Source organism: Gemmatimonadaceae bacterium (genome assembly GCA_035633115.1).
Taxonomy (GTDB): Bacteria; Gemmatimonadota; Gemmatimonadetes; order Gemmatimonadales; family Gemmatimonadaceae; genus UBA4720.
The window spans coordinates 57,672-115,342 of sequence record DASQFN010000011.1 but is presented as its reverse complement, the minus strand read 5'-3'; the positions used below and the strand labels follow the sequence as shown (position 1 = coordinate 115,342).

Genomic DNA, 57,671 nt, shown 5'->3' with positions numbered 1-57,671 from the left:
AACCGAGCTGGTTCAGAAAACGGGCGAGGATCTCGCGCTCGACGAGGATCAGTCGTTGACCAGGTTCAACGTAGGCTCGGCGCAGCTCGGATACATTCGGGAAGTTGCACGTGTTCGGTGGGCGACGATTGGTCTTGGAGCCGCTGGAACCCTGAACTTTGTTCCGGCGTCTCTCGAACCGGGCTACGGTTCGCAAACTCCCATGGGCGCATTCTTTTTTCTTCGCCTTCGGCCTTTTCACTTGCCGATGAGCTCGATGCCCGTGATGAAAGGAATGGGTTCCGCGGCACCGTAGAGTTACGCCGCGGACGAAACCAGCCGAGTCCGTAACCTGTTGATCTGTTGGACTCGAGGCGCAACGGCGTCCACATTAGCTTCAAGGTCGAAGTCGACTCGCGCGCGAAAAAAGTGTCGGGCCAGCGCTATGGCGAGAAGCAAATGGCGCAGGTGGACCGTGATGCTCGCACCGGCCGCACGTGGGAAAAAAGAGATGAGGCAACGAGGTCGTGATTAAGGGCAGTATCGAGTATAGTCCTTCGAATCGGGGAGAACCGAGAGCCTGCGAAGAAGTCTCTCCAGGCACGGTATGAAATCTCATCGTTGCGGCTCACTGTGAGGTGACGCATGAAGAGAATTTTTGAAGCAGCACTGTGTGTTGCGCTCGCGCTTGGAGCTGCTGCCTGCACAGACAGTCCTTCGGGTCCTGATGACAAGTATCCGATCGCCCCACCGGGACCGCCTCCGACCGAACCACCGGCAACGACTCCCTCCCCGCTCGGACAAATCGTCTACGTCGATAACGGGCTGACTCTGATCAACGCAGACGGGTCGGGAGCGGTGCAGCTGGGATACGGCTGGTCGCCTTCCTGGTCGCCTGATGCGACGAGATTCATGTTCTCGGATACCAGGTGCGAGACCGATTGGGAAACGTATTACCGCTGCTCGAGCGGCGGTCTTCAGATCATGAAGCCCGAGACGCGAGAGATCACGACCCAGCCCGGCGGGGCCCTCGGAGTCGAGCCGGCGTGGTCGCCGGCTGGCGATATGATCGCGTTTGTCCGTCATGACATTCCCGGCCGGCTATTCCTCATGAGGCTCGACGGGTCGGAGCTCAGGCAGCTGTCTTTCCCCTTCGTCCACGACGTATTCGAGCCATCGTGGTCTCCAGACGGCCAGCGCATCGCCTTCCAATGTTTGCACGGGTACGGTATGGGCGTTTGCGCAGTGAACCGCGACGGAACGGGGTTCGCGCGGCTGACGGGCAACGAATACTACGCGGCCGCGCCTGCGTGGAGCCCGAACGGCAGCAGGATCGCATTCCAGTTCTGGAACTTGCAGAAGGATGCTGGTGAAATTGCGTTGATGGCACCTGACGGCAGCGGCGTTACTCGCATTGCGGATGGGTACTCACCAGTCTGGTCACGCGATGCGACGAAGCTCGTGTTCTCCGCCAAGCAGGGAGGTCTGCTCATCAGCAATGCTGACGGCTCGAACGTGACACGATTGACCGCCGGAGGTCATTCGCCTGCCTGGCGGCCGTAGCGAGCTACAGCGCTTTGAGCGCAGGAAGAAGTGCGGGACAGCGCGGCCTTATCACAGCTGCTTCTGTTGGCATGTACGATAGCGTGAGATTGTTGGACGGCGGCTTACCTGCGGCGATCGCCTCGCAGAACGGTCTGACCCTCGCTTTCAGCACGAAATACTGTCGCGATGTGAACCCGCCTGCTGCGGCGCCGACCTCATCGTATTTCAATCGCGTCAATGGAGCGCCCTGACTGCGCCGCGCGGCCTCAGCGGCGAGTGCTGCAGAAAAGCGCGTTAGAACATCAGCATTGACGTGGAGGATCGACATTGGATCTTCCGTCTCGCCTGAAAAAGAGTCCGGCAGCACTCGCGGCTTTGCCGGTGCAGCCGCCGGCGAAGCGCCCGGTTTTGTCTTGGGCTTTGCTCCGGTCGGCTCCCTGGAGGCTTTGTCGAAGATGGCGCCCAGATCCTTGATCTTGGGTGAGGACAGGATTCCCGTCTCTACGATGACCTGCGCCCTTGCAGGCGACGACACAAGCGCCGCCGCCAGGAGAACGATTGCGCGCACCACGATCGGTGCCATTCTTCCTCCGAAATCCATTGACTGGATCGCTATCATGTGGTCGGCCCCTGGTAATCGCAAGTAAAACCGCATGAGCACCCGCGCAGCACTGCGCCAGGCTCGACCAACGGGCCGGCCGTCACGCGTGTTTGCCTCGAGCCTCGTTCTCTTGGGATGCGTTGACACCATCCAAAAGATGCCTTAGCATCAAACATGCGCACCACGGTAGACATCGAGGCCGGCCTCCTCAAACGCCTCCGCATAGCTGCCCGGCGTAAAGGCGTCAGCGTGAAGGAATATCTCGCGGTGGTGCTCGAGCGCGGTTTCGAGGAACAACCGGCAAGGCGCGGGCGCTTTCACGTACCGACCTTTTCGATGGGGCGCCCCAGGCCTTCCATCAATCTCGAGAAGGCGCTCAATCTCGCCGGCGATATGGAAGACGAGGAAACCGCCCGCGAGCTGACGCTGCGCAAGTGAAGGTCATTGACCTCAATCTGCTGCTGTACGCCGTCAATCGAGACAGCCCCCGCCACTCGGCGGCGATGAGGTGGCTCCAGGACGCGATGTCAGGCGAAGAGCGTATCGGACTCGCCTGGACCGTCCTGCTCGGATTCATTCGCGTGACAACGAGCCCCAGGGTGTTCGAGCATCCTCTATCAGTCGACGATGCCCTGCGTACCGTCGACGCGTGGCTCTCTCAAGCTTCGGTTGCGGCACTCGAGCCCGGCGAGGGTCACTGGAGCATCCTTCGCGATTTGCTCCTGGACGCCGGTTCCGCCGGCAATCTCACAACCGATGCGCACCTGGCCGCGCTCGCCATCGAACACGGCGCCGAGCTCTGCTCTACCGATGCGGATTTCGCCCGCTTCGAACGATTGCGCTGGACTAACCCGTTGTCCTGACGCACCGAACCCCTCGTTGTGTCGGCATCAACCTGCTGCCGCGATGTGGGTCTCGATGCCAGGTGAAGGCCGTTCTCGAAAGTGGCGACGCTCCGCGAGGGATGGCGAGCGAAAATAAAACGCGACGGGAAAACAGCACCATTTTGTCGGTTACGCTTCGCCGGGACTAAAACGCAAAGTGTACGAACCCGTACAAAGTTGCGTTATCTGCAATCCATGCGATCAGTCTCCTCTCTTTGACCTCGTTCGATGAGAGACTGACGGTCAAAAGTGTAAGTCCTGCACAGTTATCGCGCAGCGGTGATCCCTTCCCCCGCAGCTTCGCGCACTTTGTCGACGCCAACTTGACGCTGGAGCAGTTTCGGCTGCACACGATTCTCATTGACTTTCCCGACCGCCGGGGCGGAGTCCTTCTATAGAAGTAATCCCGAAAAAGATTGCGCTCGCCCCCTCCCACCTAACGAGTGTACCAATGGCAACAGTCCGCTACTTCTTTCCCACGCTCATTGGTTTGCTCTCGACCGTTGCGCTGGGCGCCCAGACGCCGGGCGGCACGATAACCGGCCGCGTCGTCGACAACACGACCCAACAGCCGCTCACTGGTGTCACCGTATCAATTGAAGGGACCACTCGCGGCACGGCAACTCAAAGCGACGGCACCTTTCGCATCAGCAACGTCCCCGAGGGAAACCAGGTCCTCAGGGCACGTCGAATCGGATACGTTCCCATGCTCCGGAACGTTGCCGTCGGGACCGGAGCGACAGCGACCGTGGACTTTTCGCTGGTGCCCAGTCCGTCAGTTCTCGATCAGGTGGTCGTCGTCGGATACTCATCGGCGAGAAAAGCTGACATCACCGGCGCGGTCGCCACTGTCGATGTGGCCGAGCTCGAATCACGAAGAGTTGCAGACGTAGCGCAGGCTCTTCAGGGTCAGGTCGCCGGAGTGCAGATCACGCAAAGCACCGGAGCACCGGGCGAAGAGATCAGCATTCGCATCCGAGGCGAAGGGACCATCGGCAACAACAGTCCGCTGTTCATCGTCGACGGAATACCTACACGTGACATCTCCTTCCTGAACCCTGCGGACATGGCGTCCCTGACCGTTCTAAAGGACGCTGCGGCTGCTTCAATCTACGGGTCGAGGGCGTCTGCAGGAGTCATAGTGATCACCACGAAAAGTGGAAAGGTTGGGAAGGTAGTCTCGGAGATCAACGCGTATACTGGAATCCAGCGCGCGACCAATCTTCCCACGCTGCTCAACTCCAGTCAGTACCTCGACAAAGTCGAAGAAGCCTGGAACAATTCGGGCAATACCGGCACGAACCCCTACACGGCGGCCAGGAATCGACCCGATCTCGCCGACACGGACTGGCTCGACGAGCTGTTCGAGCCCGGGGTCTCGCAGAACCTGCAGCTTACCGCAAGTGGAGGAAGCGAAAGGATCAAATACCTGACTTCAGCCGGACTGTACAAACAGGACGGCATCGTCATCTTCGACAATGACAGGTATCGCCGCCTGAATTTCCGAACCAACGTCATTGCGTCACTGAGCAATCGCTTCAACGTTGGCACGAACCTTCAGCTGTCGTACGCTGCACAGGACAAGCTTTCGTCGAAGGGAGACACACCGGGAATCATCCGGCATGCCCTAATCAGGCCTCCCGTCATCAGCGTCTACAAGGACTCGTCAGATCCCACATACTCCGAAGCCGACCAGTTTACCGATCTGCCGTTCTTTGCGACGCCCTGGGATAACTCGAACAACAGGTTCGAGTTTGGCTCGAACCCTGTAGCCCTCGCGTTCTACACGAACGACAAGCGGGACAACTTCAAGACGTTCGGCAATGTCTTCGCCGAATACTCTCTCCTGAGAAGCCAGGCCCTCAAGTTCAAGAGCAATCTCGGAATCGATCTGAGCCTGACCCACAACAAGGCTTTCCTCCAGAGATTCGGCGACGACAACGGAGGCGGAAACCCTGCCGACGGGCCGGGCGGCCGCATCAACCGCCCCACGGGGTTGAACGAAGACCGCGGACAGGAAACTACGGTCACCTGGAACAACACACTGAATTACATCGGAGACAGTGAGAAGAATCTATTTACCGCGCTCGCCGGAACCGAGTTCATCACGAACTACTCTTCATCCATCGGTGGTTCCAGACAGAGATACGATTTCTCGAACGGGCCCTTCCAGTACCTGAACTACGGCGGAACAGCCAATCAGAACACCGGCGGCTCCGCATCGGAGTGGGCCCTTTTCTCACTGTTCAGCTCGGCGACGTATTCGTTTGCCAGTCGCTATCTGCTGACGGGAACCGTCAGAGCCGACGCCTCTTCCAGGTTCGCCGAGAACAACCAGTGGGGCTACTTCCCATCGGTCTCGGCAGGCTGGAACATCTCGAATGAGAGTTTCATGCAGGACGTGAGCTTCGTGTCCGACCTGAGAGTGAGAGGCAGCGTAGGAAAGGTCGGCAACCAGGAAATCGACAACTACGCTTTCCTGACTCTCCTCCGCCGGTCCGGCGACCAGTATCTCGTCTCACGGTACGGCAATCCCGATCTGAAGTGGGAGACAACCACCCAGAAGAACATCGGGTTCGACATGGGGATGCTGAGCAACAGGCTCTATCTCTCCGTCGACTACTTCAGAAAGCTCACTTCGGATATTCTGCTGCCGATCTCTCTGCCCTCAATCGTCGGGAATGTTTCTCCGACGATTGTGAACGCCGGCGAAGTCAGTAACAGGGGATTCGAAGTCGCTCTCGATTTCAAGGACAGGGTTGGCAGCGTCGGGTACAGGATCAACGCGAATGCAGCCACAGTAAAGAACAACGTAGAGAAGCTGCATCCCAATCTGCCGAACATCATCGGTGACGTATACAAGACGGAGGTCGGCCAGCCCCTTGGCGCCTTCTATGGATACGTGATGGAAGGCATCTACCAGAATGCGGCTGAAATCAAGTCACATCTGCATGCCACGCTGAACCCACCAAACAAGCCTGGCGACATCAAGTTCCAGGATCTGAATGCAGACGGAGTCATCAATGATGACGACCGGACGTTCATTGGCAATCCAATCCCGAGACTATCATACGGCTTCAATCTCGGCGCGGATTTCCGCGGGTTCGACCTGTCCGCGCTGCTGCAAGGCGTTAGCGGAGTCGACAAGTACAACGACGCCAAGCAGATAACGGATTATGACAGCCGCCCGTTCAACCATACGACCGCGGTGCTGGGCGCATGGGACGGGGAAGGCTCCAGCAACACGATTCCCCGCACGACGTTCAACGACAATGGAAGCAGCAAGAAATCGAGCATTTTCGTCGAGGACGCTTCCTATCTCCGCCTGAAAAACCTGGAGCTGGGTTACTCACTCGGCGCGCTGGGCTCGAGTGCGAGGCTCGGAGTTCAGAACGTACGCGTCTATGTCTCCGGCCAGAACCTGTTCACGAAAACGAAGTACACGGGACTTGATCCGGAGTCGACCGACATCCTCGACCGCGGAACGTATCCGCAGTCGAGAGCGTTCCTGTTCGGCACCAATGTCAAATTCTGATTTTATGCCTACAATCAAAACAAGGGCGGCAAGTATGAAGAAGGTATACAGGATTCTGGCGTTGGTCCCGATCGTCTCGGTGATGAGCTGCACTGATCTGCACAAGGATCCGGTCGGCTTGCTCACGCCGGAACAGATAACGACAGACCCGACGCTGAGCACTGTCACCGGCTCGGTGACGTCATCGTATCAGATGCTCGCCAGCACGTTGAATCTTCTCAACGAGTGGAGATGGGATCTTGGCACGGTGTTCAGGAACGACGTCATCGTGCAGGACATGGCGTCGGACGACATGAACAAGAAGTGGAACCCCGATGGCGATCAGCCGTGGATGGACCAGGTCGTGAGCTTCAACTTCACGTCGTCGAACCAGGCGTTCGGCGGCCTCTGGAGCTACGACTACGAGGGGATATCGCGCGCGAATCTCGCAATCAGCTATCTGACGGATGCGGCGCTGGTAGCCAAGATCGGAATCGACCCGGCGTTGAAATCGAGACTGCTTGGCGAAGCCTATTTCCTCAGGGCTTTCTACTATTTCGACCTGGTGAACGCCTTCGGCGACGTCCCTCTGTTGCTGAAGCCGCTCAACACCTTCGACGAAGCCTACAGTGTCGCCAAGAGAGAACCCAGGGCGACGGTCTATGCTCAAATCAGCGCGGATCTGGCTCAGGCGAAGACACTTTTACCGAACAGCAAGTTCTCCGATGGCACCGACAAGTGGAGAGCTTCGAGGGGCGCCGCGATCGCAATGCAGGCTAAGGTCGCCCTTTACAATGAGAAGTGGGCTGAGGTCATCACGACTGTCACTGAGCTCGAGGCAACGGGGTTCTATAACCTGAATGCCAATTACTTCCACAATTTCAGTGTAGCCAACGAGTACGCGGATAGTGAAGTGATCTTTGCCTACGATCACCGGACCGGCGCTACTCCAAAAAACGGCAATGGATTAGCCGCGCCGCTCGATTGGGGCTTCATGGCTCCGACCGCTAACTTCATCGCCGAATTCGAGCCCGATGACCCGAGACTGCTGTACACGGTCAGAGTGTCCGACAAGGCGGTGTACAAGCTGCTCGGCGCAACGAACACAGGCTACAGAGGGAACGACGATTCCCCAGGCAACAAGATTTTCATTCGCCTCGCGGATGTACTGCTCTGGAAAGCCGAGGCTTACAATGAGACCGGAGGCTTCTCGCAGGCTGTCGCTCTGATAAACAGGGTCAGGCAGCGCGCGCGAACGGGCGTGACAATCAGCGGAGGTGTGGCTCCTGCTGGCACGCTGCCCGACAGAAGTGCTGTCTCCGTCGACAAGGCCCAGATAAAGGCCTGGCTTATTCATGAGCGTCGCGTCGAGCTGGGTTTCGAATCGCAGCGGTTCAACGATCTGAAGCGATGGAAGATCGCGAAGCAGGTCTTGAGCGCGATCGGCAAGAATTTCCAGGACCGCAACTATCTGTATCCGATTCCGCAGGGTGAGATCGATAAATCCGGCGGGAGCATTACGCAGAACGCTGGATACTGAGATCCTTCACTCCCATCCCGTCAGGAGCGACATCATGAATGGCACAATTCGCGCGCGCCGATGGGTCGCATACGCTTTCGCATTGTTTGCCGTCTCCGGTAGCATAGCGTGTAACGGAAGCGAGTCCGCCGGTCCGACAGGAATTTCGGGAACGTACACACTCCAGACCGTCAACAACGCAAGCCTTCCCTTCACCACAAGCCAGGACGCAACTTATAAGGCGGAAATACTTTCCTGGGTAATTACTCTTAATCAAGACAAAACCTACATCGGCAGCTTCAAAGGCCGCTCAACTGACAATGGGACAACAACTGTCAACACCGTACCCACCGCGGGGACGTATACGGTCACCGGGTCGGCGGTAAGATTGTTAGATCCTGACGGCTACCTGGATGCGACTGTCGTGGGAAGCTCGCTTACGATCGTGATCGATGGCGGTGCTGGTGTGTTTACTCTGCGCTTTACGCGCTAGCTCCCATCGGAGTGGGCCTGACTTCGTCAGGCGGAAAAACCATGTAGAACGCTGGATCCCGAACGCAAGCTGCTGAGATAGAAAAAGCCACCCCGAAGCTGGGGTGGTTTTTTCTCGTTCACGGCGTCGTTGACCGGATGCTCCACCCACCCCGCTCGCGTCAGAGGTGTTATCGATTGCGGCGGCCAGCGAGCCATGCAACTGCACCCGAGCCGACTATCAAAAGGAGGAACCACGATTGAGCCAGACTTCTGGTGCTCAGAAGCCATAGACACAGGAGCATAGCGATCGCAGCCACCACGGGCGCGGCAGGAATTCTGAAACCCTCCGGCGGACCCCACCGTTTGCGAAGGACGAGCACCGCGCCGCAGCAGAGGATGTAAATCGTGAGCCGCGTGATCGCGGAGGACGTAGCCAGCTGAGTGAAGCTGCCGGCAAGAGAAAGCACGAGCGCGAGGATCGAGTTCACGGCGATCGCAACGTACGGCGTTCGGAATCGCGGGTGGACCCGGGCGAATACCGCCGGAAGCTCTCCCCTCTCGCCCATCGCGAACAGAATCCTTGGTGTCATGAGCCCGAAGCCCATGAGCCAACCGAACACGGAAATCGCCACCGCAAGAATTGCCACAGTTGAGCCGACCGGTCCGATGAGCGCTTTCATCGTGTCGGCAAAGGGCGCGGTGCTCGCGGCGGCGTTCGGCAGCACTCCCACCACGACGAGCTGCACGAGGAAGTACATGATCGTTATAGCCGACATTGCGATCAGAAGGGCGAAGGCGGTGTCGCGTTTCGGATCCTTGGTTTCGCCCGCGGCAACCACTGCGGATTCGAATCCCCCGTAAGCGAAAACGAGCAGCAGCACCGCGTCCGTCCAACGCGGCTCGGCAACGGTTTGCGTCGCGAATACAGCGGAGTCGAGCCGGAACATTCCGAGAACGATCACCGCCACCAAGGGGAGGAGCTTCGCGACCGTGAACAGATTCACTGTCCATGCTGCCTGCTTCACACCGGCCACATTGATGATCGTGACCACCATGACGGCGGCAATGATGGTGAACGCGCGCCCGGTTGACGTTGCAACCCACGGTGCGAGGTTCCCGAGGTAGGCAACGAGCACGTTGACGACCGCTGCCGCCGAAAAGAGTCGGGTGAAAACGTGCATCCATCCAACCTGGAAGCCGACGGCAGGTCCGAACGCGCTACGCGAATAAAGGTAGGGACCTCCTGCAGCGTCGAACCGGCTTCCCACTTCGGCGAAGCACAACACGATGAAGAGTATTCCGCAGCCCGCGATGAGGACGGCGACGGGGCTCCACTCTCCCGTAGCTCCGGCGAGCGCGGAGGGGAGTCCGAAAATTCCGCTGCCGACGACTGCGTTTACTATCGCGGCGACCAGCGTCCACCGGCCTATTGCGCGTACGAGGCTCGGCCCTGTTGCGGCGGAGGGCTCCTGTTTCAAATCAACGCGGGGTGTGTCACTCGCCATTTCAGCCAGTGGATTTCAGTCCCACCTGTTATGGAGGCGAGAATATAGGGAACGGCTTGCACCGATGAACGGATCAGAACCAAAGACCGCATGGGATTGCGGGATGACGAGCCCTCGAAGTCCTGGAATTCGTCGCACCCCTCGCGCGGGTGCAGTCAGGACAACCTCCGGTCGTCGGGCGGTGCGGGCTACTTCTACTGTTTCGCTGTGAACTAGCGCTCGAAGGAGGTGAGCTGAGATCTCCTTTGTTCGCTGTCGAGGACTAGGTCCGGACGGCCTCGCCCACCGCCGGCTACCCGGTATTCCTCAGCCCCTGCGCGACGCCACTCAACGTAGTCGCGAGGACGCCATCCACAGCGTCACGAGCCTGGTCGTCTCCACCCGGCTCTCCCGGCTCTCCCGGCTGTCGCTTCCGTCGCAGCATGACGATCTGCAGCAGCGACAGCGGATCGACATAGGGATTGCGTAGCGCTATCGCCGACTGCAGCACCGGGTTGTCCCGGAGCAGGATCGTGCTGTCGCGGACACGGAGTACGGCGTCCACCGTGCTTTCGAACTCGCCCTCGAGTCGCGACAGAAGCGCGAGGTCGCCGCCGAGATTCTTGACGTAGGCACGGGCAATCTCGAGGTCGGTCTTCGCACACACCATCTCGATTTTGCCGAGGAGGTCGTCGAAGAAAGGCCACTGGGCGGCCATGCGGCGCAGGACGTCGAGCCCTTCATTCGTCGACGAGTAATGCGCGAGCGCGGTCCCGGCGCCTAGCCAGCCGGTGAGCATGAGGCGTATCTGCGTCCAGCCGAAGCCCCACGGGATCGCACGGATGCCTGTGATTCCCTGCCCCGCGCCAGGCCGGTACGCGGGGCGCGAGCCGAAGTGGGCTTCGGCCAGCTCGTCAACCGGCGTAGCCGTGCGAAACAGGCGGAAGATCGCGTCATCGTCGTGGACGAGCTCGCGGTATACGGAGAGCCCGCGCGCCGCGAGGTCGGTCATCACTGTGCGGAACTCGTGCAGCTCTTCCGCGGAGACCGCCTTTGGCCACTCGTTGAACTCCTGCAGCAGAACGCCAGCTAGCGTGACCTCGAGTGTGCGCTCCGCAACTGGCAGCAGGCCGAACTGCTGAGAGATGATCTCGCCCTGCTCGGTGATCTTGATGCGGCCGTTGACCGTGCCCGGCGGCAGCGCGGCGAGCGCGCGGGAAACGGGTGAGCCGCCTCCCCTTCCCACGCTTCCGCCGCGGCCATGAAAGAGGCGGAGCTCCACTCCCGCTTCGCGGAATATCTCGGCGAGCTTTTCCTGCGTCTGGTACAGCGCCCATGACGACGCAAGGATGCCGGCATCCTTTCCCGAGTCGGAGTAGCCGATCATCACCTCCTGCAGGTTGCCGCGAGCGCTCAGCTGGCGACGATAAATCGGGTCGGTGAGCAGCGCGCGCATCACCGCCGGCGCGCGCTCGAGATCGTCGAGTGTCTCGAACAGCGGCACGACATCGAGCCGCGACTCCGGCGACTCGCCGGCAAGGTCGGCAAGCCCGGTCTCGCGCGCGAGGAGCAACACTCGAAGCACGTCATCCGGTTCCGTCGTCATCGAAACGATGTAGGTGCCCGCCGCGAGCTCGCCCATCTCCGCCTGAATCGTGCGCACGGCGCGGAACGTGTCCAATACGCGCGTCGTCTCCTCGCCGAGCGCCAGGTCCGCATTGAGTAGAGGACGCTGTTCCCCAAGCTCGGCGCGGAGCGCGTCACCCTCCAGCGGTGCGATGCCGAGCTGTGCTGCAATGTCGTCGACCGCTGCGCGATGCACGTCAGCGTGGTCCCGGACATCCATCAAATACCCATGCAGCCCGTGCGCGCGCACCATCTCGATCATTGGCTCTACCGTCGTGCGGCACGCGTGTGTCGCGCCGGCGCCCATGAGCGTTTCGCGCACGAGCAGGATATCGCGCTCGAGCTGCGCGGCGTCGATGTACGCGGCCGGCTCCTCGGCGGCCTTCCCTGCATCACGGGCGGCGGTGAGTCGTCTCGTCGACTCGATGCGCGCCAGCATGAGCGAGAGCTTGAGCCGCAGCGGCTCGTCGGCGTTGCGGCGACGGTTCGCTTCGTATACGGAGGGGAGGAGCTTGCAGTCAGCCTCGATCGACGCGCGCAGCTCGGCTGGCGGAGGAGCGATCGACGCCGACACCGACAGTCGCTCGGCGAGATCTGCGAGCCCGTGAGCGTAACGGCCGAGGATAGCGTAGCTCGACCGTCGCGCAGTCGCGATGGTGACGTCGGGAGTGACGCCGGGATTGCCGTCGCGGTCTCCGCCTACCCAGTTGCCAATTCTGAGCGGCACGAGCTGCTGCATAGCTTCAGAGGTCGTGCCGAACTCCTCCTCGAACGCGCGGACGAGCGCGTCTCGCGCGCGCGCTCCCGCGTCGAGAAAGCGCGTCTCCAGGTACCAGAGCACCGTGCTCACCTCGTCGTTCACCGATGGGCGATCCTGCCTGACCTCGGCGGTGATCCAGAGAAGCTCGACTTCGCCGTCCAGCATCTCTTCGATCGCACTTCGCTCGGCATTAGGTGCTTCGTCGTGCGCGAGCAGGAGGTCGGCGACACGCGACTGCAGAGCGAGCAGCGTCCGCCGGGTGGACTCTGTCGGGTGCGCGGTGAGCACCGGACGCACATCGAGCCCGAGCATCGCGCGCTCGACTTCCGTTGCTCCACGACCGGATTCGCGAAGCGCGCGCATCGCCCACTGCGCGGACGCGGGCTGTGGTTCGGCGTTCTCGATTTCCCGGTATGCACGGGCGCGACGTACGCGATGCACCTGTTCCGCGGTGTTGATGAGCAGGAAGAAAAGCGTGAAGGCGCGCGCCGTGACCGCGCAGCTCTCGAGCGAAAGCGATTCGACCTGCCCGATGAGGTCGTCGAGCGATGGCGCGTCGGGTTCGCCGTGGCGCCGCGCTCGGCAGGCTTGTCGCAGACCCTCGATCGTCTCGAATGCCGCGGCGCCCTCGAGCCGCCGGATCACGCGGCCGAGCGAGGCGGCGAGCCACCGCACGTCGTCGTGCAGAGGGACGTCCTCGCGGCGTACTGTTGGGCCGGCGAGAACTTCCGAGCGAGGATCAGAGCTCAGCGTACACTCCTGTGGCTAGCTGGCCACTCTATACTGCAGCGGGCACGGCTTCAAAGACCAGCAAGACCAGCAAGAATCCTCTTTTGACCGCCGCCCTTTAAGTCGACTTCCTCACCGGTCTTGCCGGTCTTCGAAGACGTGCCCGCTGCAGACTAGAGTGGCCGTTAGCGATGCGACGAAGCAAGCTGAGCTCTTAAGCCCCTCAGATTGCGGCTGGCCTGACTGCTGCTTCGTCGCGATCGCCGGTCAGCTGCCCTCCGCACTTCCTGCAGAATTTCGCGTCAGCGAGATGCCCGCGGATCCCGCAAGACGGGCAGGAATCCTGGCTCAGCACCAGATCGCGCGACGCCTGCGCGAGTTCCGACGTCACGATGCCGGTAGGTACCGCGATGATCCCGTAACCGAGGATCATCACGATGCTGGCAAGCAGTTTCCCGAGCGGGGTCTGCGGCGTTACATCGCCATAGCCGACAGTCGTGAGAGTCACTACCGCCCAGTACATGCTCGCCGGAATGCTCGTGAATCCGTTTTCTTCTCCCTCGACGACATACATCAGGGCGCCTATGAGCACGACGACGGAAACCACGACCGAGAGAAAGACGAGAATCTTGTGACGGCTCGCGCGAAGGGCCTGGCCCAGTATGGCTCCCTCCGATAGAAACTTTCCGAGCTTGAGCACGCGAAAAATCCTGAGGAGGCGCAGCACGCGAACAACCAGAAGGTAGCGGCCTGTTGGGAGAAAGAGGCTGACGTACGATGGCAGGAGCGCGAGCAGATCCACGATGCCGAAGAAGCTGAGCGCGTAGCGCAGCGGGCGCCGCACGGCCAGCAGCCGCACGATGTACTCGACAGTGAAGAGCGCCGTGAACCCCCACTCGGCGAGCCGCAGGGCATTCGAGTATCTGGCGCTGATCTCTCTCGAGCTGTCGAACATGACCGTCGCGACACTCAGCACGATCACGACGATGAGTGCGACATCGAATGCCCGGCCCTCCGGAGTGTCCGCCTCGAACACGATTTCGTGCAGCCGCGCACGCCACGGGACATCGGAGGCGTGCTCGGCATCGGGACCCGGACGGTCGCTAGGCTGAACCTTGCGGAGGGAATCGAAAGTTTTCATCGGGCGGTCACTGAGTGTGTGCCGCGACGTCTGACATCGTCAAGGCGGTCGAGTGGCCACCGCGAATTCGACAGTGTATCGCAGGTCCGCGAAGCGACGGAGCAAATCGGTGGGATCGAGACCTTTCCGCTCAGGCCCCGATAGATCCGCCAGGACCTCGCCACGGTGCATCATGATCGTACGATCCCCCTGCTCCAGCGCCTGCTCCATGCTGTGCGTGACCATCAGCGTGGTGAGCGCATGCTCGCGTACAACCTGGTTCGTGATCTGAATGACCTGTTCGGCGGCGCGCGGATCGAGCGCGGCGGTGTGCTCATCGAGCAGAAGCAATTGCGGCCGCCTGAGTGTGCCCATGAGCAGCGTGACGGCCTGGCGCTGTCCGCCGGAGAGCGTACCCATCGACGCCTTCAGCCGCTTCTCGAGGCGCATCCCGAGTCCGGACAAGAGCGCGTGATATCGCTCGAACGCCGAACCGCTGAGCCCCACACGCAGCGTGCGACGACTGCCGCGAAGCTCCGCCATGCGCAGGTTCTCGGCGACAGTCATCGACGGACAGGTACCCTTGAACGGATCCTGGAACACACGCCCGATCAGAGCTGCGCGGCGAAACTCGGACTGGCGGGTGACATCGATTCCAGCGATCCGGATGGTGCCCGCATCCGGAAGAAAACTTCCCGCGATTGCGTTGAGCAGCGTCGATTTGCCGGACCCGTTCGTACCAATCACGGTCACGAACTGGCCCGACGGTATCACAAGGTCCACGCCGCGCAGCGCAAGGACGCGTTCTCCTCCCGGCTGCGTGAAAGTTTTCTCGAGCCGCTCGATCTCGATCATCGCGCAGCCGCCGCTCTTGCTCGTCGCCGGTAGCGCAGCTTTGGCAGCGCAAGCGCGGCGAGCACGAAGGCCGCCGTGGCCAGCTTGAGATCGATGGGGTTGAGGCCGGCACGAAGCGCGAGCGCCACGAGGCCGCGGAAGAGGACGGCACCGGCCGCTACCATAATGATGGTTACTCCCAGCCCCCTTCGGTTGAAGAGTAAAGTCTCTCCCATGATCACGGCTGCCATGCCCGCGACCAGCGTTCCCACTCCCATCCCGACGTCGGCGAAGCCCTGCTGCTGTGCCATCAATGCCCCGGAGAATGCAACGAGACCGTTCGCGATGGCGAGGCCAAGCTCGATCATCCGACGCCGATCGACACCCTGCGCCGTGATCATCGCCGGATTGTCACCAACGGCGCGCATTGCCATTCCGAAATCCGTTCGCAGGTACCACGTGAGAATCCCGCCCAGGACGAGGGCGATCGCGAAGAAGAGCACGCCCAGTGACAGGTCATCGGACCAGTTCACCGAAGCGGGGATGATTCTGTGCACGTCTTCCACGAGCGTGTGAATGTCGAGGAGCGACACGTTCGACTTTCCCATCACGTGCAGGTTCACCGAGTAAAGCGCGGTCATGACGAGAATGCCGGCAAGCAGATCTTTCACTCCCAGTCGCGTGTGCAGAACCCCCGTGACGTAGCCTGCGACCATTCCCGCCAGAAGCGCGACGAACGTGGCCATGAGCGGATCGCTGCCCGCAACGATCATGGATGCCGCCACCGCTCCGCCGAGGGGGAAGGTTCCATCGGGACTGATGTCCGCGAAGTGGAGGACGCGAGACGACAGATACACACCCCACGCGAGCGCGGCGAACGCGAGTCCCTGGGTGACAGCGACAAGCCAGAACTCCAGCGGATTGCTGCGCCGCCTTACCGGCTGCTGGTTGAGAGGGGCCGGACCAATGTTCGAGGACGCGCTAGCCGCGCTCATGCCGATTACCGAGTCGGCGCGGCTGACCAGTGCGGGAGGAATGGTGATCCCGTATTCACGCGCCGCGTTCAGGTCGACTATGATCTGACGGTTTTGCGCGACCTGAAAGGGAATGGTGGCCGGATCTTCCCCGCGCAGCACGCGGATCATGATCAGCCCCATGTCATAGCCATTGGCGAAAAAGCTAAGGCCCATGGCAATGGGTGCACCCTGATTGCTCGTGTTGGTCGCGATGAGCGGCAGGTTCGCCTGCCGCGTGGCCTTCACCACCGCGGAAAATGCCCCGCCAATCATCACGCTCGGGATCTGCACTACGCCACGCGCGCCATTCGCCTTGAGCGCCTGGATCCCCGCGCCAATGTCTCCCGGACCGGTGCACGCAACGGTCACGAAGCGAATACCGGCGGCGGCCGCCGCTCTCTTGGCCTTCTCCAGATAGAACTCTGCGAACGGATCAGCGGGGTCGAACAGCGTCCCCCAGACCCCCACTTCAGGGAAAGTCCTGTGCGCGAGGAAGACTGCGGAGTCGACAGGGAGAGGAATCTCAGCGCCTGTGACGTTGGGCCGATGATTCGTTGGGGATGTTCCGGCGCCGATGACATAGGGATTCGCGACAGCGCCGAATATGATGGGCCGATCGGTGATCGCCTTCAGCGCGGCCTGCGTGGCGACAGAGGAAATCGTTGCGACATGAGTGACTCCCTGCTGTACGAACTCGCTCATTATCAGTGCGAGCGTAGGGATGTCGCCCTGCGCGTTGCGCTCGAGAATGGTTATGGTCGAGTCGCGGACGTATCCCGAGTCGGCCAGGGCGCGGAAAAATCCGTCGCGCGCATCGTCCAGTGGCAGCGAGGACGATACCTGTGCATACCCGATGATGCTGCGCTCGTCCTCGGTTTTCGTGCCGCACCCGGCGGCGAGCGCGAGCGGCACGACGCACATTGCATTGCGCAGCCTTCCCACGACTGTGAAGGGAATGGTCGAGCTCCGTTGTGCAGTGACGCTCGAGCGTCAACCAGGGAACGGCGCTTGCGCCTCCGAGCGGCCGTTCGCTGGTGCCGAGCGAACAAGTCTATGGCCCTATTCGGGGCGAACTGTCAAGAGCGGGGATGGCGCTCGATACTCAGGCGCTATGCCATCAGGCCTGCATGACTGTGAATGGTGGGACGGTTATGGGCAGCCCTCGTATCCGCAGGTCTCTCGATTACGAGCGCACCCACCATGTCCGGTTTCGGGGTTCGTTAGCGCGTCCACGGTCAGAGGCTGCTGATTCGCCGGACCCACCGTCGCGCGGCGCCCCATACCTTCGGTCTCGAGAGGCGTTCATGCGACGGCCCCCGACGGTCCTCATAATTGTCTCCGCTTCGGCCATGCTGCTTGTCGGCTGCGAAAGCGGTCAGCCCCTCGAACCTTTCATGACAGGCCAGGACATCGCTGCTGCCAGGGTGGGCGGTGGGTCAGAGGTGGCGGCGCCATCGAACGCTCTCGCTACCACATACTCCGCTGCGCAGATAGATGTCAGCTGGCGGGACAATTCGAGCAATGAGACGAGGTTCGATATCTACCGGTCCCTCACAGGTGCGACCGGCGCCTTCACGTGGTTGGCCTATACCGCCGACAATACAACGACTTTCAAGAATACAATGCTCGAACCTGGCGTGCAGTATTGTTATGCCGTTGTCGCGGTGGCGGTTATCAAAAGGAGGACTATCAACTCCGTGTTCTCCAATACGGCGTGCGCCACGACGGCGCCGCCGGTGGCTGCACCATCGAACGCTTCTGCTGTCGCACCATCTGACAACCGCATTGAAATACAGTGGCAGGACAACTCGAGCAACGAGACCCACTTCGAGGTGCACCGCTCTGGCTACCCTCAAGGCAGTGTGTTTTCGCTGCTGACTGTCACAGGCGAAAATGCCATCAGCTACAGCGATCAGGGCCTTTCACCGACTACCGAGTACTGCTACAAGATTCGCGCAGTACAGATGATTGGAGATCAGGTCAGCGTCTGGCCGTTCTCCAACATCGCTTGCGCGTGGACTCTTCCCAGCGCAGCCTCCTCGGCTACGGCCACGCCGAACAACAGCTATGTAGTTGTTGTCGATTGGACGGCCATAGGAATCTATTTCCGCATCGAGCGATCGACCGACGGTGGAGTAGTCTGGAACACCGCGGGCACAGCAGAGAATACCCGATCGTTCTGGGACAACGTGCAACCCGAGCAAGCGGTCTGCTACCGGGTGGTCAGCTACAATACGAGTGGTGAGGCCCCACCGTCGAACACGGATTGCACGACTCCCGCGGCTCGACCGACGGAGGTGGCCTGGTCAACAGTCGACGCTTCAACGGTGGAGTTGACCTGGAGGGATAACTCCAGCGTCGAGGATGGTTACGAGGTGCGGGCGATGTATGACGACTGTTGGCGCGATTGGGACGGCGTGGAGTACTGCGATGGCTACATAGAGAGCGTCATTGCTGTGCTTCCGGCGAATACGACGAGCTTCCGCAAATCTGGCGTGGGCAGCAAGGTATCGGTGTATGCGATGAAGGACGGTGGCTACTCCACCGGGGGCATTTCGCCGTGAGGCGCAGACTCGAGCCGTAACGCACATCGAGGCTGCAGCAATCGGGTTTGTCCGCTTTTCCCTTCATTCCTCGCGTTCTCACATGTCAGGATTGCTGCGGGCCACGGGAGCGGAGAAGGCACCTACCGATGATTTGCTCAATCCCTTCACACGGAGTCACGCATGGAACGCCGAAATCGTGGAATCGCAGCACTGGCAGCAACATTTGGGGTACTTGCCTGTTCGGAGCAGTCACCAGTTGCGCCCGACGCGGGCTATGATGACCTGCGTATGGCCATCCAGAGTACTCCGGGGTCGTATGTCATCTCTTTTCTAAAAGGAACCAGCAGCGGGTTGGCGCCCACCGCGGGTACTGAACCGGTGGGGACCTATCTGGTTCTCAAGTCGGAGGTGAGGGACAACCTCGGGAATCTCGCTCAGAGTGGGACAGTGACGTACCAGGTTTGCTCCGCGAAGGGGAATTATGCGCCGAGCGCGACGTGCAACAGTGGCGGGGGAACATGGAAGCGATTCTTCAGCGGTTCCGTCGACCCGATTGGGCTGCTCGTGGGATTTGGCTCCTGCTCTACTCCGAGGGCCATTGGCTTCCGGCTTACTTATTCCGGTGGCGGAAGCAGTGGAATCGCGAATGGCGTGAGCGCCTCAAAGGACTTCATCTGGGCTGCCATTTAGCAACGCAGCAGTCGGATGCAGGGCCGCGTCAAAACTGCAATCTGCTGCCGAGCTGTAATTGTCTCGTTGCGAATATTCCACTCGGAGAGCCGAAGTCCGGTCTCGGCTCCCCCGTGGGACTTCGCTGCACGCCGAAGTATCCCGAATAATTCTCGGTGTTGAACACGTTGAACGCCTCGGCGATCAGAGAGAGCTGCGCGCCACGTCGCACCTCGAACCCCTTGGTGAGCCGCAGGTCTACCACCCGGTACCAGTTTCTCCATGCATTCGGCGGAACCCGAAAACGTGTGCCGTCGATGAAGTCGTCCTCGAACATGTTGTTCTTGTTCACATCTTCTCCCACCTGCGCGCGGTATGGACGAGGGCTCGCTACCGTCGCTACAGTTGAAAGCCGGATCCCGAAGGGCAGCACCGACGTTCCGGAGAGCACGAAGCGGTGCCGCTCATCACCGCTGATTCGCTGCATTACGTAGAACTGATTCGCCGCCCCGGCAGGGGCCTGGGTGTTCTCGACATCCCAGTCTGCTTTCGCCGAGGCCAGCGTATACGCAACATTCAGCCGCAGAGTGCTGTCCGGATGGTATGAGAGATTCGTAAGCAGCGCGCGGTAGCGCCCACGAGCAAAATCTCCCCACGCGATGATGTTGCCATACGCGGATGAGAGCACGCGTCGTGGGGTCTGCGACACATCCAGCCAATTCAGGTTGACCGATGCAAAGAGGTGGCGGACATCCTGACGGATATAGTCGATGTTCAAAGTCAGGACAGGCGTTAGCTGCGCGCCGAGTCCGAGCGACCATTGCCTGTTCTCCGGGACATCCATTCGCTGCGGCAGGAGAGTGATGGAGGGACGAACAGTGCCTCCCGCGCCGGCAATGACTCGATTCCGAAGCTCTTCCGGATCCAGCGTCCCCGGATTCGTAAAGGTGTACGTCCGCCATGTAGCCGTGCGCCGCTCATTGAACGGCACGAAACCCGGCACGCGGTCGTACATGATGCCGAAGCCGCCTCGAATGAATGCGCGTCGACTTCCTGTAACATCCCACGAAAATGAGACCCGCGGCGAAAAATTGTTCAGATCGTCTTTGCGGTCGCTGCGGTTGAGTAGACCACGAAGCTCGGGCCGCGAGTTGATCGCCGTGTCGCTCGCCCACGGAACCGTGAAGTCGTTGTTCATGGTGTTGATGTCGGCGTCGTAGCGGACGCCGAGGTTCAAAACGAGACGCGATGTGACAGCCCATTCATCGTTGAAGTAAACGCCGGCGACCCAACCCCAGAGCTCAGCGAAGGCATCGCGATCGGAATGGGGATCGAAATACCCGACGCCGATCGACGCCTCGAACGGGGCTCCGCTTTCGGTCCTGAACCGGAACGAACCCGGCCCGTTGTTCGGCGTGAACTGGTCAAGGTTGACGCGTGAAACCTCAAATCCTGCCTTGAGGAGATGGCTCCCGGGCCCGCTGCCGACACCGTATGTGACACGATCGATGACACGGAACTGTTTTTCGTTGACTGCGCCGAACTCATTGGCGCGCCCGATGATCAGTGTCGGATACCTGAGCTCGGGGCCAGCCACGAGGCGACGGTTTGCGTTTGACCAACGGACGAACTGGAGACTGAGCTCGTTTGCCAGCCCCGACGCGGGCAGCCACCGATGACGCAGATTCACAGTGTTGACCGCATACGCCGAGGCGGTCGCCGACTCTCTCGACACGGTCCCTCCGAACCGTGACTCACCCGTGAAGTAGCGTGACGACACTATCGCTTCGAATACATTGGCAACATTCGCCGCGTAAGTGAGGCGCACAAGACCCGCCTGATTCCGGCTCGGGGCATTGAAGACGCCTGCGTAGCGGTCCCAGTATCCCGGATCGCTCGCCGGCTGTCCGGGAACGACGGCTACGTAGTTGGCCGCGTCGGAAATCTCATAACTTGCGGCGTAGAAAAGGCGGTTGCGGACAATCGGTCCACGCAGGCTAAAGCCGCCTTGTCGCCGATTGAAGTCCGGCTTCTCGAAGTTCGGAATACCTCGCTGAAAATCGTTGACGGAGACCAGGTCCTTGTTCTGGAAGAAGCCGAACGCCGAGCCGTGAGTCTCATTCGTTCCGCGGTGGGATACCGCGCTCATGATGTAGCCGGCTCCGCGCGTATACTCTGCGTCGTATGGATTGAGGAGAACGCGGAATTCCTGCAGCCCGTCAATTGGGAGTATCGAGCCGACCTGCGGCGTGCCCATGACGTTGCTGCTGTTGAAGTTCTTCATCTCGACGCCATCGAGATAGAAATTGAGCGCACGCTCATCGCGCAATGCTCCGGCTCCCGGAATGGAATGACCCTCGATCGGCTGAAACGAACGGATTCCGGGAGCCACGGCAGCCAGGTCCATCACGTTGCGTGTATTCAACGGCAGACGCTCGATCTCCTCGGCACTCAGCGCCGTCGACACGGACATGCGCTCGATCTCTGCTGCGTCGGTACGTTGCACGTGCACCTGCACGGTTTCGAGCGTGCTGGTTGCCTGCTCGAGGATGAAATTCAATTGCGCGCGCTGCCCAGCCACCAGATGAACAATTTGCGTCACGCCGGCGGCGTACCCGATGATTCGCGCTGAGACGGCGTACCGACCAGGACTCATCCCGAGCATGCGGAAGAACCCGCGATCGTTCGTCAGGGCATTGCGGCGCTCGTTCGTGAGACTGTCGACGGCGCTGACTTCCGCGCGCGCGATGCCGCCGGCTTCATCGCGAACGAGGCCCTCTAGAGTGATCGCCGGTTGTGACCACGCAGAAGTGGGAGGCGCGATCGCGATGAGCGCCACAAGGATGACGAACCGTTGCTTCATCACCGGGGCGCCCGGCCCCAGCTGGGAAAGGCGCTGAAGGCGACTGGCGACAAATCCGTGAGGCGTTTCACATCACTGCCGTCGGCGTTCATGACGTGGACCTGCCCGTGTCCGAGAACGGTTCGGTGAAACACGATGCGCCGGCCGTCGGGGGACCACGACGCATGCGCGTCCAGGCCAGGATTTCTGGTCAGGCGCACCGGATTACTGCCGTCGGCATTCATGACGTAAATCTCCATATCGCCGTCGCGGTCGCTGTGAAACGCGATGCGCCGCCCGTCCGGAGACCATTCGGGATGATGGTCCATCGCGTCGTTGAAGGTGAGGCGCCGTGGGTTGCGTCCGTCGGAGTCCACCACGTGAATCTCGAAGCGTTGGCGCAGCCCGCTGCTGAAGGCGATCCGTCGTCCGTCGGGTGACCATGACGGAGTGTTCTCGCCAGCTGCGTCGTTGGTAACTCTCCTCAGTCCGGTGCCGTCCACGTTTATCGTGTAGATATCGATTTGCTTCACCCGCGTGCGGAAGGCGATGCGTTTTCCGTCGGGAGACCAGGTCGGGTTGTTTGCTCCGAGGCCACGATCGCTGAAACGGGTCAGCTGCCTCTGCTCGGTGCCGTCCGCATTCATCACGAAGATGTCGAGGCCTCCTGCGCGCTGGCTGGTAAAGGCGATCATCCGGCCATCTGGAGACAAGGCAGGCTGGTTGTCTGTGGCTTTGCTATGTGTCAACCGGCGCTGATCCGTTCCGTCGGCATTCATCACGTATATCTCCTCATTGCCCAGATTGCCGACAGCATCTGGGCCGTCTCTGTCGGAGACAAAAACGATTCTGGAGCTGTTCGCGGCCGCGGCAGCGGGCGGCCCAGTGGCCGCAACCGGTCTCTCCGATAAAGCACGTCTCACCGTCTCGTTCACGCTCCCGGACGTGTCGGCGACCCGTGACGTCGACACGCTCGCTCCGCCGGTCAGCAGATTGGCGGTGAGCAGACGTCGATTGAGGCCGAGCCCGTAGCGAACGAGCGAATCGGCTGCGCGGTGCTCGCCCGCACCGTGGAGCGCACCCGCGAGATCAAACACGGTGCCGGCAACTTCCGGGTGCTCCTCGGGGTGCGTTTCACGCGCGAGCACGAGCGCCTGGCGAAACAGCGCTGCCGCGCCGCGGTAATCGCCCGCATCGGCAATTGCGCCGGCCAGCGCGCTCGTGCTGCGCGCCAGATCGGCCCGGGCATTCGGACCGCGCGACTCATCGATTGCGACGGCTTCGCGCGAAAGCCGTTCCGCCTCCGGGAATCGTCGTTGCGCGCGGCGCACTGCAGACAGCCCGATGAGGGTGCGCGCCACATCGGCATGCCGTGTTCCCAGCTTACGCCGGCGCAGAGCAAGCGCCTCACCGTAAGCCTCCTCGGCGCGAACCATGTTCGCCTGCGCGAGGAGCACCGCCCCCAGCTGATTCAAGGTCTCCGCAATCTCGAGATCCGGTTTCGGCCGCAGGTTGCGGCGAAGTGCAAGCGACGTATCGAGGAGACTGCGAGCGCGGTCGTGTGACTCGAGCCGGTGGTACGCTCCGGCCATCTCGAACATCAGCCGGGCACGTTGCTCGGGATGAGCAATCATCTGCTGATTGATGCGGGCTGACGCGCTATCGAGAATGTCCCGCGCCTCAATTCCGCGGTCACCGGGAGCCACGGTCCGAAAAATGTTCAGAAAAACCCCGCCTACCTGCTCCGCCCTGTCGCGCTCGAGCGCGATCCGCTCCGCCTGTGCACGAATGCTCGATCGCTGGACTGTCATCACGGCGGCAAACCCCACCACAAGAACAGCCGCCGCCGACGCCATCGCCACACCTGTGCGATGCCGACGGATAAACTTTCGGGTGAGATAGGAGCGGCTCTCTGGTAGGGCGAGAACAGGCAAGCCGGTCAGATGTCGCCGGACGTCGGTCTCGAGCTGCTCGACGGTTGCGTAACGCCGGCTCGGGTCCTTGGCCATCGCCTTCAGCACAATCGCGTCGAGATCCCCTCGCAGCCGCCGAACGAGCTTGACCGATGTGCTTCCACGTGAGAGCGCGCGGGCTGCAGCGGACCGCTCGGCTGCACGGGCGCCGACAGGTTCGCTTTCGCGCGCGGCTGAGACCGATGGCCGCTCGGGCTCCTGCTCGAGCACAGCACGCGCAACCTCATAGCTCTCGAACGTTGAAAGACGATACGGCCTGCTGCCGGTGAGGAGTACATGCAGCAGGACACCCAGTGCGTAGACGTCGGCGGCGGTCGACGCCGGCTCGCCACGGATCTGTTCGGGACTGGCATACAGTGGCGTCATCAGTCTGTCGCCAATCGTCTTTGCCGCGTCTGCGCTGTTCGAATCTTCCGCGAGAAGCTTGGCGATGCCGAAGTCCAGCAACGCAACACGGCCATCAGCTGAGACGAGAATGTTCGACGGCTTCAGATCGCGGTGAACCACGAGATTGCGATGCGCGTACTGCACGGCCGAGCAGGCCTCGCAGAAAAACTCGAGGCGCTCCTCCACCGACAGCCGGAGGTCATCGCAGTATTTGTCTATCGGCTGACCGTCGATGTACTCCATCGCGAACCACGGTTGCCCATCGGCCGTCACACCGCCATCGAGCAGTCGCGCGATTCCCGGATGGTCGAGCGTCGCCAGAATCTGCCGCTCCTCGAGAAACCGCTGAAGGCGACGTCGATCGCCGCCGCTCCAACGCGGCAGAACCTTGAGGGCTACTTCTTTTCGGTACTGGTCGTCCGAACGCTCAGCGAGATATACTGCGCCCATCCCACCCGATCCGACCTCGCGGCGGACGCGGTACGGTCCGAACATCGACGTCGCGTTGCTTCTGTCGCCGTTGTCTCCGGACTCGTTGTCCAACACGGCTGGCTGCAGGAACGGCGCGGCAAAAACAGCTGCAGGCGTCTCCAAGGTGGACAGAGTCGCCGCGGCGTCGATGAGAGCCTTCAGCTCCGCGCCGACCGAGGGATGATCTTCGAGACATCGGTCGACGAACGCCTGACGGTCTGCGGGGTCCAGCTCGAGCGCGCTGTCGGCGGCCTCGAACACCTCCCGCCATAGCTCCACCAGTTTCGTTCTCGCCATGTCAGCCTCCGCTCGCCAGGACGAGCCCGCCGACATCCACCCGTCGAACGGTCGCTGGAGAAGTGCTCGAGGCGAACAAAGTGGAGGCCAACGCGTCAGAGCATAGTCTCATTCGAGCATTCTGTACAGTACCGTACCGCCCCGACGGTACCGCGACACGCACACTGCGAAGATGCGATTGTTTTCTTCACTCGCGCGAACAAGGTCGAGCCTATTTACTCGTAGCGACGTTTGCGTATGAACGCGATAATGCCTGCCAAAAGCGGACATGCAGGAAGCTGTCTACTCGAGTGTTCTGTGGAGCCACCCTTTCGCTTTGGTCCAGTCCCGGCGAACCGTACGAGCGGTGACGCCCAGGACTTCCGCCGTCTCTTCCTCGGTGAGGCCGGCAAAAAAACGACATTCCACAACGCGGCTCAGGCGTTCGTCGATGCTGGCGAGCTCGACCAATGCGTCGTCCACGGCGAGGAGCGTGTCAGCGCGCTGCTCCGCGACGAGCATCGAATCGGTGAGACTTACGCGCCGCGGCGCGCCACCGCGCTTGTCGGTTCGATAGCTGCGTGCATAATCCACCAGGATTCTACGCATTGCGTTCGCAGCGACGGCAAAAAAATGGGACCGGTCAGTCCATTCCGCGCGCGTCTGATCGACGAGCTTGAGGTAGGCCTCGTGGACGAGCGAGGTCGTGTCGAGGGTGTGTCCGGCGTGCTCGCGCCCCAATTGCCGGTGCGCGATGCGGCGCAGCTCGTCGTAAACGAGAGGGAACAGCTTCTCCCGCGCGGAGGGCTCGCCCGCACGCCAGGCTACGAGCTGAGTCGTGATGTCCGCGTCGTCATTCATCCGCGGATGTCTCCCGAGGGACTTGCGAGCACTCAAGATGACTCCCGTCCCTGCATCCGGCAAACGTTCTTGACCGTACGCCGGGTCAGAAGAGATCATAATTTGCGCGAATCCGGTTCGACCGAACGCCACCGTTACTTAGCTATTGCGCTAATTAGCTAATTAGCTTATATTCACCTATAACCGCTTAAAGAGGCCGAAGTGCCCGGTTCTAACGCCGTCTTCAGAGCTCTGGCAGATCCGACGCGACGAGAAATCGTCAAGCTCTTGCGTCATGGTCCGCTGAATTCCGGAGAGATCGCCGAAAGATTCCCGAGCGCGTGGCCAACTATCTCGCGCCACCTGGCTGTGCTCCGCGACGCCGATCTGATCTCAGCCGAGCGCAACGGGAGCAGCATCCGGTACGAGCTCAACGCGACCGTGTTGCAGGAGCTCGTAGAACACATCTTCGACTGGACAAAGAAAGGAGAAACCGATGCGTAAGTGGACTCCCGCGATCCCGATCATCGGATCATATGCTATCTCGGCAGCGATTTTCTCACGCCTTCCGGCGTTGGGACATCCGGACCTGTCTCCGCTTTTCCCGATCAGCTTTCCAGGCGGCGAGGGTGTGCCGCGCATTGCGGCTGCACTCCTGCTGCCGACCATCACGTTGGGCGTGTGGGTTCTTCTCACCGCGCTCTCGAAAGTCGGTGGTCCGCGAAAGCCCCTGCCCGAGTGGTGGCTGAATGAAGGAACCGGATCAGAATCTGTGGACCGGTTCGCGCCTACTTATGCAACGATGACTTTTGCGATCACGTCGCTCCTTGCTCTCATGCACATTGCGCTGATCGCGAGCCTGCTGCAGTCGCCACCGTGGATTTATCAGATCCTCACCGCAATCCTCGGCGTCGGATTCATCGCCGCCGGTAACATAGTGCCGAGGACGCGGCCGAACTGGATCGTCGGTATACGCACGAAGCGGACACTGACGGATCGAGCCGCCTGGCACCGCACGCATCGCGTGCTGGGAGCGCTTATGATGGGACTGGGGATCGTCGTTGTGGTCGCTTCGATTGTCTTCCCGCGTTATGCGCTGTTTGTCGCGCTCCTCGGGCTGCTGCCGTCGTTTATTGTCGCGCACATCGTCGGCACGCGCGACACCGACACAGTCGTTCTCGAAAGGACATAACGGACAGTTTGCGATGTTGATCAGGCAGTTCAAACCGTCCGACTGGAGCGAATGGCGCCGCATGGCCACAGCCTTGTTTCCGGGTACGTCTATGGAGGAAGACGAAGCCGAGATGCGCGCAACCCTCGCGCGCTCAGACGCGGCGGTGTTCGTGCTCGAGCGGCCTGATGGCAATTCGCTCGCCGGCTATGTCGAGGTCGGCACTCGTTCAGTCGTGGACGGCTGCACTACGAGCCCGGTAGGATATATAGAAGCCTGGTATGTCGACCCCGACGTGCGCCTTGGCGGTCATGGCCGCTCACTGCTCGAAGCCGCCGAAGCGTGGGCTCGAGACCAGGGATATCAGGAGATGGGATCGGATGCGCTGATCGACAATCGCGTGAGCCACATGGCGCACGAGCGGAGCGGCTACATCGAGGTCGATCGCGTAGTCACCTACCGGAAGGATTTGCGCTAGCGCGGCTACGGCTCCCAGCTCGGCGTTCCGCCGGAAGGCGTCAGAGTCAGCCACGATGCCGCGGCGGGAGCGATGACCTGCACTTCGTCCCACTGGCCCGGCTGCTCGCTGCGCACGACCCGCATCGAAGAACCCGAGCTCGTCAGCACCATCCACTCGTCGTTGTCGCCCACTCCAATGACCTCGCTCACGTAATCCGTGGCGCCCGATCCATTCCTGACGACCACATCGCCGGCACCCGGCTTCAACGGTGACTGTGCCTGAGCCAGGGATTCACGCCTGCCGTAGGCGAGGTTTTCCAGCTTCTGGCGCGGAATCTCGTTCGCGGGAAGATCGAGAAAGTAATCGAGCGAGAAAAGCGCGAGACCGAGCGCCTCACGCTCTTTGGCGAGCAGTTCGTGATCTTCGTCGGACGACGCTGTCTCGGTGTCGGCGATGCCGATGAGAAATTCACAGCACCGGCGAATCGCAGCCGGCGGATAGGGCAGCTCTGACACCGGGCGATAAAGACAGTCCGCGAATGCGCCTGGCTCTTCGCGGGCAGCGTCATACTCGCCCACAACGGTAAGCGCCAGAGTGACGTGCTCCGGTACGGAGGGATCCAGTGCTTTTGGAGGAATCGCTCCGGTATCTGCGGGGCGGATCAATCTCCAGAGTCGCCAGTACTCCAGCTCCTGCCTTTCATCGTGCTCGACAGCCGCCGCGGAGCGAGTCGCAAGCTCTCGCTGGATACCTTGTCCCTGGAGCGTGGCTATGATCCGCCGCTCCTCGTCCGAGGGGTAATGCGGCACCCGCCCCCCGGCGTCACTAACCACCGGCAACGAACGGAGGCGCTCGAGCATCGCTGCAAAAAAATTCGACATTGGCATCGCTCTGGTCTTTATCCGTGGGGCCCTTGGCGACCCTCTGCTGATTGAAGGACGATCAAGAGGAGGTCTTACAACACCTCGAGCCGCGAAAAAGCCATTGAATGCAAATCGCTGCCGCAAACCTATATTCGGCGTAATCCCCCGATGGCTATCATGGACCCCTTGTTGGCGACGGGCGTCGAGCGCACCGTCGAGATCGCGCTGGTTGGAGTGATTGCCCTGCCGCTCGCTCGCCTCGCGATTCACCCGGGAGTCCGGCGGAGATTTCAGGCTTTTCCGCGGATTCAGACCGTCATGACTGCAACGCTCGCGCTCTACGTTGTCGCCGTTGTCATCATCGCGCTCTCCGACCCAATTGCGCTGAGAGCCGCTGCGGCTGCGGCGCTGGTGGTGCTTGCTCTGGAACGGTGGCAGGCGCGAGCCGCGCACGGCCGTAAGGCCGGGCTACCGGCGGGTTCGCTGGCCGTGATGCCGATCTCGCCATGGCACGATCCTCAATTCTATCTGAAGCAGGCTGCTCGGCACGGACCAGTTTTCAAATTCCGACATTTCATCCATCCGGCTGTCGGAATCGTTGGACTCGAGCGCGCGGCGAATTTTCTGGCCGCCAACGATGAGAGCCTGGTCGTCCCCGCGGCGCCTTTCAACGGCCTCGTGCCCGGTGGCTTCGTGAGGTACCTCGACGGCGGCCGGCATCGCGATGTAGCGGCCGTCCTGCGATCGGCCCTGACGCCCGCGGTTGTTGACTCGTGCGAGCAGGTGCTGGCAACGGAAGCCAAATCCATGCTCCTGTGTCTTGCCGCCAATGACGGCAAGGCGGATCCGCTGCCGGCGATCGACCGGATGGTCCTCAACGATCTGATGCGCTGCTTCTTCGGCATTTCGCCTGGACCCGATCTCGACCGCCTCGAGGAGCATTATCGGGTCGCGGACTACCGTCATCTCGCGCGAACTGGTCGGCGCCGCGCCGCCGCGGCATTGTTCGACATCATTGGCGAGCTTCGTACTCGGACTCTCTCACGTGACGAGGATTCGCTCGCGGATCGACAATCTTTTCTCTCGGAGCTTTGCCGTCTTCATCCGGACGCGCTCTCCGACGACGAGCTGATGGCGAACTTCGTGTACACGCTCCACACGGCTCGCCTCGACGTGATAGGCTTTCTATCCTGGCTCCTCGTGAAGCTGGGAGAGAACCCGGCGAGTCTGGCGCGGCTGGCGAATGAAATTGAATTCGATCGCGCTCAGGCACTGGCGCCAGGGGGACTCGCCGATCGACTCGTGCGCGAGACTCTCCGGCTGCATCAGAGCGAATTTCTGCTCCGCCGCGTCAAACGGCCAATACGATGGGACGGGCTACAGATTCCCGCGGGCTGGTATGTTCGAATCTGTGTGCAGGAGAGTCACCGCAGCAGCGAGATGTTCGACAGTCCCGATAACTTCGACCCGGATCGCTTTCTTGTCCCTGCGAGGCGGACTCAGTACTCCCCGTTCGGGCTGTCTCCTCGCATTTGCCCAGGCGCGCATCTCTCGCGTGCGATCGGCCGCAACCTGGCCGTCGAGCTGGCGGCTGGATACGAGCTCGAGGTGCATAACGCGGAGCCGGCCGAGTTCAGCGGGTTTCACTGGCGGCCCGGCTCACGTTTCACCGTGTCTCTGCGCCCCCGCGCATGAGCGCTGCGGCTTTGCCGTCTACCGGCATGCCAGCAATGTCTGTCGTTCTCGCCACTGATACGTGGAACACGATTCTTCCCGTGATCAATCGACTCAATGATCTGACGACGAGACGGCAGCTGGAGATTGTGCTGGTAATGCCGGCCTCGCAATCGAAGACGATCGGAGCGGAACGCCTCACCGATTTCGCCAGCGTGCGAATCGTAGACGTGGACTCGTCCATTCCGCTTGGAGCCGCGCGGGCCTCGGGCGTTCGCGCCGCGACCGCGCCATTGGTGTTCATTGGAGAGACTCACTCCTACCCGTGTTCGGGAATGATCGAGGCTCTCACCGAAGCGCACGAGGCAGGCTGGGGAGTCGTCGTTCCGTCGTTCGCGAACGCGAATCCCGATGGCGCCGTTAGCTGGGCCGGATTCCTTGCGGGCTACGCATCGTGGACCGATGGCAAGCCCGCTGAAGAGCTTCATAGCGCGCCAATCCTCAACGTGTCCTATCGACTCACGTTTCTGCTAAACCTCGGCGATCGGCTCGAGCAGGCGCTTTCGGAGGGCGAGGACATGATGGCGGAGCTCCGGAGGGCTGGGGAGCGCGTCCGATTTGAGCCAGCGGCGCGAATCGAGCACGCAAATATTTCATTTCTTGCACCGTTGCTTCACCAGCGCTTCCTTGCGGGCCGTGTAATTGCGGGCACCCGCAGCGCACGCTGGTCCGCTTTTCGGCGCCTCGGATACGCTCTCGCTTCACCCCTCATTCCCGCGGTGCTGCTGGTGCGACACCGCGACGGCATTTCTAGGGCGATTCGTCGGGAGCGGCCGCCATCCGGCGCTGCCGCGGTCCTCGTCCTGTGCAGTGTGCTCCAGGCGGCGGGCGAAATGGTCGGTTATGCCCTCGGCGTGCCGGAATCAGTCCGCAAGCGTTACGACGATTATGAGATCCGCCGACTCGAGGATACGCGAATCAGGGGTAATCCCCGGAGTCATGAGTTAGATTGAATCATACGTTCAAGGGGCAAAGTGACGAAGGAATTCGAATTTGTGGATCAGGGACTGACATTCTACTGCTCGGTTGAAGCGCCGTTACACGAAGGTATGCCTCCATGGTGGTGGTTCCGCGTCGACACCGGAAAGACAACGCGCCACGCTCCCTTTGCAGCGTCGCCGAAGGATACGAAGCAGTCAGTGCAGAGTCGGATTATCGCCTATTACGCGGAGCTCCTGGCGATTCAGGCTCGCCCCGTGCACCAGAGGCCCGTGTGGCGTAAGCCTGTGCGCCCGCCGGAGACCGTAACCGTCGAAACGACCCCAGCCGAGTCGGCCGTCCCCACCGCCTGAAATTTTGGCTGTCCGGGCGCCGAACACCCGGGCAGCAATCTCTGCTCAGCGCACGAGCGGCAGCAGCAGCTTGATCATCGTGACGATCACGATCACTCCCACGACGTCGACGACGATACCGTAGCGCATCATCTGCTTGAGCGGGATGTACCCGGAGCCGTACACGATGGCGTTACAGGGTGTCGACACCGGGAGCATGAAGCCAAGGCTCGCGCCCATCGTGGCTCCCAGAGCGGGCTCCACTGGATCCACTCCGGCCGCACGTGCGATCGAGATCACGACAGGCACGATCATGTTCGCTGAAGCGGTGTTCGACGTGACCTCCGACAAGATCACCGCGAGGATTGTCGACGCGATGAGCAGGCCGGTTCCGCCGCTCGACGGGAGATAGCCAAGCAGGTTTTTCCCGAGAGTCTCGGCGAGGCCGGTCTTGAAGGAGAGAACTCCGAGCGCGAATCCACCGCCGTAGAGGAGAACTATTCCCCAGTCGATCTTCGCGGCTTCGCGCCAGGTGATCGCCTTGCCCTGCTGGTTGCCGGGCAAAATGAAAAGCAGGCACGCGCCGATCAGCGCCGCGACACCTTCCGGAATCCGCGCGGTGAGCGCCTGGTACTGCGGACTGGTCTCGCCGTACACGAGCGCGAGCACTCCCGGCAGCACCCAGAGAAAAACGGTCACACAAAACGCGAGCACCGTGGATTTCTCACCAGCGGACCAGGCGCCGCGGCGCTCGTGCTCGCGCTCGAGCATCCTGGCACTTTCCCCGACTCCCGCGTGCATGCCCGCTGCCGCGCGGCGAAAAATGAAGAACACCGTCAGAAGCAATACAATCACCGTCGGAACGCCGATCAGCATCCACTTGAAGAATGGGAGCTCGGCGCCGGTGAGCTGACGAATGAATCCGAGACCGATGACGTTAGGCGGAGTCCCGATTGGAGTCGCCAACCCGCCTACGGATGCGGCGAACGCGGTCATCAACATCAGGGCGGTCGCGTAACGCGGGTCGAGACTCCGACCGTTGCGTTTGGCCGAGTCGGCCATGAAAGTGAGAATGGCCATCCCGATGGCGTACATCATGGCCGTCGTGGCCGTATTCGAGATCCACGCCGAGATCGCCGCGGTGACCGCGCCGAACGCAAAGAGAATCCGCATCGGGCTCGCGCCAACGATGCGAAGAGAGAGCACGGCGTACGCCACACGGCGGTCGAGCCCATGCAGCATGATCGCCTTGGCGAGCATGAACGAGCCGATGAAGAGGAACATCAACGGGTCGGCGAACGGCGCGAACACGTCACGCGCCGGAGCGACGCGCATCACGATGCAGGCGGCGGATCCGATGAGCGCCGTCACCGGCATCGGCAGTGCCTCGGTAATCCAGAGAATCACCACGGCGGCCATGATGGCCGCGAGGCGGTGAGCCTCGGGGCTCAGTCCGCCGAGAGGCGCGAAAAGAAGAGAGAGGAAGGCGAGGAGAGCGAGCAGACTTCCGAGGTGGCCGCGCGCGGCGCTCGAATCAGCTCGCTTTAGTCCTTCGATTTCCTGCGTGGCCCCTGTGGGGACAGTCATGGCGGGCCACACTACGGTGGCCCGCGCGCGCGGTCAAGCTATGGCTCGCATCTGCGGTCGATCGCGAAAGACCGGTGATCGGTCCGGGTTGCGCGATTATCCGTTCTTTCGAATCCTGACGTGACCGTTGCCTGTCGAGAATTTGATGCGCCTGCCGCCGTTCCCGATCTTCCCCTCGACGCGACGCGAGCTCCATCGGTCACCCATCTGCATCGGGAAATCGGTCTCGAAGTTCCTGTACGCGACGTTCGCCTCGACGACCGCTGAGAAATTGGACGGAACTTTCAACTCGATCGAACCGTTTCCAGTGCTGAACTCCATGTCGTCCGCGCTTCTCAACGACGCCATAGCGACGTCGATGCTGCCGTTGCCCGAGCTCGCCGAAACGGGACCAAGCGACGTCGAAACCGTGATGTCGCCGTTGCCGGTACTCGCTTCGACTTCACCGCCTGCGCGCTCGACTTCCAGGTCACCGTTTCCCGACGAAGCGCTTACCCGGCCGGTTGCTCCTATGACGGTGACTTCCCCGTTCCCCGAGCTCGCCTTGACCTCTGCGCCTGTGTTCCGCACCTCTACCGTTCCATTGCCGGTAGCCGCAAGCAGGTTGATACCCCTTGGCAGCTCGACAACGAAATCCACTTTCCCCGCACGGCGCTCTCTCCAGTCTCGCGAGTCGGAATCGGATTCGTAGCCCCTCGCGTCGCAGCGGGTCGTGCGGGGCCAGATGGCGCACACGGTGACATTCGCGCCGTCGCGGCGGACATCGAATCTGACGTCGGCATCAGACCCGGCATCGAACCCTCGCGTCGCCGACACGACGACATTTCTGCCCGACGTGTGGCGCACTTCTATCGCGCCCCTCAGGTTCCGGACGCGGAACCACGCGCCGGCAGCTACCGGGCCGTTGAATACCTGATTGGAGCCCTGGGACGTAATCTGCGACGGGGCGGGCGTCGGGCTGCTTGTGAAAGCCCCGAGAACTACAGCCAGCACTTGTAGCATCATTGACGGACCTCGGTGGTGGTGGATTCTTGTACTGGGTCCGACAAGCAAGCCTTCAGGATGGTTTGAATCGGATATTCCACCGCAGGGCTGCGCGCGGACCGGGCGCTTCCTGGGCGGAGACACTCCGGGCCAGTTGCCACTAAATATGACGTCTGGCGTGCACGGCGACTCGCAGCTTTCTTCCTTCACGGAATGGAAAGCTTCGTCACTACTGTCGCGCTTATCGGCATGGTCATCGTCGTCGCTTCGCTTCTTTCTGGGGCGATCGAACGCACCGGCCTTCCCCTCGTTCCGATCTTCCTCGTCCTTGGCGTCGCGCTCGGTCCGTGGGGATTCGGAATTACCGATGTCGGCTTCCATTCTCCCGCGCTTCACGCGCTTGCCATGCTCGGACTCGCGCTGCTGCTCTTCAGCGACGCAGTCACGATCGATACGAAGCAGCTGCGCAAGCGGCGCTTCATGTTGTGGCGGCTGCTCGGACCGGGTACGGTCGCACCGGCGATCCTCACTGCTCTCGCCGCGTGGGCGCTGCTCGACTTGCCTGGACCGGCCGCCGCGATACTCGGCGCCGCTCTCGCATCAACCGATCCGGTTCTCCTCCGCACCGTGCTGAGGTCGAAGGCACTCCCGGAGGGGCCGCGGACGGCGCTACGTCTCGAGACGGGGATGAACGACGTCGTGCTGCTTCCGATCGTCATTCTCTCGATGCTGCTGCTGCCCGCGCGGGGCGAGGTTCTCGCCGCGAGTGCGGCAAGCGGAACGGAGATCGGGCGCAGCATCCTTGGACTCTTCGTCCTCGGTCCCGGCCTCGGCGCTCTCGTTGGCTGGGCTGGAATTTCCGGACTCGCCTTTGTCCGGTCGCGCACGGGAGTAAGGCGCGATTACGAATCTCTCTACGCGCTTGGTCTCGCATTCACGAGCTTCGCGTTCGCGGAAGCTGTGGGAGGAAGCGGCTTCGTCGCGGCGTTCGTAGCCGGGCTCGTCGTGGCGTCGAGGGATATCGAGCTTTGCGATTGCTTCCTGGAGTACGGCGAAGCGACCGCGGAGATGCTGCTCCTCCTCACCTTCGTGGCGCTGGGAATGTCGCTGATCTGGCTCGGCCTCACGATACTCGATTGGCGCACTGTTCTGTTCGCGGTGATCGCATTGACCGTACGGCCTATTGTGCTCTACCCGGTTCTTGGCGGCGTCAAATTGAGCGATCGCGATCGGCGGCTGGTCGCCGCGTTCGGGCCGCGTGGGTTGAGCTCGCTTCTTCTCGCCCTGTTGCCCGTGTTCGCGGGAGTAGCGGGCGGCGAACGGATATTCGTGCTCACTTCCGTCGTCGTGCTCCTCTCGGTGGTGGTGCACGGGAGCGCTACCGCATTTTTTCTTCGCGCCAGGACGCCGGCTGGTCGCGGGATCAGTTCTGCAGTCGGCGAGCCCGAGATCGCTCAGCCGGAGGTGCTACTGCCGCTCAGCCGCGCCGCATCAGCCACCCAGACGGTGGATGATCGAATCACGATTGAGGAGCTGAGGGCGCTGGAAGCAAAAGGGGAGGAGGTGGTGATCGTGGACGCTCGCGCGAGCCGCAACTACGATGGTGATCCTCTCATTGCGCGCGGCGCGGTTCGGTTGCGACCGGACGATCCGGTGCGCGACGCGACGGAGCAGCGCCTCTCAAAGCATGCTACGCTGGTGATCTATTGTGCGTGACACGACGAAGCCACGAGCGCCCGTGCGGCGCTCCAGCTTCGAAAGGCAGGTTGGACGAAAGCACGCGCGCTCGTCGGCGGCTGGCGCGCATGGCTCGATGTTGGCCTTCCCACCGAGCCCAGGTCAGAGCAAGTCGCGCGGTGACGGCACTGCACGGCGTTCCTCCGCCGCGCGGTGTCTGGCCTGACTACGGTACTAGTGAAATCTGCCCGCGAAGCTCGCCACCCGGGAAGTCGCCAGGCCCCGTATTGGTCGGAGCGACACCGTCATTGGTGTGTACGTTGACGTAGGTGTCACCACTCCGCATCAGCGAGATCAGCGCATCGAACGATATGCCGAGGGGCGAGGAGTATGTTGCCCGCGTCACAGAACCGCTTATCGCCGGGTTGCTGACGGCAGTACCGGAGAAGATGCCGAAGGCAACCGGACAATCGCACTCGAGCCCGCCAACGTGGATGTGGGAGGCGAAAACGTTGTTCGCGCCAGTCATCGTGACGTTCCAGGTCAGCGTGTTCCCGTCCGCCGAAAGGGTAAACGTCGCACTACCGTTGGCAGGAGTCGTCCGTGGAGTCGGCCGTTCTTTCGCGCCGGTGAGTGACGCGGTGAACGTTTGGGCTGTCGGACCCGTCCCGTTGTCATCGTCCGTGTCGCACGCGGCGACAAACGCAAACGCCATGACTGACATGGCAAACAATTTCGAGTGTATCATCGATCCTCCTCTGGAGCGGTTAAGAAACCGAAGGGACCTCGGTCTACTCGACATTGACGGTCCCTTTCATGAATGCGTGTGGAACGCAGTGATAGTTGAAGTCGGTTCCGGGCGCGTCATCGAACGTGCGAGTCCAGGCGGCTCCCACCTGAATCGACGGTGAATCCCAGATTCCCGTGTCGGACGTTGACGTGTGCGAGTCGGAGCCGGCAGTTTCGCAATTGACCCAGCTCACTTTGGTCCCACGCTTGACGGTTACCTGGTCGGGAATGAAGGTGAAGTTCCTGATCAGGATGATCACCGTGCCTGCTGCGGAGGTCGGAATGGTGCATTCGCCGGTTAGCGGCAGCGGGCCGGTAGCCGTCTTCTCGGAAAAGCAGCTCGCCAGAGGGATACTGGCCAAGGCAACAGTCGCGAACGCCGTCAGGGTTGCGGTCTTTCGCGAGCGGAATTGCCAGCTCACCGTGTTATTCCGCATCGAAGTTTCGCCCCTGACACGTATTGTTGTCTCCTGCTTTGTGGTGCCCGCCTAAGGGCCAGTGCGGCGAACAGTAGAGCGAGGGCGACCCTCAAGACCACCGGTGAAAGGCGAGCGAACCGTTCCAGGCGGCGAACAACGGGTCAGCGCGGGCGGCGGGTAACGGGTGCGGGTGCGGGTGCGGGTGCGGGTAACCGGTAAACGGGTACGGGTACGGGTACGGGTAACGGCAAACGCGCAACGGGGTATTTTGGAGAGGAGTGAGAATCCCTTAACGGAGGTGTGCAAACATGACCCTGACTCGTGTGTGCAGGCTAATGGTTCCGGTGGCACTCACGGCTCTCGCCTGCTCCGACCCGAGTGGTCCTGGCGAAACGATAACGTCACTTCCCCGGCCTCTCACCGTAGCCGAGCAGAAGCTGATCGGCGGCAGCAATGCCTTTGCGTTCGACCTGCTCCGCCAGGTCAACACGGCTCAACGTGGGAGCAACGTCTTCATATCGCCGTTGAGCGCCTCGATGGCGCTCGGAATGACAGCCAACGGCGCGGCAGGTTCGACTTACGATGCAATGCGCAGCACTCTCCGCCTGGGAGACGCAAGCCGGCAGGAAATCAACGAAGGGTACAAATCCCTGATCGCTCTGCTCCGCGGGCTCGACAAGTCCACCGATTTCCGAATCGCCAACTCCATTTGGTACGAGCAGACGTTCCCGTTCAACGAGCCGTTTCTCGCCGAGAGCAAGTCGTTCTTCGACGCCGAAGTGAAGGGTCTCGACTTCACCAGCCCGTCGGCGCTCACCACGATCAACTCGTGGGTCAACGCGAGCACGAACAACAAGATTCCGGAGATCCTCGACGACATCGATGACGCCGAGGTGATGTTTCTGATCAACGCCATCTACTTCAAGGGATCGTGGCAGAAGCAGTTCGACAAATCGAAGACTGCTCAGGCTCCTTTCTTTGCGCTCGATGGAAGCACGGCCAATGTGCCGCTGATGCACCAGTCGGTGCCGCTCAGAGTCGCTCGCACTTCGACCTACACCGCGGTCGACCTGCTTTACGGCAATTCGGCTTACGCCATGACGGTCGTGCTGCCCAATCAGGACGTGAGCGTCAACACGCTGGCCGAGTCGCTGACGGGGGAGACCTGGAAATCGCTCGAGGAATCGTTCAGCGAGCACCAGTCGGAGTTCTATTTTCCGCGGTTCAAGCTCGAGTGGAAACGTGTCCTGAATTCTGATCTGCGCGCGCTGGGGATGGGGATCGCCTTCGATAACGCGGACTTCACACCGATGTCGCCTCGCGGGCGGGAGCTCGTCATCACGAAAGTCATTCAGAAGACTTTTGTCGACGTCAATGAGGAAGGCACGGAGGCAGCAGCAGCAACGAGCGTAGGAGTCGGCCTCACCTCGGCACCTTCGGCGATCCGTGTGGACCGTCCGTTTCTGTTTGTCATCAGGGAGCGCTTTTCCGGCACGATCATGTTCATGGGGAAGATCGTGAAGCTTCCGGCTTAGCGTCTGTCAAGGCCTCTGTGGGCTCGGTTGAACTGCCCGAAACGCGCTGGAGGGCGTGAATCGGTTTCGTCACGATACTGTGACAGTTCTTCCGTTGACGCTCCGGTGGCCTGGCGACGAGGTTTCAGTCCATGACGGGGAACGGAAGTCCCGAGCAGCGCGTGCTGGTGGTGGACGACGAAGCCGACATCGTCGCGCTGGTTGCATATCATCTCGCGAAAGCGGGCTACGGAGTTTCGACAGCCTCGAACGGTGCCGCAGCGCTCGAGAAGGCCGGTCGAGAGCGGCCCGCGCTCGTGGTGCTCGACCTGATGCTCCCGGACATGTCCGGGTTCGAGGTCCTCGAGGCGCTACGCGCCGACGAGACGACAAAAAACGTGGCCGTTCTCCTGCTCACGGCCCGAAGGGAAGAACCCGATCGCATCAGAGGTCTGTCCCTCGGCGCCGACGACTACCTCATGAAGCCTTTCAGCCCGCAGGAGCTGGTGCTGCGGGTTGCGGCGATTCTGCGGCGTGTCGCGGCCGGCGGCCCGCAGTCAACGGAGACTCTGCGCATCGGCGCGCTCCTCATCGACCGTGACTCGCATCGGGTGAGCGTCGACGATCGTGCAGTCGAGCTGACTCCAACCGAGTACAAGCTCCTGTTGCTGCTGGCTGAGCGACGCGGCCGAGTCCAGGGTCGCTCACATCTGTTGCAGACCGTCTGGGAGGCCGCGCCTGACATTCAAACCCGAACCGTCGACATGCACGTTCAGCGACTGAGATCGAAGCTCGGCGCCGCGGGTGACATGATCGAGACTGTCCGCGGCTTTGGCTACAGGATCAACGCCGCGAACTAGTCTCGCGAAACACCGCTAGGGCACGTCTTCGGAGTGATGCTTGATCAGCTTTCCCTCCGCGAGATAAACCGCATCTTCTCCGATGTTGGTAGCCAGATCGGCAACCCGTTCAAGATTACGACTCACGAGTAGCAGCTCCAGCGACGGCGTGATCGTCCGGTGGTCTTCCATCATGTGGGTGAGCATGATCCGGAAAACTGAATCATGCAGCGCGTCGACTTCGTCATCGGCCGCACAAACTGCGCGCCCCAGGGCGCCATCGGATCTTATGAATGCGTCGAGCGCGTCGCCCAGCATTTTTCGCGCGCGCCTCGCCATGTCCGGAATCTCCGGCACCATCGGCGGATGCTCGTCCTGCTCCATGAGCTTCAGGCACGACTCGGCGATGTTGACGGCGTGGTCGCCGACCCGCTCGAGGTCGTTGGAGACTTTTATCGCTCCAATGATGAATCTCAGGTCGGTTGCCATCGGCTGCTGCAGCGCGAGCAGCTCGATTCCCCGTTGCTCGAGCTCCACCTCGAGCCTGTTCAGCTCGACGTCGCTCTCGATCACCGCCTGCGCCTTGCCCGGGTCGCGGGTGATCAATGCGTCCACCGCGAGGTCGATCGTGTCCTCCGCGCGGCGCGACATGAACAGCAGCCGCTCCTTGAGCTTCGTCAGCTCGTCGTGAAAATGACGGAACGGCCGAACTATGCCTGGTGACGTCATCCAAATCTCCCGGTGATATATGCTTCGGTTTCTGTCTGCGCAGGGCGGGTGAAAATTCGCTCGGTGGTGTCTGCTTCGACGAGGCGGCCGAGGTAGAAGAACGCGGTCCGATCCGAGATGCGGGCGGCCTGCTGCAGATTGTGCGTGACGATGATGATCGTAATATCGGACTTCAGCTCGTAGAGTAGCTGCTCGATTTTCTGCGTTGCGGCCGGGTCGAGGGCGCTGGCCGGCTCGTCGAGCAGAAGCACCTCGGGCTGGTTCGCGAGCGCGCGGGCGATGCAGAGGCGTTGCTGCTGCCCACCCGAAAGGGCAAGGGCGCTCTTCCGCAGCCTGTCCTTTACTTCCTCCCACAGGCCAGCTCGCCTGAGCGAGTCTTCCGCGATTCGGTCGAGCTCTGCGCGTCCACGCACTCCGTTGATGCGCGGGCCGTAGATCACGTTGTCGTAGATCGACTTCGGGAAGGGATTCCATCGCTGAAATACCATTCCGATTCGCTGCCGCAGCGCCACGACGTCGGTGCCGGGAGCATAGATGTCCTCACCGTCGAGAAGCATCGCACCCGTGTGACGCGTTCCTTCTATGAGCTCGCCCATGCGATTGATCGCGCGCAGAAACGTCGATTTGCCGCAGCCGGAAGGTCCGATCAAAGCCGTCACGGAGTGTGGCTGGACGGTAAGAGACACGTCCAAAAGCGCCTGCTTGGTGCCGTAGTAAAACGAGAAGTCGCGCGACTCAATGGACCCCTCGGACGGAGCCGCGACGTTTGCCTGGCTCTCGGCGACTGCGGTCATCCGAACCGCCCGGTGATGTATGCTTCGGTGCGCTGGTCGGTCGGCGCGGTGAACAGTGTGCTGGTCGGCGCTATCTCGACAAGGTCACCCATCAGCATGAATGCCGTACGATCGGAGACGCGAGCCGCCTGCTGCATGTTGTGCGTCACGATCCCGATGGTGATCGACGATCGAAGCTCATAGACCAGCTCCTCGACCTTTTGAGTGCTTGCGGGGTCGAGCGAGGCGGTAGGCTCGTCGAGCAGCAAAACCACTGGCTTCGTCGCCAGCGCGCGAGCGATGCAGAGTCGCTGCTGCTGTCCTCCGGACAACGCGACTGCGCTTGTTCGGAGCTGGTCCTTTACCTCCTCCCACAACGCGGCGCGCCGCAGAGCGTCTTCGACGATCTCGTCGACCTCCCGCCTCGGCGGCATTCCTCCCTCTCTCACGCTAAGGCCGGCGGCGACATTCCCGCGAATTGACATCGTGGGGAACGGAGTGGGCCGCTGAAAGACCATTCCAATTCGCCGGCGAACAGCGATCGCGCTCGTTCCCTCGCCGTAGACGGGCTGCCCGTCCAGCGTCACGCTGCCGGTCACGCGCGCGCTGGGAACCGTCTCGTGCAATCGGTTGAAGCATCGCAGGAGAGTAGACTTTCCGCAGCCCGAGGGACCGATGATGGCAGTGACAGACCGGTCGTTCAAAGCAAGACTCACATCCTTCACGGCCCTGAGCTCGCCGAAGTAGGCGTTCAGATCCTCTGCGACGAGGCACGGTCGAGTCTCCTCCACCGATCGAGTATCGCCATGAAGGTCGGCACCGACGACCGGGCGCAGCGCGAGGCCGCGATCGGCCTGCTCCGGTTCCAACGGAAGGGGTTTAGGCTCGGAGGCGCCCCTGCTCAAAGGCTCGACCGCGGTGACGCGCGGCTGTACGCTGCCGCTGCTCGTCATCTCAGTCAGCCGCCACTCCGTAACGTGAGCGTGTCACGTAGCGGGCGGCGACGCTTATTACGAGGACCATGCCTATGAGCACGAGCGCTCCCGCCCATGCCAGCGAATGCCATTCGTCGTACGGGCTGATCGCATATGTGAAAATCTGAAGAGGCAATGCGGCAATCGGCTTGTCGAGCGATGTAGACCAGAAATGGTTCCCGAAGGCCGTGAATAGGAGAGGTGCCGTCTCGCCCGCAACTCGCGCAACCGCAACGAGCGCGCCGGTCACGATTCCGGGCATCGCGGTTCGGAGAACCACTCCGAGTGAGGTGCGCCATCTCTGGTAGCCGAGCGCGAGCGCTGCTTCGCGCAATGTGTTGGGCACTGTCGCGATCATCTCTTCAGTCGTCCGCGTGACGAGCGGGATCATCATCGCTCCGAGGGCGACTCCGCCGGCAAGTGCGGAAAAATGACCGATGGGTCGAACGAGAAATTCCCACGCAAAAATTCCCATCACAATCGACGGCAATCCGTTCATCACGTCAGAGAGGAACCGTACGATGTTCGCGAGCCTCGAGCCTTTGCGATCTGCGAGATAAAGCCCGGCCCCGATGCCGATTGGAAGCCCCATCGCCGCGGCGATCGAAATGAGAATGAGCGTCCCGACAATTGCGTTCGCCATGCCGCCGCCTGCTTCTCCAACCGGCTGGGGCATGCGAATGAAGAAGTCGGGATTGATCGATGTAGCGCCGAGCTTGATCAGGTGAAACAGGATGAAGATGAGAGGAAGCGTGGCAACTGCGGCGGCAACGTAGGTGAGCGTTACCATCACGCCGTTGGCTGCAGCCCGCCGCTTTCGATTCGACTCGGTGGAGAAGAATCCTGCGCTCTTCTTCACTTCTCGCCCTTCATCGAAACGCTCCACACCAGCCAGCGCGCGATCGCGTTGACGATTATCGTGATCAGAAAAAGCAGGGCGCCAACCGCCATCAGCGCGGCGACGTGCATCTCGTTGGTCGCTTCGCTGAACTCATTGGCAATGAGCGATGCCATGCTGTAGCCCGGAGCAAGCAGCGACGCGGCGATCTCCGGACGGTTGCCGATTACCATCGTTACCGCCATGGTCTCGCCCAGCGCTCGGCCGAGCCCGAGAATGATTCCTCCGACGATGCCCGATTTCGCTGCGGGGACAACCGCATCACGAATCATCTCCCACTTTGTTGCGCCGAGAGCGAGCGCCGCTTCCCGCTGCGCGCGTGGAACCGCTCGAAGAACTTCACGCGAGACCGCGGAGATGTAGGGAAGGATCATCACGGCGAGCAGCACGCCCGCCGCAAGCATGCTTGGCCCGTATGCCGGCCCGCTGAAAAAAGGAGTGCTACCGAGGTGCAGCGTGTCGCGGAAGAACGGCATGACGTACTCACGCAGCAGAGGAACCAGAACAAATATTCCCCACAAGCCGTAGACTACGCTCGGAATCGCGGCAAGAAGATCGACGAGAAACCCCACCGGCTGCTTGAGCCAGTTTGGCGCAAATTCCGACAGAAAGATCGCGGAGCCGAGCGCGAACGGAGTTGCGAGAACCAGCGCGATGATCGACGAAACGATCGTACCGAACAATGCCGGCGCCGCGCCGAACTTTCCCGCTGGAACGTTCCATTCGCTCGACGTAATGAAGCCGAAACCGAACGTGCGGATAGCCGGCCACGCCGCCACAATTATCGCGACGCCAATCAGTATCAGGAGCAGGGGCACGAATGCCGCGAAGCCGGTTGTGACGACCGTGTACGCCCGGTCTCCGATGTGCGAAGCCGCGAGCGCATTCGCGAGCCGCGACTCCGGCGGGCGGCCAGGTGGAACCTCGCTCAGGCCCCCGGCAGCTCCGGCAGCGAGTGCGCTCGAACCGCCCGTCACGCGCCCGCTGGAAGCTTGATCGAGGAGAGCCGCGTTATGAGCTTTGCGCGCATCTTATCGGGCAGCGGAGCGTAATCGAGGGCTGAAGCCGCGGGCTGCCCCTTCTCGTAGGCCCAGCGCAGGAAGTCGACGAGCGCACGTCCCTTGGCAGCGTCAGTCTGATTCTGATAGACCAGCAGCCATGTCATCGATGCGATCGGATAGGCATTCGCTCCATTCGGATTGATGATCGACACGCGATAGTCGCTGTTGTCCGTAAGGGTATCCGCAATCGCGCCGGCAGCAGCAGTTATCGACTCGAGCGTTGGGTCGACGAATTGTCCTGCAGCATTCTGCATCAACGCGTACGCCAGTCCGTTCTGCTTTGCATACGCCAGCTCCACGTAGCCGATCGAACCCGGCGTCTGCTTCACCTGGCCCGCCACTCCTTCGTTCCCCTTGCCGCCGAGGCCGACCGGCCATGCGACTTCCTTTCCGGCTCCTGGACCCGCTTTCCACGCCGGGCTCACTGCCGTCAGATACGAAGTGAAGATGTAGGTCGTGCCGCTCCCGTCAGAGCGGTGCACGACGAGAATGTCGGTATTGGGAAGGTTGACGCCCGGATTGAGGGCGGCGATTGCCGGCGCGTTCCACTTCTTCACTCTGCCAAGGAAGATATCGGCCAGTACTGGCCCGGTGAGCCGCAGCCGCGACGTCAAACCCGGAAGATTATAGGTGATTACATCCGCGCCGAGCACGGTTGGGAAATGGAGGACCGGTCCTCCCTTTGCCTTGCCCATCTCGTCGCTGCTCATCGGCGCATCGGTCGCACCGAAGTCGACGGTCTGCTCCTGCACCTGACGGATCCCACCGCCCGAGCCGATGGACTGATAGTTGATCTTCACGCCGGTTTCGGTCGCGTAATCAGAGAACCACTTGGAGTAGATGGGATAGGGAAACGTCGCGCCTGCTCCCGTGAGCGTGGCGTTGCTGCCCGCAGAGCCGCTCGGGTTGGCGCTATCCGACGTCGCGTTGCTTCCTTCACTCGAGCAGGCCACCAGGAGAGCGGCCGCGGCGACCAGTTTCCAGTGCTTCACAATCGGCTCCTTGATGTGGTTGTTGATTGCGCGATGACAGCGCTGGCAGGCAATCCGAAAGCTACCCGGCAGCCGCAGCGCTTCGTGCCAACCAGCATGTAACGGGATTGTCACATTGCGCGAGGGTCCGTCGGCTCAATGGATTCAGGCCGCGCGTTTCGGACCGTTTACGTCATCATGCTAGGGCCGAGAACCGCCGAGAAAGAGAATCACAGGTTCTCTTCTGTGTTCTCCGCCCAACCATGCTGCATGAAAGGATCTTGAACGCGCGGCCTGAGCTCATTGGACCGACGCACCCTCGCGCCCCTAGAAGCTTGTGACGACGTGCAGGTAGTAGACCCTCGTTGGCGTAACTGCCGTCGTACCCTTTGGAGTTTGCTCCTGGTAGTCGAGCGCGATTGCCGTCTGCTTGTTGAGGTCCCAGGTCAGGCCCGCGATCACGAGGTTGTAGTGCCCGTCGCTGGACTTGTTTGGCTTGACCTGGTCCCACCGGGCGACGATGCCGAGTGGAATCGGCGACCCGGGGTTGGCAATCAGGAACGGCTTGATGTGCGTGTAGGCGGAGAAAAGACGTCCGGTCGAATCGCTCACGAGTCGTGGAGAAGCCGGCGTATTCAGGCTCGTACCTTCGCCTTCGTCCTCGCGTTGAGCGTAGTCCGCACCGATGATGAGCCGGGGATCCTTGATACCGGCAAAAACGCCCCAGCGGTTTCGATCGAGCGCGTCGCCGACGGGGCCAACCTGCCCGGGACCCCCATTCACGAACCTGCTGGCGATGGCTCCGCGATAGACCCAGCCGTCGATCGCAAACGTGCGGACATAGGTGAGATCACTCTTGCCGAGGGGTGTGAAGGTGAGCCGCGCGCCGTAGTCCTTGAAGCGGTCGACCTCCCGTGACGTGTAGCCCGGGCCATTGTACACTGCTGCGTAGAGCTCGCCAATTTTGTTGGGAAAGGTCAGCAGAGTCGCGAGGCCGGCGTCGGAAGACGAGAAGTATCCCGCGCGATCTACAGCGACGGTCGAAAGCCAGCGCGGCCAGAAGCTCTCCTCGTGATCGATGAACATGTTGTGAAGGAGACCGATCCTCGCGAGCGCACCAAAGCCGGAGCTCTTCGCGGGCTGGATGTAGTCGTACTGCAAAAATGCATACTTCGCGCGTATCACCCACCCTCGGTAGAACGCATCGGCGTTGTTCGTCGAGCTCGTCTGCTGGAACACGTCGGTGGTGATTCGCACACTGGCGCGCTTACCCGCAGCGAGCCTGAAGTTCAGGTAGGCGCGCTCCAGCTCGAACCTGTTCTGTGCCCTGTTCGCCGCCTCGCCGTGATACTGATAGTTGCCGAATATGACGCCGGAAAAATTGAGAGCGGGAGGCGCCGGAGCGGGTGCGGCGGACTGCGGCGGTGAAGTTCCCGCTGGCTTCGTGGTGTCCTGTTTCGGTGGCGCGGTCTGCGGCGGGACGTATTGGGCAGCAGCTGCAGCGGGGAGTATCAGGGCGGCGGCGAGCGACAAGAGAAACGCGACAACCGTTGCGCGTGATTTCACCGTGAGCTCCTTTTGAGGAGAATTACCAGCAACAGTTTGGCGATATTCGGCCCACGAGTGTGCACACCGCGTGTAACGAACTTGTCACGACCGGCCACCCGGCGGAGGAAGAAACACCCTGATCGTCGTTCCTCTACCGAGTGCACTGGTTGCCTCCACTCGGCCTCCGTGCGCTTCGACAAGATGCCTGACGATTGCGAGTCCGAGCCCGGTACCGCCTGCCTTCCGCGCGCGACCGGTGTCCGCACGGTAGAATCGCTCGAAGATCCGCGGGAGATGATCCGCCGCGATCCCTGCACCTGTGTCGCTGACCGAGATGATCACGCGGCCTTCTGCGCCTCGAGGCAGCTCCGTCGAGATTGTCACCGTGCCTTGCCTGGTGTAGCGAATTGCATTCTCGAGCAGGTTGGAAAGGATCTGCCGGAGCGCGGTCCTGTCGGCCAAGACCTCGCGCGCCTCTGGTGCTATTCGTGTGACGACGCTGGTATGCTGCTCCGAAGCAGCGCTGCTCAGTGCGCTGACGACATCCTCCACGAGTGGCGCGATCTCCAGCGCGACGGGATTCGGTCGCCAGCCGCCCGATTCGATTCGTGAAAGATCGAGCAGATCATCCACGATTCGTTGCAGCCGCGCCGTGTGCGTGCCGATCATCCCGGCGAAGCGGCGCCTCTCGTCGAGTGGAATTGTCTCATCGGACAGCGTCTCGGCAAAGCCGGCTATGACCGTCAGCGGAGTACGGAGCTCGTGCGAGACATTCGCGACGAAATCGCTCCTGACCGCCTCGAGACGCCGCGTCGTCGTGAGGTCCACCAGGGCGAGAACGGCGCCACCATGCGGAAGCGGACGCGCTGTGACGGAGAGAGTGCGATCACCGTACGCGAACTCGACAGTCGCATGCGCCGACCCCTGCAATGCGCTCGAGAGCGCTTCTCTGAGCGCTCCATGTCGCGGGAGAAGGTCGACTGAAAAAGGAACAGGGGCCGTTACGCCAAGCAGTCTCCGTGCCGCGTCGTTGACCTCGACAACGTGTGACGCAGAGTCTACCGCGATGACTCCCTCCTCGAGAGATTCGACGATCGCCGACAGCAGAGCCTGCTCGGATTGCAGCGAGGTCAGTCGCGCACTCAGCTGCTCCGAGAGCCGATGAAGTGCAGTTGCCAGATCGCCGACTTCTCCGGGAGCGGCCAGCGCGGGACGGCGATCCATGTCACCGTCGGCAATCGCGCGCGCGACATCGCGAAGCTCGACGATCGGCCGCGAGATGCTGCGCGAGAACTGAAGGCTCAGTACAACCGCGAGAAGCAGCGCAACCACTCCGGCCAGCATCACATCGCGCCGCGCTCGCGCGAAGACGGCCTCCAGCTCGCGCGTCGGGAGCGATACGCGAGCAACGCCCAGCGGAGCACGCACCGCGACGTAGAGCTCCTCGTCTCCGGCGGATGCGCTGACGCGCGTCGCGGACCCGACACGCGATTGCCACGCAGCGGCGACCTCAGGCCGGCTGCCGTGATTCTCCAATGCACGCAGCGCTTCGCCGTCGAATCCGGAATCGCCAACGACAACGCCTTTGTCGTTTATCAGCGTAACGCGATGCTCGAGGGCCCGGCCTGCAGCATCCGCGAGATCGTCAGCCGAAAAAGTCGATCGCCACTCGACCGCCACGAACCGGGCTTCGCGTGCCAGCTCTGTCACTGTCTGCTCGACTATGCGCGCATGCAATCGCCGGTCGATGATGAGCACCACAGCGGCGACGAGCACAGCCACGATCAGGAGAACGTTGAGAAGCAGTCTCTGGGAGAGCTTCATCCGATTGGCGGCCCGGGACTCTCAGCCCTGCCGCTCACGCCTGTCACGCGGCCTCTGCTCCTTGATTGCTGCGGTTACCGAATCGGCGTTCGGCCATCCCTGACCGGACAATTGGGACAAGGGCGTCGCGAGGCCAAGCATGAGAGCAATCGGAATGCGACGGGAGAGTGTGAACGAATTCATTGCGCTGACGATCGCGTTTTGAGGTAGCTCGATTCTACGTCCCGGGGCGCAGTTGGGTCAATTGCCGGCCGCGAACCCGCGATTCTCAAGCATCTATGACGGAGGTTTCAAAGGGATTCGACGGATTATCCGGATTTGAGTCGTACCGGCGTAAACTGGTGCCCACACCCAACCGTATTTCTCTTTTGTTTTTAACAACAAGAGAACTCGACATGCTGAGTGGCGGTCCGCCTGGTTTGGCGCCAGTCGGGAGACAATCCGGAAAATCTGCCGAATCCCTTCGAACCCTTCGTCATAGATGCCAGATAGAAAAGAAAGAGACCTTCATGTGCGAAGATCTCTGAAAGGCGCAAGAGGGACTAATCCGTTCTACCAGACAGGATCCGCCTCGAGAACCCCATCAACCTCGTCGTGTGGAATTGGCGCCGAGAAGAGGTAGCCCTGTCCGTGCTCGCACTTCAGCGCTCTCAGCTCGCGCAGCTGCTCGGCGCTGCTGATGCCCTCCGCCTCCGCTCGAACGCCGATGATCTGTGCGAATGTCAGTATAGTCCTCACGAGTCGAAGGTTCTTGTCATCCGTGTCCATCGTGCTCACCAGGTCGCGGTCGATCTTGATCGCGTCGATCGGAAGCCGGTGGAGATAGATGAGGGATGAGTAGCCGGTGCCGAAATCATCGAGATACACCTGCGCGCCAAGCTGCTTGATCTGCGTCAGGAGGAGCATCGCCGCGCCACCCTTGTCGATCAGCGCCGCCTCCGTGATCTCGAGACGGAGACAGCCCGGGGAGATTCCGCTGGTGCGTATCACACTTGCGAGCTGGTCGAGAAGATCGGGCTGGCTGAACTGCTTGACCGAGAGATTCACGCCCATGCTCAGCGGGTGCTCACGCGGATGCGCCTTCTGCCACTCGGCCAGCTGTCGGCAGGCCTCGGTCAGCACCCACCGGCCGATACGTATTATCAGCCCGGTCTCTTCCGCGATGGGAATGAACTCGCTGGGCTGAACGAGACCACGCAAAGGATGCTCCCACCGGAGCAGCGCTTCGAGACCTGTAATGCGTCCCGTGCGAAGCGACACGAGCGGCTGGTAGTGGAGCCTGAACTCGCCTTGCTCAACTGCGCGACGCAGGTCTGTCTCCAGCTGCAGACGGGCGAGGGCGTCGGTGTGCATGGCCCGGTCGAACATCTCGTACCGCGCGCGGCCGGCTGCCTTCGCGCGATACATCGCCATGTCGGCGCTGCGCAGCAGCTGCTCGGGCTGCTCCTGCGACATCGAGCTGGTCACGATGCCCATGCTCGCCGACGTCGTCACTTCCGCGCCGCCAAGGTTTATCGGGAAAGACAGCGCCTCTTCTATTCGCTCGGCGACGCGCCCCGCATCGCTCGTTTCGCTGATGCTCTCGAGGAGAATCGCGAACTCGTCGCCGGAGAGACGTGCAACCGTGTCTTCCGGGCGCAGGCACGCTTCCAGGCGACGGGCAACCGCTCGCAGCAGCTCGTCGCCGGCAAAGTGTCCGAGATTGTCGTTGACGTCCTTGAATCTGTCGAGATCGAGAAACAGCACCGCGAACATGTCGTCGGGGTGTCGCGCGTTCCGGCGCATCGAGTGCCGCAGGCGCTCAGTGAACAGCGAGCGGTTGGGCAAACCCGTGAGCGCGTCATGGAGCGTGCTGTACAGCAGATGCTCCTGCGTCTCACGCTTTGCCGTGAGGTCATTTCGGAGCTCCATCTCGGTAACCACCGAGTCGCAAAGATCAGCGAGAGAAGCAACCTCGGCGGAGGTCCAGGCGTGCGGAGCAGGATCGACTACCGCGATAGTTCCGATCACCATCCCGTCCACCGTAAGAATCGGTGCGACCGCATAAGCAACGCCGTCGGGCGACTTCGTTTCGGCGCCGGGGTTGCCCGACGCGCCGGCGGACGTCGCCTTGGCGTCACTGATCACGACGGACTGGCGCGACGACACCGCCTGCCGCGCAAACCGCTGCGCGAGGGGGACTTTTCTCCAGACACGCGACCTGCCCGTGAGCCCGACACTGCTCTTCACGACGTGACGATCCTCGTCGACCAGCGAAACGATTGCGATTGGAGCGTGAAGGAGGCACGCAGCCAGACGCGCGACGCGATCGTACGACTCCTCGGGGAGGTTGTCGTAAGGCGTCGCTGGCCGTAGCGGCTGCTTGGCGGAAGTCACTCGATCAACCTTGGAAGAAGGCATTTCGCGCTTGCGGACCGATTTCGATTTCGGATTTGCCACTAAAACGACTCGAGCCTCACCAGTTTCAGCACCCTCGTCATGTCCGGAAATGAGGTACGGCACCAACTCACTAGTTGGCGAATGAAACTCGCGCAATGTAGACCCCGCCATTCGCTTCTCAAAGAACAATCCAGAGGCAAAACGCAAAATCGGTCAAACGCCCTATCGTTTGCCTAGAACAGGCTCTTAATCCACCCTCCGTCTACCTGAATCGACGTTCCCGTTACGTAGCTGGCGCGCTCCGACGCGAGAAATGCGGCAACGGCAGCGAATTCCTTTGGCTCGCCAAGCCGCCGCATCGGGATTTCCGCCTCCGATTTCTTCATCGCTTCAGCGACTGAGATTTTCTCGCGGGCCGCGGTTGCCCGGGCTAGCTCCTCGACGCGTTGCGTGCGCGTGTACCCCGGGAGGATGTTGTTGACGGTGATTCCATCGCGTGCGACTTCGTTGGCTAGAGTGCGCGCGAATCCGGTCACCCCGGCGCGAAGACTGTTGGAGAGCATCAGGCCTTCGACCGGCTGCTTCACGGCGATCGACGTGACGTTGATGATTCGTCCCCAGCGCCGTTCTCTCATTCCCGGCAGTACAGCGCGACACAGATTCACCGTGCTCAGGAGAGTCAGCTGAACAGCGTCGCTCCACTTCTCCGGCCCGAGTGACTCGAACGTCCCCGATGCGGGTCCGCCGGCGTTCGTAACGAGGATGTCTACTCGTCCGAAGCGGTCGAACGCCGCCTTGACGAGTCTCTCAACGTCTTCCGGGCGCGCGACATCCGCGGCGACGGCTTCGACTTCGACACCACTCGATCCTCTGATGGCAGCTGCAGCTTCGTGCAGCGCCGTCTCGCCGCGCGCGCAGATGACGAGCGACGCGCCCTCGGCCGCCAGCTCCTCCGCTACCGCGCGTCCAAGTCCCCTGCTCGCCGCGGCAACGAGCGCGATCTTTCCTCGCAGCCCGAGATCCACGATCTATTTCCGGAGGTAGCTGTCCGTTTTGTTCAGCCAGTCTTCTCGCGGCGGGCTGAAAACGTCTACGTCGACAGTATCTTCGAGCGCTTCCGCCTGATGCGGCAGATTCGATGGGATGTGGAGCACCTCCCCAGCGTGCACAACCACATTCTCACGCTGGTCCTCTCCAAGATGGAATTTTAGCGCCCCCTCGAGGATGTACGTGATCTGCTCATTCTCGTGCGAATGCTTCGGCACGATGCATCCCTTCTTCAGATACACGTGCGCGAGCATCACGCGCTCACCAGTGATGAGCCGTCTGTCGAGCATGTCGTTGACGCGCTCCTTCGGCATGTCCTCCCACCGGTGGAGCGTGGCGCCGCCCGAAGCTGATTCACTTGCCATTATGCCTCGCTAGTGGGGAAACTGGACAGACAGGGAGGTCCTTTATTTATATAGTAGAAACATAATTTTCCGGCGCGGCGTGTATCATCGCCCTGGTCGTCATGGACCGTCCCCGCCATGGTGACTGCCCGCAAAACCCATTCTTGCTGAGAGTGCGGCAGGAACTTCTGCTCGTGACGTTCTTCTGAGGGCGAAAGCTCCGAGTGAAAACTCCCGACGCCGGTTCCGGCGTCGGGAGTTTTTTTTCAGCGGGCTGGGCGCGGTTACTTGATGCTGAAATCCTTCGTCCCGGCCGAGACGCCGTCGAGCAGAATCTCTACCTTGTAGTCACCCTTTGGCCACGCACTCGCTTTCGCGAGGTGGAATTCGTGCCTGGTCTCGCCGCCGGTCGGGGAAATGTTCTGAGACGACTCGCTCACGGTCTGCCCTGACTGGAATGTCCATTTCGCAGCGAGCCTCGAGCCGGCCGAAGCTCCCTCCGTCTTGACCGAGGCGTAGATCGTATCGCGCACGGCGAAGTCGTCGGTCTTATCCTTCAGCGTCCTGTCCGGATTGAGGCCCTTTCCGACGTCTATCTCCTCGACTACGAGCGCTGCGGCGACCGGAGCAGCGGGCGGAATCGTCGTAGTCGATGCGCTGGGCTCGGTGTATGCCTCGTCCTTTTTCCCGCATGCGACGACGGGGATGATTAGTGCAAGTGTGGCTGCGCGCAACAGTGTCGCGCTTGTAAGGCGGTACATAGCTTCTCCTGAAATTCGTTGGTCAGGCGTCGGGAATCATGAATTCCTGGCCGGGGTGAATGAGATCGGGGTTCTTGATCTTGTCACGGTTGGCTTCGTAGATGCGCTGCCACTTGCTCGCGTCACCGTAGACACGCTTGGCGATCTTGCTCAACGAGTCGCCGCTCTTCACCGTATACATCTGCCCAGCGCCGCCGGTGGGCGCCGATGTCGACGCGCCGCTGGACACATCCGAGAAGTCTGCGGGTGCAGCCGACCCGCCGGCGCCGGAAGCGCCCGATGTCGTATCCGAAAAATCCGGCTTGTCCGATTTCTTTCGATTGAGAATGCCGCCGTCCGGATCGTTACCGAAAATCGATCCCGGCTTGTTATCGAAGATCCCCATATGCCCCTCCTCCTGGATGGCGCCGCGCGACCTCGCGCGGACCTGGATTAGAGGGCACGTTGCGGGCCATTAATCAGCGAGATTGGCGCTTCGGATTCGGGCCTCGAGCCGCACGCGCTCTCCGTCCAGTACTACGGCCTCTACCTGCATCGGATCGCGATCACCTGCGTTAACTCAGTTGCGGATCATGCCGAGGCTTTCGCCGGCGCGGCGGGAGGGCTTGGTGGAGCGGGGGGTGTTGGTGGCGGCGGCGGAGGCGGCTGCGGCGGCGGCGCGAGCGGTCGCGGGGTAAGCGGAATTGTCGGACGCGAGAGGTGGAACTTCGTCGCCTCCTGATATGCCCTCGCGACTGCCAGAAGCCTGGCTTCCTCGAACAGCCCTCCGAGAAATGTCAGCGACACCGGCGTCCCGTCGTCGCGGAAACCGTTCGGAAGTATCACGGCTGGGTGTCCCGTGAGATTCGTCGCCACCAGCTGAAAGAGGTTCGCTGCCCCCGTTGGCGTGACGATCACATCCACCTTCTGCATCAGCTCGTCCCAGGCGCGGATCGCGTTGCTTCGAACGCGATTTGCGTTCACGTAGTCCACGGCTGGAATGAACCGCGCAGTGCGAAACGTGTTTGGCCAGTCGAATCGTCCCTGCTGGACCATCTCCTTGTCGCGGTCCGAGCGCGTCAGCTCATCGAACGCCGCGGCCGCCTCGGCGGTGAGAATGATTCGCATCGCGTCGTACGGCAGGTCCGGCAGGTCGATGGGGATGAGATTGATGCCAAGCCCTCGCAGCACGCCAAGCGCGGCATCGTCGAATTTCTTCGTGGCGTGCAGCGTGCGCTTTTCGTCCTTCGGATCCATGACAGGAAGATCGAACGCGGCCTTCACGTATCCAACGCGAAGCGTCGTCGGCTTGAGCGATGCGTTCCAGTTGAACGGCGCCGCGATGACGCTCGTGTCTTTGCCGTCCGGTCCATGAATAGCGTCGAGCACGAGTGCGCAGTCCTCGACGCTTCGGCAAATCGGCCCGAGCTTGTCCATTGTCCACGACAGCGCCATCGCTCCCGTCTTGGGAACTCGCCCGTAAGTCGGCCGGAGCCCGGTCGTACCACATCGCGTCGACGGTGACGAGATAGACCCGAGCGTCTCGCTGCCGATCGTAAAGCCGACGAGACCGGCGGCAGTGGCCGATGCGGGCCCTGCTGACGACCCGCTCGAGCCCTGGTCCACTTTCCACGGGTTTCGTGTCGTGCCACCAAACCAGATGTCACCCTGTGCCAGCTCGCCGAGTGTGAGCTTGGCGACGAGCACTGCCCCCGCGTTGTCGAGTCGCTGAACCACTGTTGCGTCTTCCTCGATCACCTGCTCCTTGTACGGCCCGGCGCCCCAGGTCGTCTTGTAGCCGCGCACAGCCAGGAGATCCTTGGCGCCCCAGGGAATTCCGTGGAGTGGACCGCGATACCGACCGCGCGAAATTTCCGCGTCGGCCGCGCGCGCCTGGGCGATAGCACGATCCTCTGTGAGCGTGATAACGCACTTGAGCACCGGATCGTACCGCTTGATACGGGCGAGATACATCTGCGTCAGCTGGAGCGATGTGACTCTTCGGCGACGGACGAGGTCCGACAGCTCGGTCACCGGAAGGAACGCAAGCTCGTCGAGACTGGACGGCACCGCTCGGGCAGTAACGGGTGACCGAACCATCGCCTTCTTCGCCGTGCGCGGCGGCGTCCGCCACGGCGGAACGGGATTGAACACGATTGCGGGCGCTACGCTGTTCGCGAGTGGAATCTTGTGAAGCGCCTCGAGCCGCAGCTCCTGCGTCTTGAGGCCCTCGACCATCATCGCCCGCTCCGCCTCGTCGAACTTCAAACCGGCGACCTCTTCGGCGTTCGCGATCGTTGCGACCGTGATTTCTTCACCCGATGCAATCCGCGCCCAGAGGACGCCTGGGAGAAGTGTCGAGCTCAGTCCAATGCTCGCGAAATAGTTCATGAACGAGCGACGATCGTACGTGGTTTGATCGCTCAACGTCCGTCTCCTTGGCCGAGTTGAGAGCCTAAAAAGACGTTGCGCGTCGGGATTTCGCCATCCCGCTCAGGCGCGGTTCTTGAACGGTGGGTACTGCGCAGTACCTACAAGGAGACCTCATGCGACACGCTGCAGCGCTTGCACTCGCGACACTTCTCATCGCCGGCTGCGACGCAGGGAAACGAGCTCAGGCCGCCGGGGCACTTGAGCCGGTTTCCTCGAGTGAGGCTGACAGTGCGTTCAACGCGATGGACGTGCGACACGGCAAGGCGGTTGGTGTCGACCCGATGGCAATGGCGCACCGATTCGAGACGACATCCCAGGGAGGCGACATCATTCTCGAGCGCGGAGTGCATGACGAGCTGGGCATAACTCAGATCCGCGCGCACCTTCTCATGATCGCGCGATCATTCGCGCGCGGCAACTTTGCGGTGCCGGGATTCGTGCACGAAAAGCCGGTGCCTGGCACATCGGTGATGACTCAGCGGGCGAACCGGATCTCCTACTCGGTCGAGGATCTCCCGCACGGAGGTGTAGTCCACATCCGCACTGAAGATCCAGAGGCCCTGCAGGCGATCAAGTCCTTCATCGCATTCCAGATTTCGGAGCACCGAACGGAGCGCTAACGAGCTCTACTGTACGCATTGCCCCTTCGGATCGGGCTTCGGCTTGTCCACGACTACGCGGTGGTCCAGGTTCGCGACATGTTCCGCGACGTCGGCTACGAAAGCCGTGACTTTCTGGAGGTGCGGATAGGCGATGTACTGCGGCTCATCGGTGAGCTGGTGATAGTCGCTGTGCCCTGCTGTCGTGAAGAAGGTGATCGGAATGCCATAGCGGGCGTACTCGTAGTGATCGCTCCGGCAGTACATAATCTCAGGGTGTCCGTTCGCGTCGAAGCTGTAGTCGAAGACGAACCCGTGGTTTCGGCTCTTGTTCACTGACTCGACGATGTCCCCAAGCTCCGTTGACAGACGGCGGCTCCCGATCAGCTGAAGGAAGTTCGGACCGCCGCCGGGAAGATCCTGAGCTTCGCCGCGGCCGATCATGTCGATGTTGAGCTGTGCGACGATCGAATCGCGTGGAACCGTTGGATGATCGGTGAACCACTCAGCCCCGAACAGGCCAAGCTCTTCCGCCGTGTGCCAGACGAAGATCAGGGATCGCTTCGGTTTTGTCCGCGAGAGCGCGAACTTTTCGGCGATCTCCAGGACGCCCATTGATCCCGATCCGTCATCGTCCGCTCCATTGTAGATGGAGTCGGGCCGTGCAGGGCGAATCCGTCGAAGGCTGTCGACGTTTACGCGAATTGAAGCGCGCTCTGGCTCGGTGAGCCCCGTTCCCGGAAACCGCGTACCCTGTCCGGTGCGCGCGTTATAGATACGCTCAGCTATTTCGTTGAACACCTTGAGGGAGTCGTGATCGAGAGGACCAGCGCGGCGACGCCCGACGTGATCGCTATGAGCTCCGATGGCCACGTACTGGCTGCGCAGCTTCGGGTCGCTTCCAGGCAGGATCGCAATGACGTTTCTCGCCGGAGACTCGGTCACGTTGTACCGAACGGTGCCGCGCAGCGTGCGACCGAGAGTGCCGGGCCGCGCGTTCTCCAGAGGCACCCCCAGAAATTTCGTGACCGCCGCCGGAAGGACGCCAATTGTGAGCCGCGACCGCGCGGTGTCGGCATCACTTCTGAGTCGGGTCGAGCTACCGGTGGCAAAAGCGCGGAACTGATTGAGCTGACCCTCGGGAATGACCGTCATGAAGCCTGCGGCGGCAGGGAACCGGCGGGCGGCAGCCGCCGTTCCCGCAATGATGAACACGATCTTACCCGCGGCCTGCTCCGGTGTGATCGACGATGTAGAATCCGCTGCGTTCCCGGCGAAGATGACCTGAGCCCCGTCGATTGGCCTGACAACGCCCGCGGCGCTGAGCGGGAAGTAGTCGGTGCCGATAACAACGGGCTGGGTGTCGGCAGTGATTGCCGAGGTGGTATCCAGAGTCCGCGTGATGAGCGGTACCGCCTGCAAGAAGGTGCCGTTCTCTCCACCCGGCGTGAGGCCGAGCCGCCGAACTTCGCGCTCGATGTACATCGTCCCCTTCAGTGCACCCTCTGCTCCTGCGCGCCGACCCATCATCGAATCGTCGGCAAATATGTACACTCGAGTCATCAGGTCGGCCGCAGTAATCGCCGCGGTCGTCGGCTTGGGTGCCATCTTGAGCGGCAGCTTCGACTGCGCCGACGCGAGGCTCGAGCAAAGAGCTGTCGCAGCAACGACCAGGGCCGGAACGATGTGTCGGATCGATCTTGTCATGGTTAGCTGTTGAGGATTTTTTGTTGTTTACCCCAGAACGATACCCCGGGTTAGAGACGCTGGAGTAAGGGCTTTGTAAGAATGGGTTCCAATCGCCGGATTATTTCGGAGTCCGGCTGAAGCCATCATCCCCGTCGAAAAGCTGGAGCTTCTCGACGTGCATCCAGCGGAGAGTCTCCCCGACGTGAGTGAGAAGCGAGAGGATCTCCGGGTCGGATATGTCACCGTGTCGGTCCTTCGCGAGAAA

51 protein-coding genes (2 of these 51 cut by a window edge) are annotated in these 57,671 nt (G+C 61.6%); 20 read left to right on the top strand and 31 right to left on the bottom strand.

Features of this window, described 5'->3' with window-relative positions; genetic code table 11:
- The 3 genes from VES88_01520 to VES88_01510 form a co-directional block, all read left to right on the top strand.
- Positions 1–295, top strand: partial view of a hypothetical protein gene (locus VES88_01520; GenBank protein ID HYN80154.1) — the 3' end only. It extends 986 nt beyond the left edge of the window; the window shows 295 of its 1,281 coding nt (coding positions 987–1,281); its start codon lies off the left edge, out of view; its stop codon occupies positions 293–295.
- A gap of 47 nt (positions 296–342) precedes the next feature.
- Positions 343–510, top strand: a complete 168-nt coding sequence (locus VES88_01515) for a hypothetical protein (protein HYN80153.1) — start codon at positions 343–345, stop codon at positions 508–510.
- Between the two features lie 114 nt (positions 511–624).
- Positions 625–1,542 carry a hypothetical protein gene (locus VES88_01510; protein HYN80152.1) on the top strand — a complete coding sequence of 306 codons (918 nt, stop codon included), beginning with the start codon at positions 625–627 and terminating at the stop codon, positions 1,540–1,542.
- Between the two features lie 4 nt (positions 1,543–1,546).
- Here VES88_01510 and VES88_01505 read toward each other — a convergent pair whose 3' ends face one another.
- A complete protein-coding gene (locus tag VES88_01505; protein ID HYN80151.1) occupies positions 1,547–2,107 on the bottom strand; it encodes a hypothetical protein in 561 nt (186 codons plus the stop codon).
- Positions 2,108–2,299: 192 nt separating this feature from the next.
- On the opposite strand from VES88_01505, the gene VES88_01500 reads away from it, so the two are divergent.
- The 5 genes from VES88_01500 to VES88_01480 all read left to right on the top strand — a co-directional run bounded on the left by VES88_01500 (position 2,300) and on the right by VES88_01480 (position 8,535).
- The gene (locus VES88_01500) at positions 2,300–2,563 is read left to right on the top strand and encodes a hypothetical protein (protein HYN80150.1); all 264 of its coding nucleotides are present in this window, start codon (positions 2,300–2,302) and stop codon (positions 2,561–2,563) included.
- On the top strand, positions 2,560–2,988 hold the full coding sequence (locus VES88_01495) for a type II toxin-antitoxin system VapC family toxin (protein ID HYN80149.1): 429 nt from the start codon (positions 2,560–2,562) through the stop codon (positions 2,986–2,988). Before VES88_01500 ends, VES88_01495 begins: the two co-directional genes overlap by 4 nt.
- A 472-nt stretch (positions 2,989–3,460) precedes the next feature.
- Positions 3,461–6,544: a TonB-dependent receptor gene (locus tag VES88_01490; protein ID HYN80148.1), complete on the top strand. Its 3,084-nt coding sequence runs from the start codon at positions 3,461–3,463 to the stop codon at positions 6,542–6,544.
- Positions 6,545–6,578: 34 nt separating this feature from the next.
- Positions 6,579–8,063: a RagB/SusD family nutrient uptake outer membrane protein gene (locus VES88_01485; protein HYN80147.1), complete on the top strand. Its 1,485-nt coding sequence runs from the start codon at positions 6,579–6,581 to the stop codon at positions 8,061–8,063.
- A gap of 34 nt (positions 8,064–8,097) precedes the next feature.
- Positions 8,098–8,535 (top strand): hypothetical protein, encoded by a 438-nt coding sequence (locus tag VES88_01480; GenBank protein HYN80146.1) that lies wholly within the window; start codon positions 8,098–8,100, stop codon positions 8,533–8,535.
- Between the two features lie 169 nt (positions 8,536–8,704).
- Here VES88_01480 and VES88_01475 read toward each other — a convergent pair whose 3' ends face one another.
- From VES88_01475 to VES88_01455, 5 genes are all read right to left on the bottom strand, one after another.
- Entirely contained in the window at positions 8,705–9,994 is a 1,290-nt protein-coding gene (locus VES88_01475; protein HYN80145.1) for an amino acid permease, read from the bottom strand.
- 319 nt (positions 9,995–10,313) lie between these two features.
- Positions 10,314–13,061 (bottom strand): phosphoenolpyruvate carboxylase, encoded by a 2,748-nt coding sequence (ppc, locus tag VES88_01470; GenBank protein HYN80144.1) that lies wholly within the window; start codon positions 13,059–13,061, stop codon positions 10,314–10,316.
- 277 nt (positions 13,062–13,338) lie between these two features.
- Positions 13,339–14,256: an ion transporter gene (locus VES88_01465; GenBank protein ID HYN80143.1), complete on the bottom strand. Its 918-nt coding sequence runs from the start codon at positions 14,254–14,256 to the stop codon at positions 13,339–13,341.
- A gap of 39 nt (positions 14,257–14,295) precedes the next feature.
- Complete coding sequence (locus VES88_01460) at positions 14,296–15,090, bottom strand: ATP-binding cassette domain-containing protein (protein HYN80142.1); 795 nt, start codon at positions 15,088–15,090, stop codon at positions 14,296–14,298.
- Complete coding sequence (locus tag VES88_01455; protein HYN80141.1) at positions 15,087–17,027, bottom strand: ABC transporter substrate binding protein; 1,941 nt, start codon at positions 17,025–17,027, stop codon at positions 15,087–15,089. The genes VES88_01460 and VES88_01455 overlap by 4 nt, the downstream gene beginning before the upstream one ends.
- A 362-nt stretch (positions 17,028–17,389) precedes the next feature.
- Between VES88_01455 and VES88_01450 the strand changes: the two genes are divergently transcribed.
- On the top strand, positions 17,390–18,649 hold the full coding sequence (locus VES88_01450) for a fibronectin type III domain-containing protein (GenBank protein ID HYN80140.1): 1,260 nt from the start codon (positions 17,390–17,392) through the stop codon (positions 18,647–18,649).
- Between the two features lie 162 nt (positions 18,650–18,811).
- Complete coding sequence (locus VES88_01445) at positions 18,812–19,321, top strand: hypothetical protein (protein ID HYN80139.1); 510 nt, start codon at positions 18,812–18,814, stop codon at positions 19,319–19,321.
- Between the two features lie 28 nt (positions 19,322–19,349).
- Here the strand turns inward: VES88_01445 and VES88_01440 are convergent, their stop codons facing one another.
- The 3 genes from VES88_01440 to VES88_01430 form a co-directional block, all read right to left on the bottom strand.
- Positions 19,350–22,163, bottom strand: coding sequence for a carboxypeptidase regulatory-like domain-containing protein (locus tag VES88_01440; protein HYN80138.1), 2,814 nt, complete (start codon positions 22,161–22,163; stop codon positions 19,350–19,352).
- Positions 22,163–25,270: a protein kinase gene (locus tag VES88_01435; GenBank protein HYN80137.1), complete on the bottom strand. Its 3,108-nt coding sequence runs from the start codon at positions 25,268–25,270 to the stop codon at positions 22,163–22,165. The genes VES88_01440 and VES88_01435 overlap by 1 nt, the downstream gene beginning before the upstream one ends.
- A gap of 282 nt (positions 25,271–25,552) precedes the next feature.
- Positions 25,553–26,110, bottom strand: a complete 558-nt coding sequence (locus tag VES88_01430) for a sigma-70 family RNA polymerase sigma factor (protein ID HYN80136.1) — start codon at positions 26,108–26,110, stop codon at positions 25,553–25,555.
- Between the two features lie 201 nt (positions 26,111–26,311).
- Here VES88_01430 and VES88_01425 point away from each other — a divergent pair, with 201 nt between their 5' ends.
- The 3 genes from VES88_01425 to VES88_01415 are packed head-to-tail and all read left to right on the top strand — an operon-like array spanning position 26,312 to position 27,738.
- The gene (locus tag VES88_01425; GenBank protein HYN80135.1) at positions 26,312–26,593 is read left to right on the top strand and encodes an autorepressor SdpR family transcription factor; all 282 of its coding nucleotides are present in this window, start codon (positions 26,312–26,314) and stop codon (positions 26,591–26,593) included.
- A complete protein-coding gene (locus VES88_01420; GenBank protein HYN80134.1) occupies positions 26,586–27,281 on the top strand; it encodes an SdpI family protein in 696 nt (231 codons plus the stop codon). Before VES88_01425 ends, VES88_01420 begins: the two co-directional genes overlap by 8 nt.
- Positions 27,181–27,738 (top strand): GNAT family N-acetyltransferase, encoded by a 558-nt coding sequence (locus tag VES88_01415; GenBank protein HYN80133.1) that lies wholly within the window; start codon positions 27,181–27,183, stop codon positions 27,736–27,738. The genes VES88_01420 and VES88_01415 overlap by 101 nt, the downstream gene beginning before the upstream one ends.
- Before the next feature lie 5 nt (positions 27,739–27,743).
- On the opposite strand, the gene VES88_01410 is transcribed toward VES88_01415, so the two are convergent.
- The gene (locus VES88_01410; GenBank protein HYN80132.1) at positions 27,744–28,601 is read right to left on the bottom strand and encodes a hypothetical protein; all 858 of its coding nucleotides are present in this window, start codon (positions 28,599–28,601) and stop codon (positions 27,744–27,746) included.
- A 159-nt stretch (positions 28,602–28,760) separates the two neighbouring features.
- Between VES88_01410 and VES88_01405 the strand changes: the two genes are divergently transcribed.
- From VES88_01405 to VES88_01395, 3 genes are read left to right on the top strand one after another with little or no spacing between them, the layout of a single operon-like run.
- Positions 28,761–30,278: a cytochrome P450 gene (locus tag VES88_01405; GenBank protein ID HYN80131.1), complete on the top strand. Its 1,518-nt coding sequence runs from the start codon at positions 28,761–28,763 to the stop codon at positions 30,276–30,278.
- On the top strand, positions 30,275–31,270 hold the full coding sequence (locus VES88_01400) for a hypothetical protein (GenBank protein HYN80130.1): 996 nt from the start codon (positions 30,275–30,277) through the stop codon (positions 31,268–31,270). Before VES88_01405 ends, VES88_01400 begins: the two co-directional genes overlap by 4 nt.
- Before the next feature lie 21 nt (positions 31,271–31,291).
- A complete protein-coding gene (locus VES88_01395) occupies positions 31,292–31,609 on the top strand; it encodes a hypothetical protein (protein ID HYN80129.1) in 318 nt (105 codons plus the stop codon).
- A 45-nt stretch (positions 31,610–31,654) separates the two neighbouring features.
- On the opposite strand, the gene VES88_01390 is transcribed toward VES88_01395, so the two are convergent.
- Positions 31,655–33,175, bottom strand: a complete 1,521-nt coding sequence (locus VES88_01390) for a DASS family sodium-coupled anion symporter (protein ID HYN80128.1) — start codon at positions 33,173–33,175, stop codon at positions 31,655–31,657.
- Between the two features lie 96 nt (positions 33,176–33,271).
- Positions 33,272–34,180, bottom strand: a complete 909-nt coding sequence (locus VES88_01385; protein ID HYN80127.1) for a DUF4097 family beta strand repeat-containing protein — start codon at positions 34,178–34,180, stop codon at positions 33,272–33,274.
- A gap of 192 nt (positions 34,181–34,372) precedes the next feature.
- On the opposite strand from VES88_01385, the gene VES88_01380 reads away from it, so the two are divergent.
- The gene (locus VES88_01380; GenBank protein HYN80126.1) at positions 34,373–35,875 is read left to right on the top strand and encodes a cation:proton antiporter; all 1,503 of its coding nucleotides are present in this window, start codon (positions 34,373–34,375) and stop codon (positions 35,873–35,875) included.
- Between the two features lie 187 nt (positions 35,876–36,062).
- Here VES88_01380 and VES88_01375 read toward each other — a convergent pair whose 3' ends face one another.
- Together VES88_01375 and VES88_01370 are read right to left on the bottom strand one after the other, a co-directional pair.
- Positions 36,063–36,584, bottom strand: coding sequence for a CHRD domain-containing protein (locus VES88_01375; GenBank protein ID HYN80125.1), 522 nt, complete (start codon positions 36,582–36,584; stop codon positions 36,063–36,065).
- A gap of 43 nt (positions 36,585–36,627) precedes the next feature.
- Complete coding sequence (locus tag VES88_01370) at positions 36,628–37,062, bottom strand: plastocyanin/azurin family copper-binding protein (GenBank protein ID HYN80124.1); 435 nt, start codon at positions 37,060–37,062, stop codon at positions 36,628–36,630.
- A 290-nt stretch (positions 37,063–37,352) separates the two neighbouring features.
- Between VES88_01370 and VES88_01365 the strand changes: the two genes are divergently transcribed.
- Both VES88_01365 and VES88_01360 read left to right on the top strand, forming a co-directional pair.
- Positions 37,353–38,579: a serpin family protein gene (locus VES88_01365; protein HYN80123.1), complete on the top strand. Its 1,227-nt coding sequence runs from the start codon at positions 37,353–37,355 to the stop codon at positions 38,577–38,579.
- A 131-nt stretch (positions 38,580–38,710) separates the two neighbouring features.
- Positions 38,711–39,418, top strand: coding sequence for a response regulator transcription factor (locus VES88_01360; protein HYN80122.1), 708 nt, complete (start codon positions 38,711–38,713; stop codon positions 39,416–39,418).
- 15 nt (positions 39,419–39,433) lie between these two features.
- On the opposite strand, the gene phoU is transcribed toward VES88_01360, so the two are convergent.
- The 15 genes from phoU to VES88_01285 form a co-directional block, all read right to left on the bottom strand.
- Positions 39,434–40,126: a phosphate signaling complex protein PhoU gene (gene phoU / locus VES88_01355; protein ID HYN80121.1), complete on the bottom strand. Its 693-nt coding sequence runs from the start codon at positions 40,124–40,126 to the stop codon at positions 39,434–39,436.
- A complete protein-coding gene (gene pstB, locus VES88_01350) occupies positions 40,123–40,920 on the bottom strand; it encodes a phosphate ABC transporter ATP-binding protein PstB (GenBank protein HYN80120.1) in 798 nt (265 codons plus the stop codon). Before pstB (VES88_01350) ends, phoU begins: the two co-directional genes overlap by 4 nt.
- Entirely contained in the window at positions 40,917–41,852 is a 936-nt protein-coding gene (gene pstB, locus VES88_01345) for a phosphate ABC transporter ATP-binding protein PstB (protein HYN80119.1), read from the bottom strand. Before pstB (VES88_01345) ends, pstB (VES88_01350) begins: the two co-directional genes overlap by 4 nt.
- A 1-nt stretch (position 41,853) precedes the next feature.
- A complete protein-coding gene (gene pstA, locus VES88_01340; protein ID HYN80118.1) occupies positions 41,854–42,732 on the bottom strand; it encodes a phosphate ABC transporter permease PstA in 879 nt (292 codons plus the stop codon).
- On the bottom strand, positions 42,729–43,748 hold the full coding sequence (gene pstC / locus VES88_01335; GenBank protein HYN80117.1) for a phosphate ABC transporter permease subunit PstC: 1,020 nt from the start codon (positions 43,746–43,748) through the stop codon (positions 42,729–42,731). Before pstC ends, pstA begins: the two co-directional genes overlap by 4 nt.
- Complete coding sequence (gene pstS / locus VES88_01330; protein ID HYN80116.1) at positions 43,745–44,824, bottom strand: phosphate ABC transporter substrate-binding protein PstS; 1,080 nt, start codon at positions 44,822–44,824, stop codon at positions 43,745–43,747. The genes pstC and pstS overlap by 4 nt, the downstream gene beginning before the upstream one ends.
- Positions 44,825–45,130: 306 nt before the next feature.
- On the bottom strand, positions 45,131–46,369 hold the full coding sequence (locus VES88_01325) for a hypothetical protein (protein HYN80115.1): 1,239 nt from the start codon (positions 46,367–46,369) through the stop codon (positions 45,131–45,133).
- 84 nt (positions 46,370–46,453) lie between these two features.
- On the bottom strand, positions 46,454–48,175 hold the full coding sequence (locus VES88_01320; protein HYN80114.1) for an ATP-binding protein: 1,722 nt from the start codon (positions 48,173–48,175) through the stop codon (positions 46,454–46,456).
- A gap of 21 nt (positions 48,176–48,196) precedes the next feature.
- Positions 48,197–48,358 carry a hypothetical protein gene (locus VES88_01315; GenBank protein HYN80113.1) on the bottom strand — a complete coding sequence of 54 codons (162 nt, stop codon included), beginning with the start codon at positions 48,356–48,358 and terminating at the stop codon, positions 48,197–48,199.
- Between the two features lie 369 nt (positions 48,359–48,727).
- Entirely contained in the window at positions 48,728–50,551 is a 1,824-nt protein-coding gene (locus VES88_01310) for an EAL domain-containing protein (GenBank protein ID HYN80112.1), read from the bottom strand.
- Between the two features lie 236 nt (positions 50,552–50,787).
- The gene (locus VES88_01305; protein ID HYN80111.1) at positions 50,788–51,579 is read right to left on the bottom strand and encodes an SDR family oxidoreductase; all 792 of its coding nucleotides are present in this window, start codon (positions 51,577–51,579) and stop codon (positions 50,788–50,790) included.
- A 3-nt stretch (positions 51,580–51,582) separates the two neighbouring features.
- Positions 51,583–51,966, bottom strand: coding sequence for a cupin domain-containing protein (locus VES88_01300; protein ID HYN80110.1), 384 nt, complete (start codon positions 51,964–51,966; stop codon positions 51,583–51,585).
- 263 nt (positions 51,967–52,229) lie between these two features.
- Positions 52,230–52,706 carry a hypothetical protein gene (locus VES88_01295; protein HYN80109.1) on the bottom strand — a complete coding sequence of 159 codons (477 nt, stop codon included), beginning with the start codon at positions 52,704–52,706 and terminating at the stop codon, positions 52,230–52,232.
- Positions 52,707–52,728: 22 nt separating this feature from the next.
- The gene (locus VES88_01290; GenBank protein HYN80108.1) at positions 52,729–53,091 is read right to left on the bottom strand and encodes a LysM peptidoglycan-binding domain-containing protein; all 363 of its coding nucleotides are present in this window, start codon (positions 53,089–53,091) and stop codon (positions 52,729–52,731) included.
- A gap of 185 nt (positions 53,092–53,276) precedes the next feature.
- Entirely contained in the window at positions 53,277–55,112 is a 1,836-nt protein-coding gene (locus VES88_01285; GenBank protein HYN80107.1) for an amidase, read from the bottom strand.
- A gap of 119 nt (positions 55,113–55,231) precedes the next feature.
- Here VES88_01285 and VES88_01280 point away from each other — a divergent pair, with 119 nt between their 5' ends.
- Complete coding sequence (locus VES88_01280; protein ID HYN80106.1) at positions 55,232–55,738, top strand: hypothetical protein; 507 nt, start codon at positions 55,232–55,234, stop codon at positions 55,736–55,738.
- Between the two features lie 6 nt (positions 55,739–55,744).
- Here the strand turns inward: VES88_01280 and VES88_01275 are convergent, their stop codons facing one another.
- Positions 55,745–57,424 carry a M28 family peptidase gene (locus VES88_01275; protein HYN80105.1) on the bottom strand — a complete coding sequence of 560 codons (1,680 nt, stop codon included), beginning with the start codon at positions 57,422–57,424 and terminating at the stop codon, positions 55,745–55,747.
- Between the two features lie 100 nt (positions 57,425–57,524).
- Positions 57,525–57,671: the final stretch of an NADP-dependent isocitrate dehydrogenase gene (locus tag VES88_01270; protein ID HYN80104.1), read on the bottom strand. Its footprint extends 1,296 nt past the window's final position; 147 of the gene's 1,443 nt are visible here — the last part of the coding sequence; the start codon falls outside the window, past its right edge; it ends in the stop codon at positions 57,525–57,527.

Coding starts and splice junctions, on each gene's coding strand:
- VES88_01290 (HYN80108.1), bottom strand. CDS start 53,091: ATGGGGATCTTCGATAACAAGCCGGGATCGATTTTCGGTAACGATCCG.
- VES88_01490 (HYN80148.1), top strand. CDS start 3,461: ATGGCAACAGTCCGCTACTTCTTTCCCACGCTCATTGGTTTGCTCTCG.
- VES88_01280 (HYN80106.1), top strand. CDS start 55,232: ATGCGACACGCTGCAGCGCTTGCACTCGCGACACTTCTCATCGCCGGC.
- pstB (HYN80119.1), bottom strand. CDS start 41,852: ATGACGAGCAGCGGCAGCGTACAGCCGCGCGTCACCGCGGTCGAGCCT.
- VES88_01480 (HYN80146.1), top strand. CDS start 8,098: ATGAATGGCACAATTCGCGCGCGCCGATGGGTCGCATACGCTTTCGCA.
- phoU (HYN80121.1), bottom strand. CDS start 40,126: ATGACGTCACCAGGCATAGTTCGGCCGTTCCGTCATTTTCACGACGAG.
- VES88_01400 (HYN80130.1), top strand. CDS start 30,275: ATGAGCGCTGCGGCTTTGCCGTCTACCGGCATGCCAGCAATGTCTGTC.
- VES88_01275 (HYN80105.1), bottom strand. CDS start 57,424: ATGACAAGATCGATCCGACACATCGTTCCGGCCCTGGTCGTTGCTGCG.
- VES88_01510 (HYN80152.1), top strand. CDS start 625: ATGAAGAGAATTTTTGAAGCAGCACTGTGTGTTGCGCTCGCGCTTGGA.
- VES88_01360 (HYN80122.1), top strand. CDS start 38,711: ATGACGGGGAACGGAAGTCCCGAGCAGCGCGTGCTGGTGGTGGACGAC.
- VES88_01435 (HYN80137.1), bottom strand. CDS start 25,270: ATGGCGAGAACGAAACTGGTGGAGCTATGGCGGGAGGTGTTCGAGGCC.
- VES88_01300 (HYN80110.1), bottom strand. CDS start 51,966: ATGGCAAGTGAATCAGCTTCGGGCGGCGCCACGCTCCACCGGTGGGAG.
- VES88_01420 (HYN80134.1), top strand. CDS start 26,586: ATGCGTAAGTGGACTCCCGCGATCCCGATCATCGGATCATATGCTATC.
- VES88_01315 (HYN80113.1), bottom strand. CDS start 48,358: ATGAATTCGTTCACACTCTCCCGTCGCATTCCGATTGCTCTCATGCTT.
- VES88_01295 (HYN80109.1), bottom strand. CDS start 52,706: ATGTACCGCCTTACAAGCGCGACACTGTTGCGCGCAGCCACACTTGCA.
- VES88_01450 (HYN80140.1), top strand. CDS start 17,390: ATGCGACGGCCCCCGACGGTCCTCATAATTGTCTCCGCTTCGGCCATG.
- VES88_01415 (HYN80133.1), top strand. CDS start 27,181: ATGCGCTGTTTGTCGCGCTCCTCGGGCTGCTGCCGTCGTTTATTGTCG.
- VES88_01370 (HYN80124.1), bottom strand. CDS start 37,062: ATGCGGAATAACACGGTGAGCTGGCAATTCCGCTCGCGAAAGACCGCA.
- VES88_01320 (HYN80114.1), bottom strand. CDS start 48,175: ATGAAGCTCTCCCAGAGACTGCTTCTCAACGTTCTCCTGATCGTGGCT.
- VES88_01375 (HYN80125.1), bottom strand. CDS start 36,584: ATGATACACTCGAAATTGTTTGCCATGTCAGTCATGGCGTTTGCGTTT.
- pstB (HYN80120.1), bottom strand. CDS start 40,920: ATGACCGCAGTCGCCGAGAGCCAGGCAAACGTCGCGGCTCCGTCCGAG.
- VES88_01445 (HYN80139.1), top strand. CDS start 18,812: ATGGAACGCCGAAATCGTGGAATCGCAGCACTGGCAGCAACATTTGGG.
- VES88_01410 (HYN80132.1), bottom strand. CDS start 28,601: ATGTCGAATTTTTTTGCAGCGATGCTCGAGCGCCTCCGTTCGTTGCCG.
- VES88_01385 (HYN80127.1), bottom strand. CDS start 34,180: ATGATGCTACAAGTGCTGGCTGTAGTTCTCGGGGCTTTCACAAGCAGC.
- VES88_01505 (HYN80151.1), bottom strand. CDS start 2,107: ATGGCACCGATCGTGGTGCGCGCAATCGTTCTCCTGGCGGCGGCGCTT.
- VES88_01405 (HYN80131.1), top strand. CDS start 28,761: ATGGACCCCTTGTTGGCGACGGGCGTCGAGCGCACCGTCGAGATCGCG.
- VES88_01460 (HYN80142.1), bottom strand. CDS start 15,090: ATGATCGAGATCGAGCGGCTCGAGAAAACTTTCACGCAGCCGGGAGGA.
- VES88_01440 (HYN80138.1), bottom strand. CDS start 22,163: ATGAAGCAACGGTTCGTCATCCTTGTGGCGCTCATCGCGATCGCGCCT.
- VES88_01390 (HYN80128.1), bottom strand. CDS start 33,175: ATGACTGTCCCCACAGGGGCCACGCAGGAAATCGAAGGACTAAAGCGA.
- VES88_01500 (HYN80150.1), top strand. CDS start 2,300: ATGCGCACCACGGTAGACATCGAGGCCGGCCTCCTCAAACGCCTCCGC.
- VES88_01365 (HYN80123.1), top strand. CDS start 37,353: ATGACCCTGACTCGTGTGTGCAGGCTAATGGTTCCGGTGGCACTCACG.
- VES88_01485 (HYN80147.1), top strand. CDS start 6,579: ATGAAGAAGGTATACAGGATTCTGGCGTTGGTCCCGATCGTCTCGGTG.
- VES88_01465 (HYN80143.1), bottom strand. CDS start 14,256: ATGAAAACTTTCGATTCCCTCCGCAAGGTTCAGCCTAGCGACCGTCCG.
- VES88_01380 (HYN80126.1), top strand. CDS start 34,373: ATGGAAAGCTTCGTCACTACTGTCGCGCTTATCGGCATGGTCATCGTC.
- VES88_01430 (HYN80136.1), bottom strand. CDS start 26,110: ATGAATGACGACGCGGACATCACGACTCAGCTCGTAGCCTGGCGTGCG.